This is a genomic window from Streptomyces sp. NPDC037401, assembly GCF_055602345.1.
The window spans coordinates 94662-149725 of record NZ_JBVJWO010000015.1 but is presented as its reverse complement, the minus strand read 5'-3'; the positions used below and the strand labels follow the sequence as shown (position 1 = coordinate 149725).

General features: G+C 72.8%; 52 protein-coding genes (1 of these 52 only partly in view). 23 read left to right on the top strand and 29 right to left on the bottom strand.

What is annotated here, in order from left to right; genetic code table 11:
- The 3 genes in view from ACZ7H1_RS18375 to ACZ7H1_RS18365 are tightly spaced (at most 5 nt apart) and all read left to right on the top strand, a layout consistent with a single transcriptional unit that may run on beyond the window.
- On the top strand, positions 1–1127 hold the 3' portion of the coding sequence (locus tag ACZ7H1_RS18375) for a putative cobaltochelatase (RefSeq protein WP_470787845.1). It extends 1003 nt beyond the left edge of the window; only the last 1127 of its 2130 coding nucleotides appear in the window; its start codon lies beyond the left edge, outside the window; the stop codon is at positions 1125–1127.
- Positions 1127–1726, top strand: a complete 600-nt coding sequence (cobO, locus tag ACZ7H1_RS18370) for a cob(I)yrinic acid a,c-diamide adenosyltransferase (RefSeq protein ID WP_470787843.1) — start codon at positions 1127–1129, stop codon at positions 1724–1726. Before ACZ7H1_RS18375 ends, cobO begins: the two co-directional genes overlap by 1 nt.
- Before the next feature lie 5 nt (positions 1727–1731).
- Positions 1732–3117, top strand: a complete 1386-nt coding sequence (locus tag ACZ7H1_RS18365; protein ID WP_470787841.1) for a cobyrinate a,c-diamide synthase — start codon at positions 1732–1734, stop codon at positions 3115–3117.
- 14 nt (positions 3118–3131) lie between these two features.
- On the opposite strand, the gene ACZ7H1_RS18360 is transcribed toward ACZ7H1_RS18365, so the two are convergent.
- Positions 3132–3857 (bottom strand): ZIP family metal transporter, encoded by a 726-nt coding sequence (locus tag ACZ7H1_RS18360; protein WP_470787839.1) that lies wholly within the window; start codon positions 3855–3857, stop codon positions 3132–3134.
- 67 nt (positions 3858–3924) lie between these two features.
- Between ACZ7H1_RS18360 and cobC the strand changes: the two genes are divergently transcribed.
- Positions 3925–5490: an Rv2231c family pyridoxal phosphate-dependent protein CobC gene (gene cobC, locus ACZ7H1_RS18355; protein WP_470787838.1), complete on the top strand. Its 1566-nt coding sequence runs from the start codon at positions 3925–3927 to the stop codon at positions 5488–5490.
- A 96-nt stretch (positions 5491–5586) separates the two neighbouring features.
- Here cobC and ACZ7H1_RS18350 read toward each other — a convergent pair whose 3' ends face one another.
- Both ACZ7H1_RS18350 and ACZ7H1_RS18345 read right to left on the bottom strand, forming a co-directional pair.
- Positions 5587–6510 (bottom strand): SCO1860 family LAETG-anchored protein, encoded by a 924-nt coding sequence (locus tag ACZ7H1_RS18350; protein WP_470787836.1) that lies wholly within the window; start codon positions 6508–6510, stop codon positions 5587–5589.
- Positions 6511–6850: 340 nt separating this feature from the next.
- Positions 6851–7951, bottom strand: a complete 1101-nt coding sequence (locus ACZ7H1_RS18345; RefSeq protein WP_470787835.1) for an amidohydrolase family protein — start codon at positions 7949–7951, stop codon at positions 6851–6853.
- Positions 7952–8036: 85 nt separating this feature from the next.
- Between ACZ7H1_RS18345 and ACZ7H1_RS18340 the strand changes: the two genes are divergently transcribed.
- Complete coding sequence (locus tag ACZ7H1_RS18340; protein ID WP_470787833.1) at positions 8037–9128, top strand: aminotransferase class V-fold PLP-dependent enzyme; 1092 nt, start codon at positions 8037–8039, stop codon at positions 9126–9128.
- Positions 9129–9160: 32 nt separating this feature from the next.
- On the opposite strand, the gene ACZ7H1_RS18335 is transcribed toward ACZ7H1_RS18340, so the two are convergent.
- The 8 genes from ACZ7H1_RS18335 to ACZ7H1_RS18300 form a co-directional block, all read right to left on the bottom strand.
- Positions 9161–10219 (bottom strand): aminotransferase class V-fold PLP-dependent enzyme, encoded by a 1059-nt coding sequence (locus tag ACZ7H1_RS18335; protein WP_470787832.1) that lies wholly within the window; start codon positions 10217–10219, stop codon positions 9161–9163.
- Between the two features lie 82 nt (positions 10220–10301).
- Positions 10302–11033 carry a DsbA family oxidoreductase gene (locus ACZ7H1_RS18330; RefSeq protein ID WP_470787831.1) on the bottom strand — a complete coding sequence of 244 codons (732 nt, stop codon included), beginning with the start codon at positions 11031–11033 and terminating at the stop codon, positions 10302–10304.
- Between the two features lie 109 nt (positions 11034–11142).
- Positions 11143–11622 (bottom strand): GNAT family N-acetyltransferase, encoded by a 480-nt coding sequence (locus ACZ7H1_RS18325; RefSeq protein ID WP_470787830.1) that lies wholly within the window; start codon positions 11620–11622, stop codon positions 11143–11145.
- A gap of 57 nt (positions 11623–11679) precedes the next feature.
- Positions 11680–13134, bottom strand: coding sequence for a peptidoglycan D,D-transpeptidase FtsI family protein (locus ACZ7H1_RS18320; RefSeq protein WP_470787829.1), 1455 nt, complete (start codon positions 13132–13134; stop codon positions 11680–11682).
- A 62-nt stretch (positions 13135–13196) separates the two neighbouring features.
- Positions 13197–13883 (bottom strand): response regulator transcription factor, encoded by a 687-nt coding sequence (locus ACZ7H1_RS18315; RefSeq protein WP_470787828.1) that lies wholly within the window; start codon positions 13881–13883, stop codon positions 13197–13199.
- A 50-nt stretch (positions 13884–13933) separates the two neighbouring features.
- On the bottom strand, positions 13934–15250 hold the full coding sequence (locus ACZ7H1_RS18310) for a sensor histidine kinase (protein WP_470787827.1): 1317 nt from the start codon (positions 15248–15250) through the stop codon (positions 13934–13936).
- Positions 15247–16308 carry a hypothetical protein gene (locus ACZ7H1_RS18305; protein ID WP_470787825.1) on the bottom strand — a complete coding sequence of 354 codons (1062 nt, stop codon included), beginning with the start codon at positions 16306–16308 and terminating at the stop codon, positions 15247–15249. Before ACZ7H1_RS18305 ends, ACZ7H1_RS18310 begins: the two co-directional genes overlap by 4 nt.
- Before the next feature lie 255 nt (positions 16309–16563).
- Entirely contained in the window at positions 16564–17334 is a 771-nt protein-coding gene (locus tag ACZ7H1_RS18300) for an IclR family transcriptional regulator (protein WP_470787824.1), read from the bottom strand.
- A gap of 139 nt (positions 17335–17473) precedes the next feature.
- Between ACZ7H1_RS18300 and ACZ7H1_RS18295 the strand changes: the two genes are divergently transcribed.
- The 4 genes from ACZ7H1_RS18295 (at position 17474) to ACZ7H1_RS18280 (ending at position 20899) form a co-directional block, all read left to right on the top strand.
- Positions 17474–19066: an aldehyde dehydrogenase (NADP(+)) gene (locus tag ACZ7H1_RS18295; protein ID WP_470787822.1), complete on the top strand. Its 1593-nt coding sequence runs from the start codon at positions 17474–17476 to the stop codon at positions 19064–19066.
- Positions 19067–19095: 29 nt separating this feature from the next.
- On the top strand, positions 19096–19317 hold the full coding sequence (locus ACZ7H1_RS18290) for a hypothetical protein (RefSeq protein ID WP_470787820.1): 222 nt from the start codon (positions 19096–19098) through the stop codon (positions 19315–19317).
- 51 nt (positions 19318–19368) lie between these two features.
- A complete protein-coding gene (locus ACZ7H1_RS18285) occupies positions 19369–20634 on the top strand; it encodes a TerD family protein (protein WP_470787818.1) in 1266 nt (421 codons plus the stop codon).
- A gap of 79 nt (positions 20635–20713) precedes the next feature.
- Positions 20714–20899 (top strand): hypothetical protein, encoded by a 186-nt coding sequence (locus tag ACZ7H1_RS18280; protein ID WP_470787816.1) that lies wholly within the window; start codon positions 20714–20716, stop codon positions 20897–20899.
- Between the two features lie 88 nt (positions 20900–20987).
- Here the strand turns inward: ACZ7H1_RS18280 and ACZ7H1_RS18275 are convergent, their stop codons facing one another.
- Positions 20988–22448 carry an alkaline phosphatase PhoX gene (locus ACZ7H1_RS18275; RefSeq protein WP_470787814.1) on the bottom strand — a complete coding sequence of 487 codons (1461 nt, stop codon included), beginning with the start codon at positions 22446–22448 and terminating at the stop codon, positions 20988–20990.
- Positions 22449–22570: 122 nt separating this feature from the next.
- Complete coding sequence (locus ACZ7H1_RS18270; RefSeq protein WP_470787812.1) at positions 22571–24094, bottom strand: hypothetical protein; 1524 nt, start codon at positions 24092–24094, stop codon at positions 22571–22573.
- A gap of 273 nt (positions 24095–24367) precedes the next feature.
- Here ACZ7H1_RS18270 and ACZ7H1_RS18265 point away from each other — a divergent pair, with 273 nt between their 5' ends.
- The 3 genes from ACZ7H1_RS18265 to ACZ7H1_RS18255 all read left to right on the top strand — a co-directional run bounded on the left by ACZ7H1_RS18265 (position 24368) and on the right by ACZ7H1_RS18255 (position 27168).
- Positions 24368–26218: an endonuclease/exonuclease/phosphatase family protein gene (locus tag ACZ7H1_RS18265; protein WP_470787810.1), complete on the top strand. Its 1851-nt coding sequence runs from the start codon at positions 24368–24370 to the stop codon at positions 26216–26218.
- A 62-nt stretch (positions 26219–26280) separates the two neighbouring features.
- A complete protein-coding gene (locus tag ACZ7H1_RS18260) occupies positions 26281–26754 on the top strand; it encodes a GNAT family N-acetyltransferase (RefSeq protein ID WP_470787808.1) in 474 nt (157 codons plus the stop codon).
- A 165-nt stretch (positions 26755–26919) separates the two neighbouring features.
- Complete coding sequence (locus ACZ7H1_RS18255; RefSeq protein WP_470787806.1) at positions 26920–27168, top strand: hypothetical protein; 249 nt, start codon at positions 26920–26922, stop codon at positions 27166–27168.
- Positions 27169–27282: 114 nt separating this feature from the next.
- Here ACZ7H1_RS18255 and dapD read toward each other — a convergent pair whose 3' ends face one another.
- Positions 27283–28260 (bottom strand): 2,3,4,5-tetrahydropyridine-2,6-dicarboxylate N-succinyltransferase, encoded by a 978-nt coding sequence (gene dapD, locus ACZ7H1_RS18250; RefSeq protein ID WP_470787804.1) that lies wholly within the window; start codon positions 28258–28260, stop codon positions 27283–27285.
- A 9-nt stretch (positions 28261–28269) separates the two neighbouring features.
- A complete protein-coding gene (locus ACZ7H1_RS18245) occupies positions 28270–29496 on the bottom strand; it encodes an MFS transporter (protein WP_470787950.1) in 1227 nt (408 codons plus the stop codon).
- A gap of 87 nt (positions 29497–29583) precedes the next feature.
- Here ACZ7H1_RS18245 and ACZ7H1_RS18240 point away from each other — a divergent pair, with 87 nt between their 5' ends.
- On the top strand, positions 29584–30456 hold the full coding sequence (locus ACZ7H1_RS18240; protein WP_470787802.1) for a winged helix-turn-helix transcriptional regulator: 873 nt from the start codon (positions 29584–29586) through the stop codon (positions 30454–30456).
- 15 nt (positions 30457–30471) lie between these two features.
- Here ACZ7H1_RS18240 and ACZ7H1_RS18235 read toward each other — a convergent pair whose 3' ends face one another.
- The gene (locus ACZ7H1_RS18235; RefSeq protein ID WP_470787800.1) at positions 30472–31014 is read right to left on the bottom strand and encodes a TetR/AcrR family transcriptional regulator; all 543 of its coding nucleotides are present in this window, start codon (positions 31012–31014) and stop codon (positions 30472–30474) included.
- Positions 31014–31334, bottom strand: a complete 321-nt coding sequence (locus ACZ7H1_RS18230) for a DMT family transporter (protein ID WP_470787799.1) — start codon at positions 31332–31334, stop codon at positions 31014–31016. Before ACZ7H1_RS18230 ends, ACZ7H1_RS18235 begins: the two co-directional genes overlap by 1 nt.
- A 236-nt stretch (positions 31335–31570) precedes the next feature.
- On the opposite strand from ACZ7H1_RS18230, the gene ACZ7H1_RS18225 reads away from it, so the two are divergent.
- Positions 31571–32545, top strand: a complete 975-nt coding sequence (locus ACZ7H1_RS18225) for a hypothetical protein (RefSeq protein ID WP_470787797.1) — start codon at positions 31571–31573, stop codon at positions 32543–32545.
- A gap of 65 nt (positions 32546–32610) precedes the next feature.
- Here the strand turns inward: ACZ7H1_RS18225 and ACZ7H1_RS18220 are convergent, their stop codons facing one another.
- The 8 genes from ACZ7H1_RS18220 to ACZ7H1_RS18185 form a co-directional block, all read right to left on the bottom strand.
- Entirely contained in the window at positions 32611–32955 is a 345-nt protein-coding gene (locus ACZ7H1_RS18220) for a metal-sulfur cluster assembly factor (protein WP_470787795.1), read from the bottom strand.
- Positions 32952–33413 carry a Fe-S cluster assembly sulfur transfer protein SufU gene (gene sufU / locus ACZ7H1_RS18215; RefSeq protein ID WP_470787793.1) on the bottom strand — a complete coding sequence of 154 codons (462 nt, stop codon included), beginning with the start codon at positions 33411–33413 and terminating at the stop codon, positions 32952–32954. Before sufU ends, ACZ7H1_RS18220 begins: the two co-directional genes overlap by 4 nt.
- A gap of 28 nt (positions 33414–33441) precedes the next feature.
- Complete coding sequence (locus tag ACZ7H1_RS18210; protein WP_470787791.1) at positions 33442–34698, bottom strand: cysteine desulfurase; 1257 nt, start codon at positions 34696–34698, stop codon at positions 33442–33444.
- Positions 34695–35468 carry a Fe-S cluster assembly ATPase SufC gene (gene sufC, locus ACZ7H1_RS18205; RefSeq protein WP_470787789.1) on the bottom strand — a complete coding sequence of 258 codons (774 nt, stop codon included), beginning with the start codon at positions 35466–35468 and terminating at the stop codon, positions 34695–34697. Before sufC ends, ACZ7H1_RS18210 begins: the two co-directional genes overlap by 4 nt.
- Before the next feature lie 7 nt (positions 35469–35475).
- Entirely contained in the window at positions 35476–35793 is a 318-nt protein-coding gene (locus tag ACZ7H1_RS18200; protein ID WP_470787788.1) for a bifunctional 3-phenylpropionate/cinnamic acid dioxygenase ferredoxin subunit, read from the bottom strand.
- Positions 35793–36971: a Fe-S cluster assembly protein SufD gene (gene sufD / locus ACZ7H1_RS18195; protein ID WP_470787786.1), complete on the bottom strand. Its 1179-nt coding sequence runs from the start codon at positions 36969–36971 to the stop codon at positions 35793–35795. The genes ACZ7H1_RS18200 and sufD overlap by 1 nt, the downstream gene beginning before the upstream one ends.
- Before the next feature lie 119 nt (positions 36972–37090).
- The gene (gene sufB, locus ACZ7H1_RS18190) at positions 37091–38512 is read right to left on the bottom strand and encodes a Fe-S cluster assembly protein SufB (protein ID WP_470787784.1); all 1422 of its coding nucleotides are present in this window, start codon (positions 38510–38512) and stop codon (positions 37091–37093) included.
- Entirely contained in the window at positions 38509–39246 is a 738-nt protein-coding gene (locus ACZ7H1_RS18185; RefSeq protein ID WP_470787948.1) for a helix-turn-helix transcriptional regulator, read from the bottom strand. Before ACZ7H1_RS18185 ends, sufB begins: the two co-directional genes overlap by 4 nt.
- A 417-nt stretch (positions 39247–39663) precedes the next feature.
- Here ACZ7H1_RS18185 and ACZ7H1_RS18180 point away from each other — a divergent pair, with 417 nt between their 5' ends.
- The 4 genes from ACZ7H1_RS18180 to ACZ7H1_RS18165 all read left to right on the top strand — a co-directional run bounded on the left by ACZ7H1_RS18180 (position 39664) and on the right by ACZ7H1_RS18165 (position 43647).
- Positions 39664–40587 carry an ABC transporter ATP-binding protein gene (locus tag ACZ7H1_RS18180; RefSeq protein WP_470787783.1) on the top strand — a complete coding sequence of 308 codons (924 nt, stop codon included), beginning with the start codon at positions 39664–39666 and terminating at the stop codon, positions 40585–40587.
- Positions 40587–41366 carry an ABC transporter permease gene (locus ACZ7H1_RS18175; protein ID WP_470787781.1) on the top strand — a complete coding sequence of 260 codons (780 nt, stop codon included), beginning with the start codon at positions 40587–40589 and terminating at the stop codon, positions 41364–41366. The genes ACZ7H1_RS18180 and ACZ7H1_RS18175 overlap by 1 nt, the downstream gene beginning before the upstream one ends.
- A gap of 93 nt (positions 41367–41459) precedes the next feature.
- Positions 41460–42653 carry a hypothetical protein gene (locus tag ACZ7H1_RS18170; RefSeq protein WP_470787779.1) on the top strand — a complete coding sequence of 398 codons (1194 nt, stop codon included), beginning with the start codon at positions 41460–41462 and terminating at the stop codon, positions 42651–42653.
- 34 nt (positions 42654–42687) lie between these two features.
- On the top strand, positions 42688–43647 hold the full coding sequence (locus ACZ7H1_RS18165) for a COX15/CtaA family protein (protein WP_470787778.1): 960 nt from the start codon (positions 42688–42690) through the stop codon (positions 43645–43647).
- 17 nt (positions 43648–43664) lie between these two features.
- Here the strand turns inward: ACZ7H1_RS18165 and ACZ7H1_RS18160 are convergent, their stop codons facing one another.
- The 3 genes from ACZ7H1_RS18160 to ACZ7H1_RS18150 form a co-directional block, all read right to left on the bottom strand.
- Positions 43665–44774 carry an amidohydrolase family protein gene (locus tag ACZ7H1_RS18160; protein ID WP_470787776.1) on the bottom strand — a complete coding sequence of 370 codons (1110 nt, stop codon included), beginning with the start codon at positions 44772–44774 and terminating at the stop codon, positions 43665–43667.
- Between the two features lie 125 nt (positions 44775–44899).
- Positions 44900–45211, bottom strand: a complete 312-nt coding sequence (locus tag ACZ7H1_RS18155) for a hypothetical protein (RefSeq protein ID WP_470787774.1) — start codon at positions 45209–45211, stop codon at positions 44900–44902.
- Positions 45212–45235: 24 nt separating this feature from the next.
- The gene (locus tag ACZ7H1_RS18150; protein WP_470787773.1) at positions 45236–46177 is read right to left on the bottom strand and encodes a heme o synthase; all 942 of its coding nucleotides are present in this window, start codon (positions 46175–46177) and stop codon (positions 45236–45238) included.
- A 287-nt stretch (positions 46178–46464) separates the two neighbouring features.
- Between ACZ7H1_RS18150 and tkt the strand changes: the two genes are divergently transcribed.
- From tkt to pgl, 5 genes are read left to right on the top strand one after another with little or no spacing between them, the layout of a single operon-like run.
- A complete protein-coding gene (gene tkt / locus ACZ7H1_RS18145; RefSeq protein ID WP_470787771.1) occupies positions 46465–48567 on the top strand; it encodes a transketolase in 2103 nt (700 codons plus the stop codon).
- Between the two features lie 35 nt (positions 48568–48602).
- A complete protein-coding gene (gene tal / locus ACZ7H1_RS18140) occupies positions 48603–49721 on the top strand; it encodes a transaldolase (RefSeq protein ID WP_470787769.1) in 1119 nt (372 codons plus the stop codon).
- Positions 49722–49726: 5 nt separating this feature from the next.
- A complete protein-coding gene (gene zwf / locus ACZ7H1_RS18135; protein WP_470787768.1) occupies positions 49727–51253 on the top strand; it encodes a glucose-6-phosphate dehydrogenase in 1527 nt (508 codons plus the stop codon).
- Entirely contained in the window at positions 51250–52329 is a 1080-nt protein-coding gene (gene opcA, locus ACZ7H1_RS18130) for a glucose-6-phosphate dehydrogenase assembly protein OpcA (protein ID WP_470787766.1), read from the top strand. The genes zwf and opcA overlap by 4 nt, the downstream gene beginning before the upstream one ends.
- A 2-nt stretch (positions 52330–52331) precedes the next feature.
- Entirely contained in the window at positions 52332–53111 is a 780-nt protein-coding gene (pgl, locus tag ACZ7H1_RS18125; protein ID WP_470787764.1) for a 6-phosphogluconolactonase, read from the top strand.
- A 99-nt stretch (positions 53112–53210) separates the two neighbouring features.
- On the opposite strand, the gene pgi is transcribed toward pgl, so the two are convergent.
- Positions 53211–54866, bottom strand: a complete 1656-nt coding sequence (gene pgi / locus ACZ7H1_RS18120) for a glucose-6-phosphate isomerase (RefSeq protein ID WP_470787762.1) — start codon at positions 54864–54866, stop codon at positions 53211–53213.
- Positions 54867–55064: the final 198 nt, after the last annotated feature.

The window sequence follows — 55064 nt, the reverse complement described above, 5'->3', positions numbered from 1 at the left end:
ACCGCTTCCCGGACGAGGAGCCGGAGCCCGACCCGGAGCCGGAGGGTCCGGACGACGCCGGCCCCGACGGCGGGCCGGACGGCGGACCCGGCGGCGGGCCGCAGGACGGTCCCGACGGCGGGGTGCCGCCGCAGGGCGGTGCGCACGACGTGCCCCCGGCCCCCGAGGCCTCCGAGGCCGTGCCGGAGACGGGGGATGCCGGGGACGCTCCGGAGCCCCCGCAGCCGCAGCCGGCGCAGGGCGCCGGCGCCGAGCAGGCTGCGGTACGGGCGGCCGAGCCGTTCCGGACGCGGATGCTGAGCGTGCCGGGGCTGGGCGAGGGCGCGTCCGGGCGGCGCTCGCGGGCCCGGACCGCGCACGGGCGGACCACGGGTGCGCAGCGCCCCCGCGGGCACCTGACCCGGCTTCACCTGGCCGCGACCGTGCAGGCGGCCGCACCGCACCAGCGGGCGCGGGGGCGTGCGGGGCGCGGGCTGGTGGTGCGCAAGGACGATCTGCGGCAGGCGACGCGGGAGGGGCGCGAGGGGAACCTCGTGCTGTTCGTCGTGGACGCCTCCGGCTCGATGGCGGCACGGCAGCGGATGGGCGCGGTGAAGGGTGCCGTGCTCTCGCTGCTGCTGGACGCCTATCAGCGGCGCGACAAGGTGGGGCTGATCACCTTCCGGGGGGCGTCCGCGGAGCTCGCGCTGCCGCCGACGTCCTCGGTGGACGCGGCCGCGGCGCGGCTGGAGAAGCTGCCGACCGGTGGCCGGACGCCGCTGGCGGCGGGGCTGCTCAAGGCCCGCGAGGTGCTGCGGGTGGAGCGGCTGCGCGATCCTTCGCGCCGGCCCCTGCTGGTGGTCGTGACCGACGGGCGGGCCACGTCGGCCGGTGGCGTCGGCGGGGATCCGCGGACGGCGGCGGGCCGCAGCGCGGGGCTGCTCCAGGCCGCGGGGGTCGCCTCGGTGGTGGTCGACTGCGAGTCCGGGCCGGTGCGGCTGGGGCTGGCCGGGGCGCTCGCGCGGGATCTGGGCGGGCCTGCCGTCACGCTGGACGGCCTGCGGGCCGATTCGCTCGCCGGGCTTGTGAAGAACGTACGTACTGCAGTGTCATCGGTGACACTGCACAGCAACAGGAGGGCCGCGTAATGCCTCAGGGACAGCCGTCCGTCGTACCGGAAGACGGGCTCACCACCCGCCAGCGCCGCAACCGCCCGCTGGTCTTCGTCCACACCGGATCCGGCAAGGGCAAGTCGACGGCCGCCTTCGGCCTGGCGCTGCGCGCCTGGAACCAGGGCTGGCCGATCGGGGTGTTCCAGTTCGTCAAGTCCGCCAAGTGGAAGGTCGGCGAGGAGAACGCCCTCAAGGCGCTCGGCGAGACCGGCAAGGGCGGCACCGTCGTCTGGCACAAGATGGGCGAGGGCTGGTCCTGGGTGCAGCGCGACGCCCAGCTCGACAACGAGCAGGCGGCGAAGGAGGGCTGGGAGCAGGTCAAGCGCGACCTGGCCGCCGAGACCCACCGGCTGTACGTGCTGGACGAGTTCGCGTACCCGCTGCACTGGGGCTGGATCGACGTCGACGAGGTGATCGAGGTCCTGCGGAACAGGCCCGGTCAGCAGCACGTGGTCATCACCGGCCGCAACGCCCCGGAGAAGCTGGTGGAGTTCGCCGACCTGGTCACAGAGATGACCAAGGTCAAGCACCCCATGGACGCCGGCCAGAAGGGCCAGAAGGGCATCGAGTGGTGACCTCCGTGCGCGTCCCCCGCCTGGTGATCGCCGCGCCCTCCTCGGGCAGCGGCAAGACCACGGTCGCCACGGGCCTGATGGCGGCCTTCACCGAGCGGGGGCTGACCGTCTCCCCGCACAAGGCCGGGCCGGACTACATCGACCCCGGCTACCACGCCCTGGCCACGGGACGACCGGGCCGCAACCTGGACGCGTTCATGTGCGGGCCGGAGCTCGTCGGCCCGCTGTTCGCGCACGGGGCGGCGGGCTGCGACCTCGCCGTGGTCGAAGGCGTGATGGGCCTGTACGACGGCGCCGCCGGGCGGGGCGAGCTCGCCTCCACGGCGCAGGTGGCCAAGCTGCTGCGGGCCCCGGTGGTGCTGGTCGTCGACGCGTCCTCGCAGTCGCGTTCGGTGGCGGCGCTCGCGCACGGCTTCGCGTCGTTCGACCCGCAGGTGCGGATCGGCGGCGTGATCCTGAACAAGGTCGGGTCCGACCGGCACGAGGTGATGCTGCGGGACGCGCTGGACGAGGCCGGGATGCCGGTCCTCGGCGTGCTGCGACGGGCCCCGCAGGTGGCCGCGCCCTCGCGGCACCTGGGCCTGGTACCGGTGGCGGAGCGGCGCGCGGACGCGCTCGGCTCCGTGGCGGCGCTGGCCGAACAGGTCCGCCAGGGCTGCGATCTCGAGGCCCTGATGGCGCTCGCACGGACGGCCCCGCCGCTGGAGACCGAGGTGTGGCAACCGTCGGTCGCCGCAGCCGCGCCCGCGCCCGGGGAGGCGGCGTCCTCCCGGCGGCCCGTGATCGCCGTCGCGGGCGGACCGGCGTTCACGTTCTCGTACGCCGAGAACAGCGAGCTGCTCACGGCGGCGGGCGCGGAGGTCGTCACCTTCGACCCGCTGCACGACGAGGCACTGCCGGAGGGCACGGACGCGCTCGTCGTCGGCGGCGGCTTCCCCGAGGTGTACGCGCACGACCTCGCGGCGAACGAACCGCTGCGCAAGGCCGTCGCGGACCTCGCGGCCGCGGGCGCGCCGGTGGCGGCCGAGTGCGCCGGGCTGCTGTACCTGGCCCGGTCGCTGGACGGGAAGCCGATGTGCGGCGTGCTGGACGCGGACGCGCGGATGTCGGAACGGCTGACGCTCGGCTACCGGGAGGCGGTCGCGGTCTCGGACAGCCCGCTGGCCGCGGCCGGGACCCGGCTGCGCGGGCACGAGTTCCACCGCACGGTGACCGAGCCGGGCGCCGGCCCGTCGGCCGCCTGGGGGTTCACGGGTGCCGAACGCCGCGTCGAGGGGTTCGTACAACAGGGCGTGCACGCCAGCTACCTGCACACGCACTGGGCGGCGGAGCCGTCCGTGGCACGGCGGTTCGCGGCGGCGGCGCGCGGGCACGGCGGCAGCCGGCCGTGAACCGTCCGCACCCCTCACTCCGCGATGCCCACCACCAGCCAGATGCCGGCGACCCCGGCGACGGTGCACATCAGGGTGGACAGCGCGGGGTGCTTGTGGTGCGCCTCGGGGAGGATCTCGGCGGCGGCGAGGTAGAGCAGGGCGCCGCCGAAGAACCCGAGGTACGCCCCGAGGGGTTCCTTCGGAAGAGTGAACAGGAGAGTGGACGCCGCGCCGATCACCGGCGCCAGGGCGTCCGCGAAGAGCATCAGCAGCGCCTTGCGGCGGTCGTTTCCGTAGACGCGCGTCAGCGTGTACGTGTTGAAGCCGTCGGCGAAGTCGTGGGTGATGACCGCCAGGGCGACCGCCACGCCCATCCCGCCCCCGACCTGGAAGGCCGCCCCGAGCGCGACGCCGTCGGCGAGGCTGTGGCCGACCATCGCGGCGGCTGCGGTGAGGCCGACCTGGGGGACCCGGCCGCCGCGATCCGCCCCGTGCGCGGCATGGCGTACGGCCAGCAGCCGCTCCACGATGTGCGCGGTGAGGAAGCCGGCCACGAAGAGCAGCAGTGCGGCGGGCACGCCGAACACCTCGCCGCCCGCCGCGTCCATGGCCTCCGGGAGCAGGTCGAGGCCCACCACGCCGAGCATCAGCCCGCCCGCGAGTCCGAGCACGAGGTGGCGGCGGTCGGTGACGCGCTGCGCCGCCCACCCGCCCGCCAGGGTCATCAGGAACGCGCCCAGAGCCACGATCACCGCCATGCGCCCTGCTTACCGACTGCCGGGCTTCCGTGCACGCTGTTCCCCCACGTTTCGAGAGGACTCTGGATTGACCGGTCGGATATCCGGCGCGGCCCGCACACCCGGCGGGCGCGTCGTCATCGGTATCGGTGCCCGTGCAGGTGTGTCGGCGGACGAGGTCTGCACGCTGGTCGAGGAGGTCCTGCGCGGGGCCGGGCTGTCGCGGGCGGCGGTGACTGCGCTGGCCACGGTGGCCGGCAAGGCCGAGGAGGCCGGCATCGTGGAGGCGGCCGAACGCTTCGGTGTGCCGCTGGTGACCTACGGTGCGGAGCTCCTGGCGGCGGTCGCGGTCCCGCACCCCTCGGCGGCGGTACGGGCGGCCGCGGGCACGGCTTCGGTGGCGGAGGCCGCCGCGCTGGCGGGCGGCGGGGAACTGCTGGTGCCCAAGACGCGGTCGGTCCGGGCCACGTGCGCGGTGGCCACGGTCCCGGAAGGGGCGCAGGGGCCGGTGCAGGAGCCCGCGCGTGCGGCGGGGGCGGACATGGCCGGTGACGGGGCGGGGGCCGGTGACGGGGCCCGTGACGCGGCCGGCGGCGCAGCCGGTGACGGGCACGACCTGCGGCACCACGGGGACGCCGAGGTGCGGGGGGCCGCGGGCGCGGGGCTGGTCGACCTGGCCGTGAACGTACGGTCCGACACCCCGCCGCGCTGGCTCAAACAGCACATTGCAATGTCACTCGACACGCTGGCCGCGTATCCCGACGGGCGGGCGGCGCGGGCTGCGGTGGCCGCGCGGCACGGGCTGCCGGTGGACCGCGTACTGCTGACGGCCGGGGCCGCGGAGGCCTTCGTCCTGCTGGCGCGGGCCCTGCCGGTCCGGCGGCCCGTGGTGGTCCATCCGCAGTTCACCGAGCCGGAGGCGGCCCTGCGGGACGCGGGGCACCGGGTGGAGCGGGTGCTGCTGCGGGAGCAGGACGGCTTCGTGCTCGACCCGTCGGCGGTTCCGGAGGACGCCGACATGGTGGTGGTCGGCAATCCCACCAACCCGACCTCGGTGCTGCACCCGGCGGACGTGCTGGCGAAGCTGGCCCGGCCGGGGCGGTTCCTCGTGGTCGACGAGGCGTTCATGGACGCGGTGCCCGGTGAGCGGGAGGCCCTCGCGGGCCGTACCGATGTGCCGGGTCTGGTCGTGCTGCGCAGCCTGACCAAGACCTGGGGGCTGGCGGGGTTGCGGATCGGCTACGTGCTGGCCGAACCCGGGACGATCGCCGCGCTGGAGCGCGCCCAGCCGCTGTGGCCGGTCTCGGCGCCGGCGCTGGCGGCAGCGGAGGCCTGCGTCTCGGCCGGTGCCCTCGAGGAGGCCGAGGCCGCGGCCCGGCAGATCGCCGTGGACCGGTCCCATCTGCTGGCGGGTCTGGCGGAGTTCGAGGAGGTGCGGGCGGCCGGTCCGGCCGAGGGGCCGTTCGTCCTGATACGGCTGGAGCGCGCGGACGAGGTGCGGGAGCGGCTGCGGGGCCTGGGCTTCGCGGTGCGGCGCGGTGACACGTTCCCGGGGCTGGGTCCGGACTGGCTGCGGCTGGCCGTACGCGACCGGGCCACCACCGGCCGGTTCCTCCAGGCCCTGGACCAGGCGCTGGCGCTGACCGACCGCTGACCGGCCGGGACGCCCGTACGACGGGGCGGGGAGGGCGCGCCGTCGCGTGCCCTCCCCGCCCGTCAGCCCCTCCCCGGCTCCGCCCCCTCGGGCCGGTCAGGCGCGCCCGCGCCCCCGGGTCAGCACCAGCGCGCCGGCGCCCGTGCCCAGCAGGATCAGGGCGCCGCCGGCGATGTACGGCGTCTTGGAACTGCCGCCGGTCTCGGCCAGGTTGGCGTCTGTGCCGCCGGACTGCGGCTTCATGTCGGGCTTCTCCTCCGGCGCGACGGGCGCGGACTCGGTGGGCTTCGGCTTCGGCTCGGGCTTGGGCTTGGCGGCCTTCGGTGACCGGCAGGTCGCCTGGGCGAGGACGACCTCGCCCTCGACCTCGGCCACGTTGAGCTTGAGCGGGTTCACGGAGACCTTCAGCCGAAGCGCGGTCGCGGCCGCGGTGCGGGAGGTGGTCTCGGTGCTGGACAGGTCGAGGGTGACCTCGCCGACCGCGGGCACGGTGACCTTGGTGGTACCGCCGGCGGACAGGGTGACCTTCTTGCCGAGCACGGTGACCGCGCCGAGGACGTTCGACTCGGCGACCGGCCGGCTGCCGGCCTCGCAGACCGCCCGGGAGGTCACCTTCTCCACCTGGATCAGGGAGAGCAGCGGCAGGCCGGGCAGGTGCACCTTGGCGTTGGCGATGTTCGCGTAGCCCGCGGCGCGGTGCCGGTCGGCGGTCGCCCGGGCGGTGGCCACGTCGGCCCTCAGCACCGTGAGCGGCCGGCCCTGGTCCACCCCGTCCAGGCGCACGGTGAGCGCGGTCCTCTCGGCCTTCGCCGGGGCGTGGACCTCGTTGAGGGTGACCGCGAGGGGGACGTGGACGGTCTTGTTGAGCAGGCCGACGTCGAGTCCGGTGCGCAGTACGACGGCGCTCGCTTTCCCGTCCCCTCCGGCGGTGGCGTGTGCGGGACTTGCGGACATCAGCGCGAAGGGACCTGCGGCGAGTGCGGCGGCAGCCAGCGCGGCGGAAGTGCGGCGTGCGGGCATGCGGGAGGTGGTGCTGTTCAAGGTGGTGGAACCCCCAAGGAGTTATGGAGCCGTCGGCGCCGCCAATGGGGGACATTGCGAGCGCCGAAGACCTCGACCCGGGAATCTTTACGCACTGAGAGTGAACGGGCGGCAACCCGACGTGAGTTCACCCCAAAGAGGGGTTTCCGCGTGCATATTCGAATCTTTTGGCACGGAGGTTCTCGTACGCCCCGTCCGTCACGCACAGAGGCGGCGCGGGCCGGGGCGCGCGCCGCCTCTGCGGTCTGGTTCGGGTGGTTCAAACGAGCCGTGCCGACGGAAGGTAACGCCTCGTCAACCGGCTGCACCGGGCGCTGCGTCAGCCGACGACGCGGCCGTCCAGCACCACGCGGCGCGGTTCGGCGAGCACCCCGACGTCGGCGCGCGGATCGGCGCCGTACACGACGAGGTCCGCCGGGGCCCCCTCGGTCAGTCCCGGCCGCCCGAGCCAGTCGCGGGCGCCCCAGGCCGTCGCCGACAGCGCGTCGAGCACCGGGATCCCGGCCTTCACCAGCTCCGCGACCTCGGCGGCGACGAGCCCGTGCGGGAGCGAGCCGCCGGCGTCCGTCCCGACGTACACCGGCACGCCCGCGTCGTAGGCCGCGCGGACGGTGTCGTAGCGCCGTTCGTACAGCCTGCGCATGTGGGCGGACCAGCGCGGGAACTTTCCCTCGCCGCCCTGGGCGAGCTTGGGGAACGTCGCGATGTTGACCAGCGTCGGGACGATGGCCACCCCGCGCTCGGCGAACAGCGGGATCGTGTCCTCGGTCAGGCCGGTCGCGTGCTCGATGCAGTCGATGCCCGCCTCGACCAGGTCCCGCAGCGCGTCCTCGGCGAAGCAGTGGGCCGTGACCCGGGCCCCGAGCCGGTGGGCCTCGGCGATGGCCGCCTCGACCTCGGCGCGCGGCCAGCAGGCGGTCAGGTCGCCCGCGTCGCGGTCGATCCAGTCCCCGACGAGCTTGACCCAGCCGTCGCTGCGGCGCGCCTCGCGGCCGACGTACGCCACGAGGTCCGCGGGCTCGATCTCGTGGGCGTAGTTGCGGATGTAGCGGCGGGTGCGGGCGATGTGGCGGCCGGCCCTGACGATCTTCGGGAGGTCGGGGCGGTCGTCGATCCAGCGGGTGTCGGAGGGGGATCCGGCGTCCCTGATCAGCAGGGTGCCGGCGTCGCGGTCGGTCAGGGCCTGCTTCTCGCTCGTCGCGTCGTCGACCGGTCCGTGTGCGTCGAGTCCCACGTGGCAGTGCGCGTCGACCAGTCCCGGCAGGGCCCAGCCCTCGACGGTCACGACCTCGCGCGCGGCCCTCGGCCGCTCGTACGCGATCCGCCCGCCGACGACCCAGAGTTCGTCCCGGACCTCCTCGGGGCCGACGAGCACCCGCCCCTTGACGTGCAGCACAGCCTGATCAGCCTGTTCGCTCATGACGGCACTGTACGCAGGCGGCGGTTACCCTCGGGTCACGAGTTCCGGACGATCCCGGACAGCCCCGGACGAAGAGAGCAGCCCCGTGAACCACCCCTTCCTGGACCTCGCCCCGCTGACGGCGGAGCGCTTCGCGTCGATCGAGCGGCGGGTCGCGGATCTGCTCGCCACCGGGCAGGACGTGGTGATCACGCAGGGCGAGGCGCTGCTTCCGCTGGAGGGGTGCATCCGGTCGGGTGCGCGGCCCGGTTCGACCGCGCTGAACATCGTCACCGGGCCGTACGGGACGACGTTCGGCAACTGGCTGCGCGACTGCGGTGCGCAGGTCGTGGACCTGGAGGTGCCCTTCGACTCGGCGGTGTCCGCCGGTCTGGTCGCCGGGGCGCTGGAGGCGCGGCCGGAGATCGACTTCGTGTCCCTCGTGCACGCGGAGGCGGCGACGGGGAACACGAACCCGGTGGCGGAGATCGGTGAGGTCGTACGGTCGCACGGCGCATTGTTCATGCTCGACGCGGTGGCGTCGGTGGGCGCGGAGCCGCTGCTGCCGGACGAGTGGGGCGTGGACCTGTGCGTGATCGGCGCGCAGAAGGCGATGGGCGGCCCGGCGGGGGTCTCGGCGGTGTCGGTGAGCGAGCGCGCCTGGGAGCGGTTCGCCGCGAATCCGGCGGCCCCGCGGCGGTCCTACCTCTCGCTTCTGGACTGGAAGGAGCGCTGGATCGACGGCGGGCGCAAGGCGCTGCTGCACGCTCCGGCGCAGCTGGAGATGCTGGCGCTGGAGGCGTGCGTCGAGCGGATCGAGGCCGAGGGCCTGGATGCCGTGATGCGGCGGCACGCGGCGGCCGCCGCGGCGACGCGGGCGGGGGCCCTGGCGCTGGGCGCGGGCGTGTCGCCGTACGTGCACGAGGCGGCCGCGGCCGCTCCGGTGGCGACGACGCTGCGGGTCGCCGATGCCTCGCTGGTGGCGGCGAAGGCCGTGGCGGCCGACCCGGCGGTGCCGGTTGCGGCCGGGGGAGGCGCGCTGGCCGGGGAGATGTTCCGGGTCAACCACTACGGCTCCGCCGCCGGGCTGGACACGGTCCGCGCCTCCCTGACCGCACTCGCGACGGCCCTGTCCGTCTCCGCCGCCCCGGCGGTGGCGGTGGCGGAGACGGCCTGGGCGGAGGCGGTTCCCGCCTGAGGCGCGACTGCGGGCGGCTCAGGCGGCGGGCTTCACGGGGCGAGGGCGTTCAGCAGGCGGTCCACGTCGCCCTCGGTGTTGTAGAGGTGGAACGCCGCCCGCAGGGTGCCCGCGCGGGCCGCGGTGAGGATTCCCGCCTCGGCCAGCGCGGGCTGGCGGTCCGCCAGGCCCGGTACGGACACGATCGGCGCGTCGCCCGGCACCGGTTCGTGGCCCAGCTCGGCCAGCCCCGCGCGGTAGCGGGCGGCGAGGGCGGTGTCGTGGGCGTGGACGGCGTCGATCCCGGCCCGTTCGAGCAGTTCCAGGGAGCAGTCGGCCGCGTGGTACGCGAGGAAGGCCGGGCTCTCGTCGAACCGCCGTGCGTCGTGGGCCAGTTCCGGCATGGGGCCGTACGTCGCGTCCCATTTCGACTCCGCCGCCACCCAGCCCGCGTGCAGCGGGGTCAGCGTCTCCTGGGCCTCTTCCGAGACGGTGAGGTAGGACGCCCCGCGGGCGGCCATCAGCCACTTGTACCCGGCCGTGACGGTGTACTCGTACGGCGAGGCGTCGAAGGGGAGCCAGCCCGCCGCCTGGGTGGCGTCCACGAGCATGCGGGCGCCGTACCCGGCCGAGGCGGCGCGCACGGCGGCCAGGTCGGCGGTGCGGCCGTCGGCGGACTGCACGGCGCTCAGGGCGACCAGTGCGGTGCTGCGCCGGACCGCCTCGGCCAGCGACTCCAGCGGTGCGAAGCGCACCTTGAGGTCGCCGCGCACCACGAACGGGTTGATCACGGAGGCGAAGTCCCCTTCGGGCAGGAGGACTTCGGCGCCCGGGGGCAGTGAGGCGGAGATCAGGCCGACGTGCGTGGCCACGGCGGAACCGACGGCCACCCGCCCGGGACTCACCCCCACCAGCCGGGCGAAGCGCTCGCGGACGCTCTCGACGCGCCCGAAGTCGCCGAAGCCGGCGGGGTCTCCGGCCGCGGCGGCGTCGGCGAGGGCCCGTACCGCGGTGAGGGCGCGGCGGGGCAGGATCCCGCAGGTGGCCGTGTTGAGGTAGGTGGTCGTGTGCGCGAACTCCGCGCCGGTCACATCGGCAAGGGGAAGATCCATGCCCCCACTGTGCGCCGAACCCGACCCAAAGTCCATGGGTGAATTATCTGCGCAAGCCCATAGCCGGCCTTATGGATGCGGCTCAGGCCCCGGGCACGGCGCAGGCGCCGTCCGGCTCGCACGCCTCCGCGCCGGCGCCGGCCGCACCGCTCCCGGCGTCGGCCCCGTCCGTGGGGACGCGGCCCTCCCAGGCCTGCTCGAGCGCGCGCGTGAACACCTCGGCGGGCTGCCCGCCGGAGATGCCGAACCGGCGGTCGAGGACGAAGAACGGCACGGCGCTGGCGCCGAGTTCGGCCGCCTCGCGCTCGTCCTCGCGCACCTCGTGCGCGTACGCCTCCTCGTCGGCGAGGACGGCACGGGCCTCGGCCTCGTCGAGCCCGGCCTCGACGGCCAGGGCGACCAGCACCTCGGGGTCGAACACCGAGCGCTCCTCGGCGAAGTTGGCCCGGTACGCCAGGTTCAGGAGCGCGTCCTGCCGGCCGCGGGCGGCCGCCAGGTGCAGCAGGCGGTGGATGTCGAAGGTGTTCCCGTGGTCACGGCCCTCGGTGCGGTAGCCGAGGCCCTCCTCGCGGGCGCTGCGCGCGACGTGCTCCTCCATGCCCCGGGCCTCGTCTGGGGTGCGCCCGTACTTGCGGGCGAGCATCTCCACGACGGGGGCGGTGACGCCCTTGGGGCTGCGCGGGTCGAGCTCGAAGGAACGGTGCACGACCTCGATCCGGTCCCGGTGCGCGAACGCGGCCAGCCCCTTCTCGAAGCGCGCCTTGCCGATGTAGCACCAGGGGCACGCGATGTCGCTCCAGATCTCGACGCGCATGTTCGTTCTTCTCTCCGGTCCGTGGGTTCGGGTGGCCGTGCCGGTGACACAGGCGGGCCGGAGGGGTGTCCTCCGGTCACGGAGGGCACAACGCGGGACCGGACCCGGCTCATTCCCGGGCGGGCACCGCGAGCCACAGCGTCACGTGTGATCCCGACCGCGCTTCCGTCTCCTTCTCCCGCCAGCCGTGGGCCGCGTAGAAGGCCTGGGCGCGCAGGTTGTGCTCGTAGACCTCCAGCCGGGCACGGGCCACGCCGGCGCGGCGCCAGGCTTCGACGCAGACCGCGTGCAGCTCGCCGCCGATGCCCCGGCGCCACAGCGGGGGGTCCACGTGGAGCTGGGTGAGGCTCATCTCGCCGTCGACGACGCGGAAGGCCGCGACCCCGGCGACCGCGCCCTTCCGCTCCGCGCACAGCACGCTGCCGTCGCCCCGCTCGACGGCGCGGGCCCAGCCCTCCCGGGTGCGGGCCAGCTCCTCCTGACCCGCGTACGCCTCCACCGGGAGCCGGTCGCGGTAGTAGGTGGCGCGCGCCCGGAAGTGGAGGGCGGCGATCGCGTCGAGGTCGGCCGGTGCAGCGTTTCTGATCATGTACAGGGATACGTGCCGGGCCCCGCGGTGGTTCCCGGCGCCCCCGCCCGCGCCGGGCTACTTCTTCAGCGCCGCGGCCATCATCTTCTGGGCGACCGGGGCCGCCAGCCTGCCGCCGGCGATCTCGGAGCGGTCCGTGTCGGAGTTCTCGATCACGACGGCGACGGCGACCTGCCGGCCGTCGGCCTTGCCGTACGAGGTGAACCAGGCGTACGGGGACTTGCTGTTGTTCACGCCGCGCTGGGCGGTTCCGGTCTTGCCGCCGACCTCGGCGCCGTCGACCTTGGCGGTCTTGCCGCCGCCGTCGTTGACCACGGTCTGCATGGCGTCGCGCAGCTTCGAGGCGGTCTCCTCGCTCATGATCCGCGTCGACCCGGGGTCCTTGAAGCTCTCCAGGACGTTGCCGCTCGCGTCGGTGACCTCGGAGACCATGTGCGGGTGGACGAGCTCGCCGCCGTTCTCGATGGCGGCCGAGACCATGGCCATCTGGAGCGGGGTGGCCGTCACGTCGAACTGGCCGATGCCGGTCTGGGCCACCTGGTCCGGCGACATCTTCTTCTCCGGGTACAGGCTCTTCGTGGCGCGTACGGGGATGTCCTGCTTCGGGTCGTTGAAGCCGAACTTCTCCGCCATGGCCCTCATCTTTTCCTGGCCGAGCTTGTGGGCGAGGTTGGCGAAGACGTTGTTGCAGGAGTACCGGAGCGCGGTGCGCAGCGAGGCGTTCTTGCAGGGCGCGCTGGCGCTCTCGTTCTTCAGCACGGTCACGGTGCCGGGGAGGGTGTACGGGTCGGGGCTGTCGGTGGGCTCGTCGATGGAGCCGTACAGCCCGTCCTCCAGCGCCGCGGCCATGGTGACCAGCTTGAAGGTGGAGCCGGGCGCGACCGGCTGGCGCAGGGCCAGGTTGAACATGGCCTTGCCCTCGTCGGCGGAGAGCTCCTTCCACGCCTTCTCGTACGCCTTCGTGCTGCCGGCGATCCGGCCGGGGTCGTACGACGGGTTGACGACGATGCCGAGGACCTCGCCGGTGGCGGGGTCGATCGCGACGGCCGCGCCGGTCTTGCCCTTGAGCGCGTCGTAGCCCGCCTTCTGGACCGCGGGGTCGATGGTGGTGATCACGTTGCCCGGGTCCGCCCGCTTGCCGGTCAGGGCGTCGAGGGGGTTCTTCAGCCGGCTGTCGGAGCCGTCCAGGACCTTCTCGTAGAGCTTCTCCAGCTGGTTCTTGCCGTAGACCTGCGAGCTGTACCCGGTGACCGGCGCGTACAGCGGACCGTCCTTGTAGGTCCGCATGTACATGAAGTTGCCCTGGTCCACCTTCTTGGAACCCGTGACGGCGTCCCCGCCCACGATGATGTTCCCGAGCGGTGCCGCATAGCGCTCGATGGTGGTCCGCTTGTTGTGCTCGTCGTCTGCGAGGGCCTGGCCTTGGTACGCCTGGACCCAGGTGACCCGCACCAGCAGGGCGAGTACCAGGAGCAGGCAGAAGACCGACGCACGCCTGATCGTCTTGTTCATCCCCCTGGATGACGCACGACCGGCCCCGGCCGTTCCGTTCTGCCCCGGTTGTGGCGGAGTTCTCAGGCTTTCTTCATCATCAGACCTCCCTCGAAGGCCGCGATGACCGCCTGGGTGCGGTCCCGGGAGCCGGTCTTGGCGAGCACGGCCGCGACGTGGGTCTTGACCGTGGCCGGCCCCACTCCGAGGCGCTCGCTGATCTCGTTGTTGGACAGGCCCGCGGCCATCAGCCGCAGGACGTCCGACTCCCGGCCGGTCAGCCGGGCCACCCAGGCGGGGGCGGCGGGAGCCTTCCGGGCGTGCTCGGCTGCCAGGGCCCGCACGGCCGCGGGGAACAGCACCGATTCGCTGCGGGCGACCAGCCGGACCGCGCCGATCAGCTCCTCCGCCGCCGCCCGCTTGAGCAGGAACCCGGCTGCTCCGGCGCGCAGGGCGTCGTAGACGTACGCGTCGTTCTCGAAGGTGGTGACGACCACGATCCGCGGTGGCTCGGACAGGGTCGCGAGGATCTGCTCCGTCGCCCGTATTCCGTCGATCCCGGGCATCCTGACGTCCATCAGGACCACGTCCGGGCGCCGCTCCCGCACCAGCGACACGGCCTCCGCGCCGTCGGCGGCCTCGCCGACGACCTCCAGGTCCGGTTCCGCGTCCAGGATCACGCGCAGCGCAGTGCGCACCATGCGCTCGTCGTCGGCGAGCACGATCCGCAGCGGCGTCCCCGGCCCGGCCGAACCCGTCACACCCGTCATACCTGCCGCACCTGTCATCTCTGCCGCACCCTTCACGTCCGTCGCACCCTTCACGTCCGTCCTCCCCGGGCAGCGCCGAGCGGGAGGGTCGCCCGAAGCCGCCAGCCGCTTCCGTGCTCCCCCGCCTCGACTCCGCCCCCCAGCAGCACCGCGCGCTCGCGGATTCCGCGCAGCCCCCGGCCCCCGGTCTCCCGGCGCACTGCAGAGCCACCGCCGCCCGCGTCCTCGCGCAGGACCGGATTGCTCAACACGATCTCCAGCTCCCTCGACTCGCCGGTCGCGGCGCCCGCCGCTTCCTCTCCGTGCACCTCGATCCGCAGGTGCACCGGCCCGGTGCCGTGCCGCAGGGCGTTGCTCAGTCCCTCCTGCACGATCCGGTACCCCTCCCGCGAGACCAGCGCCGGCAGCCCGGACCAGTCGGCGGGCGCCGCCACCTCGACCGCGATGCCGCCCGCTCGGGTACGGGCCAGCAGCCCGTCCAGGTCCGCGGCCAGCGTCGGCGCGGGTGCCGTGTCCGGCCGCGCCTCGTCCCCGTCCCGCAGCAGGCCCAGGACCGCGTCGAGCTCCCCGACCGTGCGCCGCGTGGTCTCCTCGATCGCGGCCAGGGCCTCCCGTACGAACTCCGGGTCGGCGTCGAGCACCCGGCGGGCCGCACCGGCCTGCAGGGTGACCGCGCTGAGGGCGTGCCCCACCGAGTCGTGCAGCTCCCGGGCCAGCCGGTTGCGGACGGCCAGGTCCGCGGCCCGCTCCTCGGCCGCCGCCAGCCGGTCGGCGGGCGTGGGTCCGAGCAGCACGGGCGCCAGCCTGGCCAGCAGTGCGGAGGCCGCCGCCGCACATCCGGCGGTCGCCACCAGCAGCACCAGCCCGGTCAGCGGGGCCACCACCGGCGCGCGGCCGGCGTCGAACCACGGGGTCAGCCCGTACTTCGAGTCCCGCACCGGCTGCGAGAACGGGAGCAGCATCAGCACCACCGCCATCGGCGGCACCGCCAGGGTGATCCCGCTGACCACGGCGCCGAGTCCGAGGTGCAGCGTCCACCAGCCGGCGCTGCGCACCCGGGCGGCCCGGGACCGGGCGGGGCCGTCGGCCAGCAGCTCCCCCGGCACCGCGCACAGCGCCCGCACCGCAGCCACCGACATCGGCCGGACCAGCGGGAACAGCGCCGTCACCGCGGCCACCGGCAGCGCCAGCCCGTACGCGGCCAGCATCAGCGGGAACGTGGAGAGGGCGCTCGTGCCGTCCGCGAAAATCCCGACCACCACGGACGCCAGGAGGAAGTACGGCATGAGCAGCGCGCCCCCGAGTATCAGGTGGACCCAGCGCAGCCGCGCCCGCGCCCCGGCCAGCCGCTGCACCACGCTCCTCACGCGGCTCGACGGGCCGTCAGGAACCGTGCCGTGACGGCCAGTACGAGCAATCCTGTGATCATCTGGCCAGCGTAGGCCAGATGGAGGACCAGGGTGGTCCGACGGTCCGGGTCCGCGTCGGGGGCGAGCGAGGCGAGCAGCAGCCAGGCTCCCCAGCAGAGCGCCGCGGCCGACCCCACCCAGGCCGCGGCCAGGGGTATCCGGGCCCGCAGCCGCCCGCCGCGCGCCAGGAGCAGGGCGCCGGTCACCGCGGCGACCACCGCCAGGGCGTACTGGCCGTGCATGACGGCGTAGGACGCGGACCGGCCGGCGGCCTGGTCGGCGCTGAGCCCGGCCGTCCCCCCGAGGGCCCAGTGGGCGTGGACGGCGACGGTCCCCGCGCCGGTCGCGACGGCGGCTGCGGCGGCCGCCCGCGCCCCGGCCTGCATCCGGCCCCCGAGCGCCCCCTGCCAGCGCCGCCCCCACCGCTCGCGGGCGTACGGCACGAAGAGGGCCGCGAGGGCGAGCGCCTGGATGCTGAAGCCGGTGTAGACGACCTGGTAGACCCAGGGGTCGAGGAACGGCTCGACCGCCCGCCCGCTCTCCCGCCCGCCCCCGCCGAGGGCCTGCACGATCAACTGGCCGGGAAACCCGACGAGGACGGGAGTCAGCAGCCCGGTCGCGACGTAGACCGGCCCGGCGAGCAGCCAGGAGGGCACCCGCCGGCCCCACGGTCTGGTCAGCAGCAGGACCAGCACCACGAGCGCGGCGTCCATGGCGAGCGTCGCCGCATTGGCCACGGTCATGAAGAGCCCGGGGTCCCGCAGGACGCTGCCCTCGGGTATGCCCACGTGACTGCCCGCCAGCCAGGCCGACTTCAGGAACAGGTACGGCACGGTGGCGGCCAGGGCGACGGCCCGCAGGGCGCGCCGGACGGGCCCGGGGGAGGCGCCGTGCACCGCAGGGGCGCCGGCCGCAGCCACGCGCGTGGTGGCTGCAGAGACGGCGGCCGCGGGAGCAGTGGCGGTGCCGGGCGCCGTGGCGCCGTCCGGGCAGTGGGGAGCGGTTCGCGAGGTCATGGCTCCACGATCCCGGCCGCCCCCGGGCCCCCGCCTCCCCCGCAGCGGTGAACCGCCTCCCCCGCACGGGGGAAGCGCCCCCACCCCCACGGGGGAGACGCCCGCGGCGGACCGGCGCCAACGCCCGGCGACCACCCGACACCCGACACCCGACGCCCGACGCCCGACGCCCGCCCGACCGCCGCCCGCCTGGGACAGCGCCCGCCCGGGACAGCCCCCGCCCGGGACGCCCCCCGCCCGGGACGGCGCGACGCCTCAGAGCCGCCGCGTCGCCAGGGTCAGCCGGTCCCGCGCGTCGAACAGCGCCTCCCTGATGGCCTGTTCGTGCCCCGGGGTCAGCCGGGCCACCGGCACCGAACAGCTGATCGCGTCCCGGGCCGGGGTGCGGTACGGCACCGCCACCCCGAAGCAGCGCAGCCCGAGGGTGTTCTCCTCCCGGTCCACGGCGTAGCCCTGCTCCCGTACCAGCGCGAGCTCCTCGATCAGCTGCTCGCGGTCGGTGAGCGTGTGCTCGGTGACCGGCTCGAGCCGCTCCGGGAGCATCGCGCGGACCTGCTCGTCGCTGTGCGTGGCCAGCAGGGCCTTGCCCAGGGCCGTCGAGTACGCGGGCAGCCGCCGGCCGACCCGGGTGAACGGCCGCAGGAAGTGCTGGGACTGCCGGGTGGCGAGGTACACCACGCTCGTGCCGTCGAGCCGGGCGAGGTGGATGGTCTCGGTGGTGTCGTCGGAGAGCCGGTCGAGGGTTGGCCGGGCCGCGGCGACCACCTCGTCGCCGTCGATGTACGAGCTGCCGACGAGCAGGGCCCGCACCCCGATGCCGTACCGCGTGCCGGTGGCGTCGGTCTCCACCCAGCCCAGGTCGACCAGGGTGCGCAGCAGCATGTAGAGGCTGGATTTGGGGTAGCCCACGGCCTCCTGGATCTCGGCCAGGCTGTGCAGCCCCGGGCGGGCCGCGCACCACTCCAGCAACTCGACCGTGCGCACGGCTGACTTGACCGGCGCCGCCCCTGACTCGGCTGTAGTCATTCGCGTCTTGCCCCTCTTGTCACGCCTACGGCGCGGAAATAGAGTCCGCACCAGAACCGATCATTCACCTACACGAACGCCGTTCAGAATACTGAACGACATGGTGCGGGTCAGCGTAGATCCAGGAGGCAGCGGCGCCATGGGAGCACCAGTCTGGAGTGTGGACCCCCGCACCGGGAAGCGGCACGGGCAGGTTGCGGCGGAGGCCACACCCCAGGACGTGGACGCCGCCGTCCGCGCGGCCCACGGGGCCCGCACCGCGCTCGCCGACCGGACCGTGCGGATCGCCTTCCTGCGCGCCGCCGCCGACCTCCTGGACGCATCCGCCGCCGAGGTGGTCGCCACCGCCGACGCCGAGACCGCGCTCGGCACCGCCCGGCTCACCGGCGAGCTCGCCCGCACCACGTCCCAGCTGCGCGCCTTCGCCGACGGCGTCGAGGAGGGCGACTACCTCGACATCCGGATCGACCACGCCGATCCGGCCCTCACCCCGCCCCGGCCGGAGCTGCGCCGCTACAAGATCCCGCTCGGTGTGGTCGCCGTGTACGCCGCCTCGAACTTCCCCCTCGCCTTCTCCGTCCCCGGCGGCGACACGGCGAGCGCGCTGGCCGCGGGCTGCCCGGTCGTGGTCAAGGCCCACCCGGACCACCCCGCCACCTCCGGGCTGTGCGCCTCCCTGCTGCGCTCCGCCGCCGTCGGCGCCGGGCTGCCCGCGGACGTGGTCGCCGTCGTCCACGGCTTCGACGCGGGGCTGGAGCTGATCCGCCACCCGCTGACGGCAGCGGCCGGCTTCACCGGGTCGATCCGCGGGGGACGCGCCCTGTTCGACGCCGCGGCGGCCCGCCCCGTACCCATCCCCTTCCACGGCGAGCTCGGCTCCCTCAACCCCGTCGTGGTCACCGCCGACGCCGCGGCCGAGCGCGCCGGGGAGATCGGCGCCGGGCTCGCGGCCGCCATGACCCTGGGCGTCGGACAGTTCTGCGTGAAGCCCGGGCTCGTGCTGGTGCCGGAAGGCCCCGACGGGGACCTCCTCACCGAGGCGCTGGCCAAGGCCGTCGGCGCCGTCGAGCCGGGCGTGCTGCTCGACCACCGGATGCGCGACGCCTTCGTGGAGGGCGTCCGCGAGCGCGCCGCGCTCCCGGACGTCGCGGCCCCCGTCGACCCCGGCGCGGGCCCCGGTCAGACCGTCCGTGCGGGATTCCTCTCCGTACCCGCCCGCCGTCTGACCGGGGACGCGGGCCACGGACTCCTGCTGGAGGAGTGCTTCGGCCCGGTCACCGTCGTCGCCCGGTACGCCGGCCCCGACGAGGCCGCGGACGTGCTGGCCCGGCTCCCCGGAAACCTCAGCGCCACCCTCCAGCTGTCCGCCGCGGAGGCGGCCGGCGCCCCGGGCCCGGCCGCCGGGCTCCTCGCGCGGGCCACCGCGCTGGCCGGCCGGGTGCTCGTCAACGGCTGGCCCACCGGTGTGGCCGTCGCGCCCGCCCAGCACCACGGCGGCCCCTACCCGGCCGCGACCTCGCACTCCACCTCCGTCGGCGGAACCGCGATCGAGCGGTGGCTGCGGCCGGTGGCCTACCAGTCCGTCCCCGGCCCGCTGCTGCCGCCGGAGCTGCGCGACGGAAACCCGCTGGGGCTGCCGCGGCGCGTCGACGGGCGCAGGCTCGACGGGCGGGGTGGGCCGTCCGGCACCCCCGGCAGCGCCGGCGCCCCCGGCACGGAAACCCCTTGCTGACCCGCCCGTGAGCAGGGGAGCCTTGGGGCGTGCCGAGACCTCATGGATTCACGTTCGAACAGCGCGGTGACGGAAGCGTCGTCATCACCCATCAAGGGCGTGCCGCGGGCACGCTGCGAGGGGGCCGGGCGGAGAAGTTCCTCGCCGAGGTCCAGTCGGGTGACGGCCAAATGGTGATGGCCCGGTGGACCGGGGCGTACAAGTTCGGCAACGAGCGCACCGCCCGCAACCACCCGCGCAACCGCCGCTGAACTTCCCGCAGGGCAAGGGAACGGCAAAGGCACTTCGGTCGTTCTCCGGGCATGACCGCTATGACCCCTGGTTCGAACCTCCCGCTGAACACCGTCCGCGTGACGGTCGACGTGGCCGCTCCGGTACGGCTCGACGTATCGGGGCTCCTGCTCGCCGCGGACGGCAAGGTGCGTTCCGACGACGACTTCATCTTCTACAACCAGCCGTCGGGACCCGGTGTCAGCTACCGGTCCGGCGGCGGGGCGGCTCCCGACGCGATCACGGTGGACACGTCCGCCGTCCCGCCGGGCATCGAGAAGATCGTGGTCACCGCCAGCCCCGACGCCGCGGGACAGACCTTCCAGGGCATCGAGCCCACGGCCACCGTGCGCAACGCCGACGACGGCAGCGTGATCGCCACCTTCACCCCGCCCCAGCTGGGCGCGGAGACCGCCCTGGTCGTCGTCGAGGTGTACGTGCGCGGCGGGGTCTGGAAGGTGCGCGCGGTCGGCCAGGGGTACGCGGACGGCCTCGCCGGGATCGCGAAGGACTTCGGCGTCTCGGTCGACGAGGAGCCCGCCGCTCCGGCCGCGGCCGCCCCGGTCGCTCCCCCGGCCCCGGTCGCTCCCCCGGTCCCCCCGTCGGCGCCGCAGCCCGCAGCGTGGCCGGCCGCGCCCTCCACCCCCACCATGCCCGTCGCGCCGTCGGCGCCCGCCGCGGCAGCCCCGGCCCCTGCGCCCGCCGCTGCCGCCGCGAGCGGGAAGATCAACCTCGACAAGGGCCGGGTCAACCTCCAGAAGAACCAGACCGTCTCCCTGGTCAAGGGCGGCCGCCCGCTGCTCTCCCAGGTCAAGATGGGCCTGGGCTGGGAGCCCGCCTTCCGCGGCAAGGACATCGACCTCGACGCCTCGGTCATCGCGTACGGCCCGCAGCGCAACCACCTGGACAGCTGCTACTTCGGCAAGCTGTCCATCCTGGGCGGGGCCATCAAGCACTCCGGTGACAACCTGACCGGCGAGGGCGCCGGCGACGACGAGGTGATCGTCGTCGACCTCGGCCGGCTGCCCGCCGAGGCCACGGGCCTCGTCTTCACGGTGAACTCCTTCTCCGGACAGAAGTTCACCGACGTCGCCAAGGCCTACTGCCGGCTGATCGACGCGGCCACCGGCGAGGAGCTGGTCCGCTTCGACCTCACCAGTGCCGAGCCCCAGACCGGCGTGATGATGGCCAAGCTGATCAAGCAGTTCTCCGGCGAATGGGAGATGACGGCCATGGGCGAGTTTGTGAAGTCCCGCACAGTGCGGGGCATGGTCAAGCCCGCTGCCCAGGCACTTTGACCGGAGGGGCGGGCCGGACATGACGCATTCGAGCGAAACTCGAGTTTCACTGTCAGTGCCCGCCCCTAATCTGGATCCCATGCACGACACACTCATGCCCGCGGGCCCTGCGCGCCCTTCCGCCGCCGAGGCGAACCACGCGATAAGGATGCTCGTCGAGAACCTCGCGGACGAGGAGTGGCCGGCCGAGGCGTACGAATTCCTGCTGGAGGAGTGGGCCGCCGCCTCCCGCGCGGAGGCCGAGGCCGAGGCAGCCGCCCGCTGACCCGTCCGTCCGGCCCCGGCCGTTCAGGCCGCCCCCGACCCCGCCGGGCTGCCGGTCGAAGCCCGGCCGCCGGCCCCTGCCGCTCCGGTCAGCGCTTGCGGCGCCAGGGCCCGGTGACGGCCAGCATGACGCCCGGGTCCTGGATGTTGACGAAGAGCGTCCGCCCGTCGGGCGAAAAGCACACCCCGGTGAACTCCGAGTACTCCGGCTCCTCCGCCGTCCCGATGTTCAGCTCGTTGCGCGCCAGCGGATAGGTGCGGCCGCTCTCCGTCGCACCGAAGAGGTGCTGGAGCCCGGATCCGTCCTCCGCGATGACCAGCCCGCCGTACGGTGACACGGTGATGTTGTCGGGCCCGTCGTAACCGCCCTCCGCCGGATCGGCGTTCACCCCGAGCAGCACCGTCAGCCGGATCGTGCGCCGCTTCGGGTCGTAGAACCACACCTGGCCGTCGTGCGCCGCTCCCGGGCTCTCCTCACGGGCGTACGACGAGACGAAGTACGCCCCGCCGTCGGCCCACCACATGCCCTCCAGCTTGCGGGCCCGCGTGACGGCGTTGTCCCCGAACTGCTTGCGCACCGCCACCGTGCGGCCGTCCCGGTCCGGTACGTCGATCCAGTCGACCCCGTAGACGGTCCCGATCCGGGTCGCCCGCGAGAGGTCGTCCACGAACCGGCCCGCGCTGTCGAAGCACTTGGCGGCCTGCAGCACGCCCGCGTCGTCGGCGAGCGCGCGCAGCCTGCCGCGCCCGTGCCGGAAGCCCTGCGGCGGAACCCAGCGGAACAGCAGGCCGTTGGGGCCCGACGCGTCCTCGGTCAGGTAGGCGTGGCCCCGCTTGGGGTCGATGACCACGGCCTCGTGCTCGAAGCGGCCGAGGGCCTTCACGGGCTTCGGGTCGCGGTTGGCGCGCCGGTCGTGCGGATCCACCTCGAAGACGTAGCCGTGGTCCTTGGTCATGCCGTTGCTGCCCGCGCGGTCGGCGTTCTCCTCACAGGTCAGCCAGGTGCCCCACGGGGTGCTGCCGCCCGCGCAGTTGGTCGACGTACCGGCGATGCCGACCCATTCCGCGACCTCGCCGCCCCGCCGGACCTCGACGACCGTGCAGCCGCCGGCCGCGGCCGGGTCGTACACGAGGCCCTCGGCGAGCGGCACCGGGTGGGCCCACTTCGAACGGACGCCCTTCAGCTCGTGGTTGTTGACGAGCAGGGTCACCCCGCGCGGCCCCTCGAAGGCGGCCGTCCCGTCGTGGTTGGACGGGGTGGACTCGCCGGACTCCAGGGTGGTGACCCCGCTGTGCGTGAGGACGCGGTACGAGAACCCGGCGGGCAGCGCCAGGATGCCGGCCGGGTCCGGGACGAGCGGTCCGTACCCGGGGGCGCAGCGCCGGTCCGCGCCCGCCGCCCCCGCGTCCGCAGCCGCCCCGGCCACCGTGCTCTCGTCGGCCGCCAGCGCGCCGGGGGCCGTGGCCAGGGCCCCGACCGTCCCGGTGAGGGCGACTCCCGCCCCGGCGGCGGCCGTTCGGGCGGCGAATTCTCTGCGGCTGAGCGGCATCGGTTCTCCTTGTGGGGACGCATGCGCCGGTGTTCCGGTCGGCGGACAGGCTTCCGTCCGCGCCTGAACACCGGTTGAACTCCCTGCGAAGGATGGCCCCGCGAAGGATGGCCCCGCGCCGCTCAGGCCTGCCGGGAGCGCGCCTTGAACGCGGCCTTGCGGGCCTCCTTGGCTTCCTTCCGGTCGGGGTGCAGCCGCCCCATCGCCTCCAGCACCTCGGCCGTCGCCGGGTGTTCCACACGCCAGGCGGCGTCGAAGAAGCCGCTGTGACCTTCCGTCAGACCGGCCATCAGGGACGCCAGCCCCTCGGTCTCCCCGTCCGCCGCCAGCTGGGCCGCGATGGTGTCGACGGTCAGCCAGAAGACCATGGCCTGGTCGGGGGCGGGCACGTCGGCCGCGCCGCGCTCGGCCAGCCAGACCCGGGCAAGCCCGCCCAGTTCGCCGTCGTCGAGCACCGCACGCATCGCCGGCTCGGCGGCAGCGTCCGTGAGGGCCAGCGCCTGCTGGCAGCGCAGCCGCCGCAACGGGCCGCCGGCGTCCGCGCCGCGCGCGGCGGCGAGCAGCTCGGCTGCGGCTCCCGGCACGTCGCGGCGTGCGAGCCACGCCTCGATCTCCGCCTGGGCCGCGTCCTCGGGGAAGGCCGATACGGCATCGAGAAGCGCGTCCGCGCCCTTGTCGGCGAGGTCTCCGACGGCCGGGGCCTCGACTCCGGCCTCCACCATCCGGGCCCGTACGCCGTACAGGCCGAGCGGGGTCAGCCGCACCATGCCGTAGCGCGAGACGTCCTCGTCGTCGTCCTCCTCGCCCGCACCGGAACCGCCCGCACCGGAACCGCCCGCCCCGGGACCGCCCGCACCGGAGCCCGCCGCGGCGAGCTCCTCGTCGTCCACCTCCGCCATCAGCGCCTCGTCGACGGGGCGGTAGGCGACCAGGCCGATCGGCTCCAGCTGCCGGAACTGGTCGTCGAGCCGCATCATCGCGTCGGAGACCTGCTCCAGCACCTCGTCGGTGGGGTCGGCCATGTCGTCGGGCACGATCATCGAGGCGGCGAGCACGGGCAGCGGCACCGGCCCCGCCCCGGCCCCGCCCTCGGCGACCGTGAGCAGGTAGAGGTTGGCGAGTACGCCGTCCAGGAAGTCCGCCTCGCGCTGCGGGTCCCAGTCGAGCCGGCCGAAGTCGATCTCGCCGCCCGCGTCCAGAGCGTCCACGAGGTCGTCCAGGTCGGGCACGGCCGCGTCGGCGAGCACGGTGTCGAGCGCGGCGAGCCAGATGTCGAGCACGTCGGCGGGCGCACCACCGGTGATCAGGGCAAGGTCCTGGCCCTGCGCCACGGTGCCCCCGGCGTCCTCGGCCTCCCCGGTGTCCTCGGCCTCCGTCACCTCGACGAGCCCGGTGTCGACCGCCACCCGCCACGCCTCGCTCGCGTACGCCGGGCCGTCCGGATCGGCCGCCAGGCCGAGGTGTTCCGCCGCCTCCGGCAGCTGCTCGTCGAGCAGTTCGCCTCCCGCACCGACCCGGGTGGCAGGGCCGGCCCAGCGGGCCAGCCGTACCGCGCGGGCCAGCAGCGGTGCCGCGAGGGCGTCGCGGGCCAGCTCCGCATCGGAGTGCAGCCGCACCGGCGGCAGCGAGGGGCGCTCTGCGGACATCGGGTGGGTCTCCTCGTCACGGTGGGGCAGGGGCACTCCCGGACCGCTCTCCCGGACTCGGTCCGGGGGCGGCCGTGGCGGCCTGAACGGCCGTCGGCGGGCCCCAGCGTAGACGCATTTCACCTCATCCCGGCCGGTTCACGGATCCGTCTCCCGCCGTACCCCGGGTAGACCTTGACAACCCGCCTGGTCACACAAGAGATTGACGCGCGTAGATCTCACACAGATCGCACCGCCACTCCGTTCCCTCATCCTCACACCGGAGTCCTGCCCATGCGTTCCTGTCCTCAGGTGACCGGACCCCTCTCCCGTTCCGCTGCCGTCGCAACCGTCGTGGCCACCGCCCTGGCCGCCGGCCTGCTCGCCGGAACCGCCTCCGCCGCCGAAGGCGAAGCGCCCATACGCATTCACGACATCCAGGGCACCACCCGGATATCCCCCCTCGCCGGCAAGCAGGTCACCGGCGTGGAGGGCATCGTCACCGGCGTCCGCACCTACGGCTCCCGCGGCTTCTGGATCCAGGACGTGCAGTCCGACGACGACGACGCCACCAGCGAGGGCGTGTTCGTCTTCACCAGCTCGGTGCCGACCGTCGCGGTCGGCGACGCCGTCACGGTCTCCGGCCTGGTCGGCGAGTACGTCCCGGGCGGCCTCAACTCGGGCAACCAGTCCGTCACCCAGATCAGCAAGCCCACCGTCACGGTGGTCTCCTCCGGCAACGCGCTGCCCGAGGCCGTCCGCATCAACGAGTACTCGGTGCCCGAGCTGTACGCCCCCGCGGGCGACCCCGCCGCGGGCGGCAGCATCAACGGCCTCACCCTGGACCCGTACACCTACGCCCTGGACTACTACGAGTCCGTCGAGGGCATGAACGTCCGCATCGGCACCTCCCGGGTCGTCGGCGCCACGGACCCGTACTCCGAGCTCTGGGTCACCGTGAAGGGCTGGGAGAACAACAACAAGCGCGGCGGCACCGTCTACGGCTCGTACGAGGCGCAGAACACCGGCCGCCTGCAGGTGCAGCAGCTGGCCCCGGTCTCGCAGAGCCCGTTCCCGGTGGCGAACGTCGGCGACCGCCTGAAGGGCATCACCGAAGGCCCCCTGGACTTCAACCAGTTCGGCGGCTACACGCTGGTCGCGCGCACGCTGGGCACGATCGAGTCCCGTGGCCTGGAGCGCGAGAAGACCAAGGCGCAGAAGCCGGGCGAGCTCGCGGTGGCGACGTACAACGTCGAGAACCTCGACCCGACCGACCCGCAGGAGAAGTTCGACGCGCTCGCGAAGGCCGTCGTCGAGAACCTCGCCTCGCCCGACATCCTCGCCCTGGAGGAGATCCAGGACGACAACGGCGCCAAGAACGACGGCACCGTCTCCGCCGCGCAGACCCTGACGAAGTTCACGGACGCGATCAAGGCCGCGGGCGGCCCGGCGTACCAGTGGCGCTCGATCGACCCGGAGAACAACAAGGACGGCGGCCAGCCCGGCGGCAACATCCGCCAGGTGTTCCTGTTCAACCCGGAGCGGGTGTCCTTCACCGACCGCGGCGCGGGCAACGCCACCACCGCCACCGGCGTGGCGATCGAGAAGGGCCACGCCGCGCTCACCCACTCCCCCGGCCGGATCGACCCGGCGAACACCGCCTGGGAGAGCAGCCGCAAGCCGCTCGCCGGCGAGTTCACCTTCCGCGGCCGCACGGTCTTCGTGGTCGCGAACCACTTCGGCTCGAAGGGCGGCGACGAGGGCCTGACCTCGCACCACCAGCCGCCGGTGCGCTCCTCGGAGGCCAAGCGGCTGCTCCAGGCGCAGGCCGTGAACACCTTCGTGAAGGACGTCCTGGCCGTCCAGAAGAACGCGAACGTCGTCGTCCTCGGTGACATCAACGACTTCGAGTTCTCGGCGACCACGCAGGCCCTGACCGACGGCGGGGCGCTGTACCCGGCGATCAAGTCGCTGCCGCGCGCGGAGCGTTACTCGTACGTCTACCAGGGCAACTCCCAGGTGCTGGACCAGATCCTGACCAGCCCGGGGATCCGCAACTTCACCTACGACAGCGTGCACATCAACGCGGAGTTCGCGGACCAGAACAGCGACCACGACCCGCAGGTCCTGCGCTTCCGCCCGTAGGCGCGGAGCGGAGGGGGTGCCCGGCCGCCGTCCCGGCCGGGCACCCTGCCACACTGCCGTCCATGATCTTCCGTACCGCCGTGCGCCGTGACCTGCCCGCCGTCCTCGCGCTGCTGGCGGACGAGGACCCCGCCGGAACCGGACCCGGAGCCGACGCCGCCCCGGCCGCCGTGGGCGAGGCGCACGAGCGGGCCTTCGCGGACATCGGGGCCGACCCGCGCAACGAACTGCTGGTGCTGACCGAACCGGAGCCGGACGGCACGGTGATCGGCTGCCTCCAGCTCACGTACATCCCGGGGCTCGGCCAGGGCGGCGCCGAGCGGGCCCTCGTGGAGGCCGTACGCATCCGCGCCGACCGGCGCGGCGGCGGGCTGGGCCGGGAGCTGATGGAGCGGGCCGCGGCGCGCGCCCGCGAGCGCGGCTGCGGGCTGGTCCAGCTGACGAGCAACAAGCGGCGCGCGGACGCGCACCGGTTCTACGAGTCGCTGGGCTACGCGCGCAGCCACGAGGGCTTCAAGCTGCGGCTCGACGGCTGACGGCGGCCGCACGGGGCGATCCGTGGTCCCTTCTGCGGACAAGTCGGGACTTTGGACCCTGGCGTGATCCTCGCCACATACCCCGGCGTTTCGTACCGGTCGTGGTGTTGAGTGTCGTCCACGCACGAACCGTCTGCGCCCGCACTCCACCTTTTGGAGGACCGCGTGTTCCCCTCCATTTCGCTCGCTCAGGAAATCGGCCTCGCCGTCCTGCTGGTGGCGGCCCTCGTCTGGGTCCTCGGCATGGGCCACATGCTGTGGGACAGCCGCTTCCACCACCCGGAGCCGGAGGCCGCCGAAGGGCTCGGGACGATCCCCGGCCAGCGCAGCGCGGCGTCGCACCCGATGGAGCGCGTGGAGTTGACCCCCGAGGAGCAGGAGACCTTCGCGGGCCTCGTCCGCGCCTTCCGCTGAGTGCAACCCGCTGAGCGCGAGCGGTCGCCCGTACCTCGCACACACGCCGTACGACAGCAGCCCGCCGACCGGAGTCCGGTCGGCGGGCTGCTGTGCGTCTTCGGCCCGCGGGCGTCAGTTGTGGCTGTGGAGCACGTCGTTCAGACCGCCCCAGACGGCGTTGTTCGGGCGGGCCTCGACGGCGCCCGTGGTGGAGTTGCGGCGGAAGAGGATGTTGCTGGCGCCCGAGAGCTCCAGGGCCTTGACGACCTGGCCGTCCGGCAGGGTGACGCGGGTGCCCGCGGTCACGTACAGGCCTGCCTCGACGATGCACTCGTCGCCGAGCGCGATGCCGATGCCGGACTCGGCGCCGAGCAGGCAGCGCTCGCCGATGGAGATGATCTGCTTGCCGCCGCCGGACAGGGTGCCCATGGTCGAGGCGCCGCCGCCGATGTCGGAGCCGTCGCCCACGATGACGCCGGCGGAGATCCGGCCCTCGACCATGGAGGTGCCGAGGGTGCCGGCGTTGAAGTTGACGAAGCCCTCGTGCATGACGGTGGTGCCCTCGGCGAGGTGCGCGCCGAGGCGGACGCGGTCGGCGTCGGCGATGCGCACGCCCTTGGGGGCGACGTAGTCGGTCATCCGCGGGAACTTGTCGATCGAGGTGACCTGGAGGTGCAGGCCCTCGGCGCGCGCGTTGAGGCGGACGGTCTCCACCTGGTCGACGGCCACCGGGCCGAGCGAGGTCCAGGCGACGTTGGCGAGCAGACCGAAGACGCCGTCGAGGTTCTGGCCGTGCGGCTTGACCAGGCGGTGGCTGAGCAGGTGGAGGCGCAGGTAGGCGTCGTGGGCGTCCAGCGGCTTGTCGTCCAGGGAGGAGATGACGGTGCGGACGGCGACGACCTCGACCCCGCGGACCCCGTCCTGGCGGATCGCCTTGGCAGCGGCGGCGCCCAGCAGCTCCACGGCCTGCTCGGCGGTGAGGCGCTCGGTGCCGGCCGGGCCGGGCTCGGCGGCCAGCTCGGGGGCGGGGAACCAGGTGTCGAGGACGGTGCCGTCGGCGGAGAGGGTGGCAAGTCCGGCGGCGACGGCGCCGGTGGTACGCGTAGTCATGCCTGAACGCTAACGGGCGACGGCCGCTGCGGGCGAACCGGTCTCATGTGCCGGTCGCGCCGCGGCCCGGACGGCCCGCCGCCCCATGACCAGCACGGTCGCACCGGCCGCGGTCCCCAGTACGGCGCACAGCGGCCACAGCAGCCCCGGGGCGGTCGCGTACAGCGCACCGCCGAGCGGCGCGGCGAGGACGACACCGGTGACGGAGACCCCGGCGTACAGGCTCTGGAAGCGGCCGACGGCGTGCTCGGGGGCCTCGTCGGCCACGTACGCGGTGGCGGTGGTCTTGTAGAGGATCTCGCCGAGGCTGATCAGCACCATCATCGTGGCGGCGGTCGCGATTCCGGCGCCGAGCAGGAGCATGGCGTAGCCGCCGCCGACGAGGACGAGGCCGGTGCCGACGATGTGCAGCGGGGAGCGGCGGCGCAGCGCGAAGGCGGCCGGGAGCTCGAGGAGCAGGATCACGGCGCCGTTGACGGCGATGAGCAGGCCGTACGCGCGGGTGTCCATGCCGTGGTCGGCCAGGAAGACCGGGAAGGTCGAGTACTGCTGCCGGTAGACGAGGTCGATGACGACGATCGCGGCGAGGAGGACCAGGAGGGCGGGGCGGGCCCGCAGCTCGTGCACGATGCCGCGGCCCCGACCCCCGTCCGGGGCCGCGGCCGGCCGGACCGCGGCGCGCGCCGGGACGACGCGGGCGGTCCAGAACGCGAAGAAGAGGGTGCCGATCCCGTCGGCGACGAAGAGCCAGTCGTACGAGAAGTGGGTGGCCACCAGCGCGCCGGCCGGGGGCCCCACGGCGAACCCGCCGTTGGAGACGCAGCGGATCACGGCGAAGGCCTCGCGGCGGGCGCCCTCGGGGACGGTCACGGCGACGAGGGCGGAGTTGGCGGCCCGGACCGCGCCCGAGGCGTACTGGGCCGCGGGCAGTGCGGCGTAGAGCAGCGGGGTGGGCAGCAGCGGCAGGGCGACGAGGACCGCGCCGCCGAGTGCGGAGGCGGTGAGCAGGACCCGGCGGTGGCCGAAGCGGTCGCCGTACCAGCCGCCGGTGAAGTTCCCGGCGACCAGGCCGATGCCGCCGATGCCGGTGAGGAGGCCGGCCTCGGCGGGGTCGAGGCCGCGCGGCCCGGTCAGGTACACGAAGACGAAGACGAAGGTGAAGCTGACCACGGCGTTGACGAACACGCCTCCCGCGAGCAGCCACACCGCTCTCGGCACGTCCTTGAGACCCTGCAGCACGCCGCCCCCCGAGTGAGTTCCTTTTGGGAACGGACTATGTCAGCATGACAGCCTCGGGTCAAAGACTTTTCGACAGGAGCGGTCATGGCCCAGCGCACGAACCTCGGCGACGCCGACTGCGCCATCGCGCAGTCCCTCGACGTCGTCGGGGACTGGTGGACCCTGCTGATCGTGCGCGACGCGGCGCGCGGCGTGGACCGCTTCGAGGACTTCCAGCGCGAGCTGGGCGTCTCCCGGAAGGTGCTCGCCGAGCGGCTGAGGATGCTCGTGGACGCGGGCGTGCTCAGCCGGGAGCCGTACCAGGAGCGGCCGGTGCGGCACGCCTACCGGCTCACGCCGCGCGGGCGCGCCCTGCTGCCCGTGCTGGTGGCACTGCAGGACTGGGGCGACACGTGGATCCTGGGGGACGGCGAGATGACGGCGACGGCGGATGCGGCTTCGCGCGAGGCGGAGCGGGTGCACGCCCTGGCGGGGACCCGGCTTCCCGGACTGACCCTGGCCGGGCCCGGCGGGGAGCGGTGGGACCCGGTCGCTCAGGACACCCCGTACACGGTCCTGTACTGCTTCCCCGGCGCCTACGCCCGCGCCGAGTCGTACCCGCCGGGCTGGGCGGAGATCCCCGGGGCGCCCGGCTGCACCCTGGAGTCGTGCACGTACCGGGACCGGGGGGCGGAGTTCACCGCGGCCGGCGCAACGGTCACCGGCGTGTCCACGCAACGGCCCGACGAGCAGCGCGCGTTCGCCCTCGCGGAGCGGCTGGACTTCCCGCTGCTCTCCGACGCGGACCTGACCCTGACGGCCGCGCTGCGGCTGCCGACCTTCCGGGCGGCGGGGGTCAGCCGGCTCAAGCGGCTCACCCTGGTCGTGGACCGCGACCGGCTGGTCCACCGGGTCATCTACCCGGTCCCGGACATCGCAGCGAGCATCGAGGCGGCCCTGGCGGCCGTCCGCGGCTGACCGCTCCAGGGGCGCTTACGGCAGCAGCCGCGTCAGGATGTCGCGCGCATGCTCCTCGTCGTACGGCGTGCCGGTCAGCAGGACCTGCAGGCAGATGCCGTCCACCGCCGCGACCAGGGCCCGCGCGGTGCGCGGGTCGGTCCGCTCCGACAGCAGCTCCGTCGCCGCGGCGTACCACTCGGCGGCGACCGGCCGCAGCGCGGGCCGGCGCAGGGCGGCGAGGTAGAGCTCGTACTCCAGCTCCGCGCCGGACCGGTCACCCGACAGCCACTCGCCGAGCAGCCGGGCGAGGCCGTCCGCGAGCCCTTCCCCGCCCGCCGCCCGGCCCTGGTGCTCGGCCATCCGCCGTGCGAAGCCCTCGTTGGTCCTGCGCAGCGCCGCGACCAGCAGTTCGTCGAGCGTGGCGAAGTGGTACGTCGTCGAGCCGAGCGGGACGTCCGCCTCCGCCGCGACCGAGCGGTGGCTCAGCCCCGCGATCCCCTTCGACGCCACCACCCGGATCGCCGCGTCGATGATCCGGTCCCGGCGCCCGGGGTCGTAGCGCCGGGCGCCCGCCATCAGTGGGCACCGCCCAGGTTGAGCAGGACCACGCCGCCGATCACCAGCGCGATTCCGGCCAGCTTGGCCGCCGTGGCCGCCTCGCCCATGAAGACCATGCCGATCGCGGCGATGGCGGCCGTACCGACCCCGGCCCAGATCGCGTAGGCCGTGCCGACCGACATCGTCTTCAGGGTCTGGGCCAGCAGCGTGAAGGCGATGGCGTAGCCGACGACCGTGCCGATCGAGGGCCACAGCTTGCTGAAGCCGTCGCTGTACTTCATGGCGGTGGTTCCGGCGACTTCCGCCGCGATCGCCGCGGCCAGCAGTATGTAAGGCATGTGTACTACTGTACACATCGTTGTGTACGGGCGTACGCAACAGGCCCTGCTCCCCTGCGCCCGCAACCGGCGGCCCGGGTTACGGTGTCCGTTCCATCAGCGGACACGACAGATCTCGGGGGGCTCGGATGGCAAACGGCACGGGGTGGGGACCGCAGCCCTGGGGCGGCGGATGGATGCCCCCGCCGCCACCGCAGCCGGGGGTGATACCCCTGCGGCCGCTCACCGTCGGGGAGATGCTCGGTGGCGCGTTCTCGACCCTCGGCCGCTACTGGAAGCCGCTCCTCGGGGTCGTCCTCGCCGTGCACGGCGCCGGCGTCCTGCTCGTGGCCGCCGCGGCCGGACTGGCCCTGGCCTTCGTCCACCCCCACCTGGGCCCGCTCTTCGACCTCGCCGACGGCGAGAGCCCGGCGGACGAACACCTGCACCCCGTGCTCTTCGCCGCGGTACCGGTCGCCGCGTTCGCCCTGCTCGTGGGCCTGGCCGGGGTCGCGGTGACCGCGGCGCTCTGCCCGGCCGTCCTGCAGGAGGCCGTGGCCGGCCGGCCCACGACGGTCGGCGCGATGTGGCGCCGCGCCTGGTCCCGCACGCCCTCGATGCTCGGCACCCTGCTGCTGACCTGGCTGATCGTGGCCGCGCCCCCGGCCCTGGGGGCCACGCTGGGCATCGCGGCGATGCAGGCGGCGGACTCCGGCCCGGCCGGGCCCGGCGCGAGCTTCGTGTTCATCCCGCTCGGCATCCTGGCGGCCCTGCCCGTCAGCGTGTGGCTCGGCGTGCGCTTCGGCCTCGCCCCGGCCGCCGTGGTCTGCGAGGGACTGGGCCCGCAGGCCGCCCTGCGCCGCTCGGCCGCACTGGTGCACGGCAGCTGGTGGCGGGTCTTCGGCATCACCCTGCTGGCGGTCGTGACCGCGGCGGCCGTCTCGTACGTCATCCAGCTGCCGTTCACCGTGGTGGGCGTGTTCGCGCTGTTCCCCGCGATGCTGGCGGACCCCGGCGACGGCGGGTCCGTCGCCTCGCTGGTGGGCGGAATCGCCGTCTACGTCGTCTGCGTACTGATCGGCGCGGTCGTCAGCCAGCTCTTCCAGCTCGGCTTCCCGCACCTGGTCTCGGGGCTGCTCTACGTCGACCGCCGCATGCGCCGCGAGGACCTCGCCGCCGCCCTGACGGCAGCCCACCTCCCCCCGCCGCCCGCACCGGGCCCGGCCGTCTAGACCGCCCCGGGCACGGAGAAGGCCCCCGGCGCAGTGCCGGGGGCCTTCTCGTCAAGGCTCGGGTCTCAGACGTTGAAGCCGAGCGCGCGCAGCTGCTCGCGGCCGTCGTCCGTGATCTTGTCCGGGCCCCACGGGGGCATCCAGACCCAGTTGATGCGCAGCTCGCTGACGATACCGTCGGTGGCCGACTTCGCCTGGTCCTCGATGACGTCCGTCAGCGGGCAGGCCGCCGAGGTCAGGGTCATGTCGAGAGTGGCGATGTTCGAGTCGTCGATGTGGATGCCGTAGATCAGGCCCAGGTTGACGACGTCGATGCCCAGCTCCGGGTCGACCACGTCGTAGAGGGCCTCGCGGACCTCTTCCTCGGTGGCCGGCTTGATCGTCGCCTCCGGCGTTGCGTTCTCGGTCATGCCGTCTTCCTCTCGGCGTCGCCCAGTGCCTGGGCGGTCGCGTCCTTCCACGCCATCCAGCTCAGCAGCGCACACTTCACGCGGGCGGGGTACTTGGAGACGCCGACGAACGCGACCGCGTCCTCCAGCACCTCCTCCATGGCCTCGTCGGGCTCGATCTTGCCCTTGGACTGCATCATCTCCAGGAAAGCGGCCTGGATCTTCTGCGCCTGGGCAAGGTCCTTGCCGACGAGCAGCTCGTTGAGCACGGACGCGCTGGCCTGGCTGATGGAGCAGCCCTGGCCCTCGTAGGAGACGTCCGTGAGCGTCTCGCCGTCGTACTTCACGCGGAGTGTGATCTCGTCACCGCACGTCGGGTTGACGTGGTGCACCTCGGCGTCGCCGTCGCGCAGGCCACGCCCGTGCGGGTGCTTGTAGTGGTCCAGGATCAGTTCCTGGTACATCGAATCCAGCTTCACAGCGGCCTCGTCGCCCTCGTCGCCGTCGTTATCCGAAGAAGTTCCGTACGTGCTCCAGCCCGTCGACGAGCGCGTCGACCTCGGCCGGAGAGGAGTACAGGTAGAACGACGCTCGCGTGGTCGCAGGAATTCCGTACCGCAGGCAGACCGGGCGCGCGCAGTGGTGTCCCACGCGGACCGCGATGCCCTGCTCGTCCAGTACCTGGCCCACGTCGTGCGGGTGGATGTCGCCGAGCACGAAGGAGAGCGCCGCGCCCCGGTCCTCGGCCGTGGTGGGGCCGATGATCCGCAGGTCGGGGATCTCCTGCAGGCGCCGCAGCGCGTACTCGGTGATCGCGTGCTCGTGCGCCGCGATCTTGTCCATGCCGATCGCGGACAGGTAGTCCACGGCCGCGCCGAGGCCGACGGCCTGGGCGATCGGGGGCGTGCCCGCCTCGAACTTGTGCGGCGCCGGGGCGTAGGTCGACGAGTGCATCGAAACGGTCTCGATCATCTCGCCGCCGCCCAGGAACGGCGGCAGGTCCTCCAGCAGCTCCTGGCGGCCCCACAGGACGCCGATGCCGGTCGGGCCGCACATCTTGTGGCCGGTGAAGGCCACGAAGTCGGCGCCGAGCGCCTGCACGTCCATCGGCATGTGCGGAGCGGCCTGCGAGGCGTCGATCAGCACCAGCGCGCCGACCTCCTGCGCGCGCCGGACGATCGTCTCGACGGGGTTGACGGTGCCGAGCAGGTTCGAGACCAGGGCGAAGGAGACGATCTTCGTCTTCTCCGTGATGACCTCTTCGATGTTCGACAGGTCGAGCCGGCCGTCGTCGGTCAGGCCGAACCACTTCAGCTTCGCGCCGGTGCGCTGCGAGAGCAGCTGCCACGGCACGATGTTGGAGTGGTGCTCCATCTCCGTGATGGCGATCTCGGTCTCGTGGTCGACGCGGTAGGGCTCGTCGGCCCAGCCGAGCATGTTGGCGACCAGGTTGAGCGACTCCGAGGCGTTCTTCGTGAAGATCACCTCGTCGCGGCTCGGCGCGTTGATGAAGGCGGCGACCTTGTCGCGGGCGCCTTCGTACAGTGCCGTGGCCTCCTCGGCGACCAGGTACACGCCGCGGTGGACGTTCGCGTTGTGCCGCTCGTAGTACTCGTTCAGCGCGTCGAGCACCTGACGCGGCTTCTGCGAGGTCGCAGCGCTGTCGAGGTAGACGATCTTCTTCCCGTCGTGGACCACACGATCCAGCAGGGGGAAGTCCTTGCGGATCGCCTCGATGTCGAGGAGGCCAGGCAGCTGTGTCACGCGGTCACGCCACCCTTCACGTACTTGTCGTAGCCCTCGGCCTCGAGCTGGTCGGCGAGCTCGGCGCCGCCGGACTCGGCGATGCGGCCGTTCGCGAAGACGTGCACGAAGTCGGGCTTGATGTAGCGCAGGATCCGCGTGTAGTGCGTGATCAGCAGGGTGCCGACCTCGCCGGACTCGCGGACGCGGTTGACGCCCTCGGAGACGATGCGCAGGGCGTCGACGTCGAGGCCGGAGTCGGTCTCGTCGAGGATCGCGATCTTCGGCTTGAGCAGCTCCAGCTGGAGGATCTCGTGGCGCTTCTTCTCACCGCCGGAGAAGCCCTCGTTCACGTTGCGCTCGGCGAAGGAGGGGTCCATCTGGAGACGCTCCATGGCCTCCTTGACCTCCTTCACCCAGGTGCGCAGCTTGGGGGCCTCGCCGCGGATGGCCGTGGCCGACGTCCGCAGGAAGTTGGAGACCGAGACGCCGGGGACCTCGACCGGGTACTGCATGGCGAGGAAGACGCCGGCGCGGGCGCGCTCGTCGACGGACATCTCGAGGACGTCCTCGCCGTCGAGGGTCACGGTGCCACCGGTGATGGTGTACTTCGGGTGACCGGCCAGCGAGTACGCCAGGGTGGACTTGCCCGAGCCGTTCGGACCCATGATGGCGTGCGTCTCACCCTGCTTGACGGTGAGGTCGACGCCCTTGAGGATCTCGCGGGTGCCATTCGCCGCGTCGCCGGTCTCGACGGTGACGTGCAGGTCGTGGATTTCAAGCGTAGCCATGGGTGCCTCAGGACTCCTGGGAGAGGGAGACGAGCACGTCGTCCCCTTCGATCTTTACGGGGTATACGGGGACGGGGCGCGTCGCGGGCAGGCCGGACGGCTTGCCGGTGCGGAGGTCGAACGCCGATCCGTGCAGCCAGCACTCGATCTGGCAGTCCTCGACCTCGCCCTCCGAGAGCGAGACGTTCGCGTGCGAGCAGATGTCGTGGATCGCGAACACCTCCCCCTCGGTGGACACGATCGACACCGGCGTGCCGTCGAGCTCCACCCGCTTCGGGGTGTCCTCGCTCAGCTCGCTCAGCGCGCATGCCTTCAGGTACGTCATCAGACGGATGCTTCCAGCTCGGCCTCGATCTTGCCGATCAGGCGCTCCTCGATGTCCGGGACACCGATCTGCTGGACGAGCTCGGCGAAGAAGCCGCGCACGACCAGGCGGCGGGCCTCGTCGGCCGGGATGCCGCGGGCCTGCAGGTAGAACAGCTGCTCGTCGTCGAAGCGGCCGGTCGCCGAGGCGTGGCCGGCGCCGGCGATCTCGCCGGTCTCGATCTCCAGGTTCGGGACCGAGTCGACCCGCGCGCCGTCCGTGAGGACGAGGTTGCGGTTCATCTCGTACGTGTCGGTGCCCTCGGCGGTCTTCTGGATGAGGACGTCGCCGATCCACACCGCGTGGGCGCGGTCGCCCTGGAGGGCACCCTTGTACACCACGTGGGACTTGCAGTGCGGAGCGTCGTGGGTGACCAGGAGGCGGTGCTCCTGGTGCTGCCCGGCGTCGGTGAAGTACAGGCCCAGCATCTCGGCCTCGCCGCCGGGGCCGGCGTAGCTGACGCGCGGGTGGAGGCGCACGACGTCGCCGCCGAAGGTGACGACGACCGACTTGAAGCTCGCGTCACGGCCGATCAGCGCGTTGTGCTGGGAGGTGTGGACGGCGGTGTCGTCCCAGTCCTGCACGGACACGAAGGTCACCTTGGCGCCGTCGCCGACGAGGATGTCGACGTTGGCGGCGCGCACGCCGTCGCCGGTGTGGTCGACCACGATGATCGCCTCGGCGAAGGCCTGCACGTCGAAGACGGTGTGGCCGAAGGTGGTGCCGCCCTCGCCGTGCAGGGCGACGCGGATCGGCTCGGAGAGCACGGCCTCCTTGGGCACGGTGACGACCGTGGCCTTGGCGAACGACGAGAACGCCTGGGCGGCGATCCGGTCGACGGGGGTGCCGGCCTTGCCGACCCGCGCGTCGTCACGGTCCACCGACTCGACGGTGACCCCTTCGGGGGCGTCGATCTGGGCCTTCATCGTTCCGTTGGCGACGGCGGTGCCGTCGTGGAGTCCGCGCAGTCGCTCCAGCGGAGTGAAGCGCCACTCCTCCTCGCGGCCGTGGGGGACGGGGAAGTCCGCCACGTCGAAGGACGGGGGTGCGCTCATCCGGGTGGCGACGGTGGACTCTGCGGCCACCGCGATCGCGCCGGCGGTGGTCGATCCCGCCGGAATGTTCTGAGCCTCAGCCATGGCTGTCGTCTTGCTCGCTCTCTTAAAAGGACACTGCCTGCGTCGTTGCGATCCGCGGCCCGCAGAGACTGCGGGCCGCCGGCTGGTGGGGGGCGTCGGTGCGCCGGCCTCGTGGGGCCTTAACCGACGGAGCCCTCCATCTGCAGCTCGATCAGCCGGTTGAGCTCCAGCGCGTACTCCATCGGCAGCTCCTTCGCGATCGGCTCGACGAAGCCGCGCACGATCATGGCCATGGCCTCGAACTCGGTGAGTCCGCGGGCCATCAGGTAGAAGAGCTGGTCGTCGGAGACCTTGGAGACGGTGGCCTCGTGGCCCATGGTCACGTCGTCCTCGCGGACGTCCACGTACGGGTACGTGTCCGAGCGGGAGATCGTGTCGACGAGCAGCGCGTCGCAGAGGACGTTGCTCTTCGATCCCGCGGCGCCCTCGCCGATCTCGACCAGGCCGCGGTACGAGGTACGGCCGCCGCCGCGCGCCACCGACTTGGAGACGATGTTCGAGGAGGTGTTCGGCGCCATGTGGACCATCTTGGAGCCGGCGTCCTGGTGCTGGCCCTCGCCCGCGAAGGCGATGGAGAGCGTCTCGCCCTTGGCGTGCTCGCCCATCAGGTAGACGGCCGGGTACTTCATGGTGACCTTGGAACCGATGTTGCCGTCGATCCACTCCATGGTCGCGCCCTCGTACGCCACGGCGCGCTTGGTGACCAGGTTGTAGACGTTGTTCGACCAGTTCTGGATCGTCGTGTAGCGGCAGCGGCCGCCCTTCTTCACGATGATCTCGACCACGGCGGAGTGCAGCGAGTCCGAGGAGTAGATCGGAGCGGTGCAGCCCTCGACGTAGTGGACGTAGGCGTCCTCGTCGACGATGATCAGCGTCCGCTCGAACTGGCCCATGTTCTCCGTGTTGATACGGAAGTAGGCCTGCAGCGGGATCTCCACCTGCACGCCCTTGGGCACGTAGATGAAGGAGCCGCCCGACCACACGGCGGTGTTCAGCGAGGCGAACTTGTTGTCGCCGACCGGGATGACGGTGCCGAAGTACTCCTTGAAGAGTTCCTCGTGCTCCTTCAGCGCGGTGTCGGTGTCGACGAAGATGACGCCCTGCTCCTCCAGGTCCTCGCGGATCTGGTGGTAGACGACCTCGGACTCGTACTGGGCCGCGACACCGGCGACGAGGCGCTGCTTCTCCGCCTCCGGGATGCCGAGCTTGTCGTACGTGTTCTTGATGTCCTCGGGCAGGTCCTCCCAGGAAGCGGCCTGCTTCTCGGTGGAACGCACGAAGTACTTGATGTTGTCGAAGTCGATGCCGGAGAGGTCGGAGCCCCACGTCGGCATGGGCTTCTTGCCGAAGAGCTTGAGGCCCTTGAGGCGGAGGTTCAGCATCCACTCGGGCTCGTTCTTCTTCGACGAGATGTCGCGGACGACGTCCTCGTTGAGACCGCGCTTGGCGACGGCGCCGGCCGCGTCGGAGTCGGCCCAGCCGTACTCGTACTTGCCCAGACCCTCGAGTTCAGGGTGAGCAGTCTCCGTGGGGAGAGTCATGCGGGGTTCCTCCCGGCCGTGCTTGCAGATGCTGGTGTGGTGGTCTGTGCGGCGCTTCGCGGAATGAACGTCGTGCACACCCCGTCGCCGTGGGCGATGGTGGCGAGCCGCTGCACGTGGGTTCCGAGCAGGCGGGAGAAGACCTCGGTCTCCGCCTCGCACAGCTGCGGGAACTGCTCGGCGACGTGCGCGACCGGGCAGTGGTGCTGGCAGAGCTGTTCACCGCTGTGCGGACCGGGAGCGCTGCGCGCCGTAGCAGCGTACCCGTCTGCGGTCAATGCCTTGGCCAGCGCTTCGGTCCGTTCCGCGGGGTCGGCCGCGTCGACGGCCTCCCGGTAGGCCTCGGCCTGTGCGGCCAGCCGCGCGCGGGCGAAGGCGGTCACCGCCGCCTCTCCCTGCTCGCCGCCGCCCGCGGCCTGCGCGATCCAGCGCATGGCGTCCGCGGCGAGCGAGTCGTAGGACTGGTCGAAGGCGTCGCGGCCGCAGTCGGTCAGCGCGAAGACCTTGGCGGGCCGACCTCGGGTGCGCGCGCCGTAGACGCGCTGCTCACGGGCTTCGACCACGTCGTCGGCGACGAGCGTGTCCAGGTGGCGGCGCACGGCGGCCTGGGTGAGGCCGAGCCGCGTGGCGAGGTCGGCGACGGTGGACGGACCGTGGTCCAGGATCGACCGCGCGACCCGGGTGCGGGTTGACCGCTCTCCGGGCGCGAGCTCCCCCTGGGGGGTCTCGATCATCCGTTCGCCGTATTTCACAACGCCATTGTTGCGTAATTAGTCGAGCCCCGACAAGGCGTGACGGAGGCCACTCCGGGTGGCTTCCATCACTAAGGGTTACCTTACCAATCTACGGAGAGTTATTCGGAATTTCATATTCCAGCAGGTCGGCGGGGTCCGTCCGGGAGCCGCTGCACCCCTGCGACCAGCAATTCCCCGCCCCGCGAGGATTCCCGGGACCACGGGGCCGGATAGCGGAAAAGATCACCGAAAGAAGCCGGGGCGGCCCCGATCCGCCGACTTGAAGATCGCCATAATTCGTCGTGCCGTGCGAATCCCGGGGCCGGGAACACCGTACGGAAGAGCCGTGGGCGGGGCGCCCGGGCCCCTTCCACCCCGGGACCCTGGACCCCCCTCGCGCTCCGTAGACTCGCCCGCATGAGCAACGACCCCGCCGTGGAGATCCGCGGACTGGTGAAGCGGTACGGCACCAAGACCGCGGTGGACGGGCTGGACCTCACGGTCGGGACCGCCACGGTGACCGCGGTCCTCGGTCCCAACGGCGCGGGCAAGACGACCACGGTGGAAACCGCCGAGGGCTACCGGCGCCCCGACGCCGGAACCGTCCGCGTCCTCGGCCTCGACCCGGTCGCGGACACCGCGGCCCTGCGCTCCCGCATCGGCGTGATGCTCCAGTCCGGCGGTGTGTACTCCGGCGCCCGCGCCGTCGAGATGCTCACCCACATGTCCCGCCTGTACGCCGACCCGCTCCCGGTGGACCCCCTCGTCGAGCGGCTGGGCCTGGGCAGCTGCGGCCGCACCCCCTACCGACGGCTCTCCGGCGGCCAGCAGCAGCGGCTCGCCCTCGCGATGGCCGTGGTCGGCCGCCCCGAGCTGGTCTTCCTCGACGAGCCGACCGCGGGTCTGGACCCGCAGGCCCGCCGGGCCACCTGGGAGCTCGTACGGGAGCTGCGCGCCGACGGGGTGACGGTCGTGCTCACCACGCACCACATGGACGAGGCCGAGCAGCTCGCCGACGACGTCGCGATCGTCGACGCCGGCCGGGTCGTCGTCCAGGGCAGCCCCGGGGCCCTGTGCCGCGGCGGCGCCGAGAACACCCTGCGCTTCACCGGCCGCCCCGCCCTCGACCTCGCCTCGCTCCTCAAGGCGCTGCCCGACGGCACGGAGGCGGCCGAGCTCGTCCCCGGCGCGTACCGCGTCACGGGCGCCGTCGACCCGCAGCTGCTGGCCACCGTCGCCTCCTGGTGCGCCCAGCACGGCGTCCTGCCGGACACCCTCTCGGTCGAGCGGCACACCCTGGAGGACGTCTTCCTGGAACTGACTGGCAAGGAGCTGCGCTGATGAGCGCCGGCACGTTCACCCCCAAGCCGGGGGCCGCCCCGGTGTCGCGCATGATCGCCGCCCAGACGGCGCTCGAGACCCGGATGCTGCTGCGCAACGGCGAACAGCTGCTGCTGACCGTGATCATCCCGGCCCTGCTGCTGGTGCTGTTCTCCTCCGTGGACATCGTGTCCCTGCCCGTCGAGGAGGGCGGCGGGAAGTCCGTGGACTTCCTGGCGCCCGGCGTGCTCGCGCTGGCCGTGATGTCCACTGCCTTCACCGGCCAGGCCATCGCCACCGGCTTCGACCGCCGCTACGGCGTGCTCAAGCGGCTCGGCGCCTCGCCGCTGCCCCGCTGGGCGCTGATGGCCGCGAAGACCCTGTCGGTGCTGGTCACCGAGGTGCTCCAGGTCGCACTGCTGACGGCGATCGCCTTCGCGCTGGGCTGGTCCCCGCAGGGCGGTGTGCTCTCCGTGGCCGCCCTGCTCCTGCTGGGGACCGCGGCCTTCTCGGGGCTCGGCCTGCTGATGGCCGGCACCCTGAAGGCCGAGGTCACCCTGGCCGCAGCGAACCTGGTCTTCCTGCTGCTGCTCGTCGGCGGCGGGGTGATCGTGCCCCTGGACCGGTTCCCGGACGCCGTGGCCACAGTGCTGGGCCTGCTGCCGATCTCCGCCCTGTCCGACGGGCTGCGCGACGTGCTCCAGCACGGCGCCGGCATGCCCTGGGGCGATCTGGCGGTGCTGGCGGCCTGGGCCGTGCTGGGCCTCGGCGCCGCGGCAAGGCTCTTCCGCTGGGAGTGACCTTCCCGCCAGGATGTACGCCGCCGCGTGCCTCCGCATGAGGCGGCCGCGCACGACGCATCAGCACGCATCAGCACGCATCAGGGGGGCTCGATGGCGCAGCGGGACGCCGCTCTGCGGCTGGACGAGCAGTGGGCCCGGATCCGGTCGGGACAGGCGCAGGACGGGCCGCAGGAAGCGGACCGGCTGCTCGACGAGCTGATCGCCGCGCTGCGCGGCCTGCCGGACCGGGATCCGGCGTGCACCGCACGGCTCGGGCTGCGGCTGGGCGACCTCGCCGCGCGCCGCTTCGCCGCCGGGGACCGGGCGGGCGCGCTGGCCGCCGCGCAGGAGTCGCTCCAGCACTCCGGGCAGGCCGCCGCGCACTCCCCCGAGTACGCCCGCTGGTACGCCCGCGGGCTGATCAACCACGGGGTATGGCTGGCCTGGCCGCTGAGTGACGCGCGCCGGCTGCCCCGGCACCCGCTGGGCGCGGCCGCCGAGGACGGGCCCGGCCCCATGGAGCGGGCGGCGGGCGAGCGGGCCCGCGACCAGACCCGGGCGGCCGTGGAGGTCTGGCTGGCGCTGGACGGCACGGATCCGGTCAACCGGCGCGGCCTGGCCCAGGCGAAGGTGTTCCTCGCCGACCGGCTGGCCGAACTGGGCTACGCCCACGACGCGGTCGCCTGGGCGTTGGCGGCCGAGCACGACTTCCGCTCCCTGCTGGACGAGCGGCAGGACGGACGGCACGACGAGCGGTACGACGAGCGGTACGACGGTCGGCCGGACGGGGCGAGCGATGCCGCGCTCGAGGCCGGGGAGGCGCTCGCGCACCTCGCCCGCCAGCTGGAACTGCGGCTGCGCTTCCTTTCCTTCGGCAGCCTCGCCCAGCTGTCGGCGGACGGCCTGCTGCCGGAGCGGCTGCTTCCGCAGGCGGCGGTCGCGGCGCGGATCCAGGGGGCCTCCCGGGCCGAGATCGCGGACCGGCTGCGTCTCGATGAGGACACGGTCGCCGCGATGCTCTCGTCACACCCGTGGCGCGCGGTGTGGCGGCTCGACCTCCGCGAGCCGGGCGGACTGTGGACCGCGCAGGGGCACCCCTGGCGCGGCGCCGCCGAGGTGACAAACCGTACGGCTGAGGACGTAGGGTCCGAAGTGATACGGGAGTTCATGGACTCTCCGGACAAAACGGGCCCCTCCGTGCACTGGCGGATCCACGTCTGGTGGCACGAGGAGGGCGACCCGGCCGGTTCCCGCTTCCGGCTGATGTACGCGCCCGGCAGCGGGTCCGCCGGCACCCCCTCGTGAAAGTTTGCACAAGGGGCGGCCTACGATAGGGCCCGTGTTGACCCCCCTCGCCTCCATCGCCCGACGCTGGACGCCGTCCCCCCGGACGCTCCAGCGTGCCGCGTTCACCGCCCTCGTCATGAGCGTGGTCATCGTCGTCACCGGCGGCGCGGTACGGCTGACCGGCTCCGGTCTGGGCTGTGACACCTGGCCCAAGTGCACGGACGACAGCCTCTTCGCGACGCCCGCTCAGGGCGTTCACGGTGCCATCGAGTTCGGCAACCGGATGCTGACCTACGTACTCTGCGCGGCCGTCGGCTGGACGATCATCGCGGCCCGCTCGACCAAGCCGTGGCGCCGCTCGCTGACCCGGCTGGGCTGGGCCCAGTTCTTCATCGTCATGGGCAATGCCGTCCTCGGCGGCATCACCGTCTGGACCGGCCTCAACCCGTACAGCGTGGCGGGGCACTTCCTGCTCGCGACCTCCCTGATCACGGTGACGACCCTCACCTGGCAGCGCACCCGCGAGGGCGACACCGCGCCGCGGCCGCGCGTCCCCAAGCCCGTGCGCAAGCTCTCCTGGGCCCTGGTCGCCACCACCTTCCTGCTGATCGCCGCGGGCACCGTCGTCACCGGTTCCGGTCCGCACGCCGGTGACAGCAGCGAGGTCCGGCGCATGCCGTTCGACTGGGAGTCCACCGCCCACGTCCACGCGATCGCCGCCTGGCTGGTGTGTGCGCTGGCCCTGGCGATGTGGCTGGTGCTGCGGGTCGCGGACGCCCCCGACGACACCCGGGCGCGCGCCCGCGGCCTGCTCCTCGTGCTGCTGGCGCAGGGCGGCATCGGCTACGTGCAGTTCTTCACCGAGCTCCCCGAGATCCTGGTCGGCGCGCACATGCTGGGCTCCTGCCTGGTGTGGATCGCCGTGCTGCGGCTCGCGCTGAGCCTGCGGGAGCGCCCCGTCGCGACCGCGGACATCCCTGCGCAGAACGACCCCGAGCTCTCCCGCGTCTGACGGGTGCCCCCTGCGTCTCAGGGGACGAGCCGGTAGACGCGGCGGGCGTTGCCCGCCGCGATCATCGCGGCGACGCGTTCCGCGTCCCGCCGGGACCAGGCGCCGTCGCCCACCCAGCCGCCGAGCACCCGGGTGAGCGCGTCCCGGAACACCCGGGCGCCCACCACGTGCAGTTCGGGCAGTTCGCGGCCGCCGCTGGAGAACAGCAGCTTGCCGAAGGGCGCCAGCTCCAGGAGCTCCGCCAGCACCTCGGCGGCCCGCGCCCCGGTGTGGGCGAGCGCCGGCCCCAGATCCGCGTACACGTGCGGGAAGGCACCCGCCAGATGCGCCGCGTGCCGGTGGTACGGATAGCTGTGCAGCAGGACCAGGTCGGTCCCGAGGCCCTCGGTGGCCCGGACGAAGTCGGTGAGCAGCGTGGGGTCCGTACGGTCGATCCGCTGGTGCGGGTCCCCGGCCCCGGCGTGGAGCTGGAGCGGCAGCCCGGAGGCCACGGCGCTCCACAGCAGGTGCCGCAGCAGGACCGGGTCCCGTACCTCGCCGCCCTTGGGGCGGGCCGCCAGCCAGCGGCCGGCTGCGCCCCGCACCTCCCCCGGGCCGGGCGGCTCCGGGGCGAAGGCGAGCGCGCAGCCCGCTCCGGCGGCCGAGGTGAACGCGACCGCCGAGCGGGCCGCCGCGTGCACCGCCTCGGCGAGGTTGGCGAGGAAGGAGTCGACCGTCCCCGAGGTGTCCGCGACCTGCTCGGCGAGTAGTTCCAGGCGGACGATCTCGTGGGCCTCGGCGTCGCCGGCGGCGGCCAGCTCCCGGGGGCCGGTGAGGTCGCCGGGCAGCCCGGTGTCCACCAGATAGGTGGAGATTCCCGAGCCGCGCAGCAGCCGCCGCCCCGATTCGACGACGCCCAGCTCCCGGCGCCTGGCCAGGTAGCGGGCGGGCGCGCAGTGCGGCTCGAGGCCGAGCAGGGGCGGGCACCAGCGCCGTACGGCGAACCCGGTCTGCGTGTCGAAGAAGGTCGTGCCCGCGGCGGCCGGGCCCGAGGCCCGGCCTAGGTGGGCCTCGAACGTGCCGAGTCCCAGCTCCGTGCGGAGCACCCCGTGGCAGTACTGGTCCACCAGGGACGGCGTGTCGATCATCCGGGCATCCCGTTGCGGACGGTGTGGTTGCTTCCACACGTCCTAACGGGTGAGCCCTGTGTCAGGTGTTGCTCGCGCTGGTGCCCGAGCCGTGCCCCTCGCGGCGGAAGGAGGCCGCGGAGGCGCTACTGCGGCGAGCCGAGCTGGAGGCCTGCCATGCGCTTCCACTCGTACGGGCCGGTCTTGACCTTCGCGGCGAACTCGCCGTCGAACTCCTCGTGGAGGGTGAGGCCGGCCTTCTCGGCGGCCAGCTGGGCGACGGGGTGGCCGGGGGCCACCAGGTCGCCCCAGGCGCCGTCCGCGCCGACGAGCACGATCCGGGTGCCCATCTGTCCGATGTACGCGAGCTGCCCTTCGGCGCCGCCGTGCTCCTTGGCGAACGCGCCGATCTGCTTGGCCAGCTTGGCCGCGGTGCGCTCCTGCTTGGTGTCTGCCATGACAGGCATGCTACCGGCGAGTAATCACCGGAGGAAGGGATCCACGGCGACCGCCACGAACAGCAGCGAGACGTAGGTGATGGACCAGTGGAACAGGCGCATCTCCTTGAGCTTCGCTCCCGTGACCCCGGCCTTCGCCCGTGCGTGGAGCGCGTGCGCCTCCCACAGCCACCAGCCGCCCGCCACGAGCGCCACCGCGGTGTAGAACCAGCCGGTGTAGCCCAGGGGGGTGAGCAGCAGCGAGACGGCGACCATCACCCAGCTGTAGAGGACGATCTGCCGGGCGACGACCTTGTTGCCGGCCACGACGGGCAGCATCGGGACGCCGACGCGGGCGTAGTCGTCCTTCACCTTCATGGACAGCGGCCAGTAGTGCGGCGGCGTCCAGAAGAAGATGACGAGGAAGAGGATGACGGCGGCCCAGGAGACCTCGTCCTTGACCGCGGACCAGCCGATGAGGACCGGCATGCAGCCGGCGATGCCGCCCCAGACGATGTTCTGGGTGGTGCGCCGCTTCAGCAGCATCGTGTAGACGACGACGTAGAAGAGCAGCGCCCCGAGGGCGAGTGCGGCGGACAGCCAGTTGACGAGGAGTCCGAACCACAGGGTGGACACCACGCCGAGCGTGATGCCGAAGACGAGGCATTCGCGCGGGCTGACCATGCCGGTCACCAGGGGCCGCTGGGAGGTCCGGTCCATCAGCGCGTCGATGTCGCGGTCGATGTACATGTTGAGCGCGTTCGCGCCGCCCGCGGACAGGTAACCGCCGAGGCAGGTCACCAGGACCAGCCACAGCGACGGAACGCCCTGCTCGGCGAGGAACATCACCGGAACGGTCGTGATGAGCAGCAGCTCGATGATCCGCGGCTTGGTCAACGCCACGAAAGCCATGACCCGGGCCCCGAACGGCCGGTGACCGGGGCTCGTCCCGAGCACCCCCGCTGGACGGGATTCGACGGCCGTCACGCACACCCCTGACAGAGACTCCCAGCAAGCTCCGACGCGGACCGTTCACTGCGTGAATGTCCGGTAAGGCTTGCGCGTACCACGCCACTCTAGACGTTGCCATTACGTGGCCCTGCGCGGGGGTCGGGTCGTGTTGGGCCGAGCGCCGTAACAGCGACACCGATATCCGGACGCGGCGTCGCCGTGCACTCGAATAGCTGCACGCCGTGGCGAGGGTAGGCTCGGAATCGCGCCGGTGAACCGTTCGACACCGGCCTCAGACATCTGGAGAGGAGCCCTGACCCACGGTGAGCACCAAGCCGACCACCACAGAGCTCGAGTGGACCGAACTGGACCAGCGGGCCGTCGACACCGCCCGCATTCTGGCCGCGGACGCGGTCCAGAAGGTCGGAAACGGCCACCCCGGTACGGCCATGAGCCTGGCCCCCGCCGCCTACACCCTCTTCCAGAAGGTGATGCGGCATGACCCGGCGGACCCCGAGTGGGTCGGCCGCGACCGTTTCGTGCTCTCCGCGGGCCATTCCTCCCTCACGCTCTACACCCAGCTCTACCTCGCTGGTTTCGGGCTGGAGCTGGACGACCTGAAGGCGTTCCGCACCTGGGGCTCGAAGACCCCGGGGCACCCGGAGTACGGACACACCGCAGGCGTCGAGACCACCACCGGCCCGCTGGGCCAGGGTGTCGCCAACGCCGTCGGCATGGCCATGGCGGCCCGCTACGAGCGCGGCCTGTTCGACCCGGAGGCCGCCCCCGGCGCGTCCCCGTTCGACCACATGGTCTACGCGATCGCGGGTGACGGCTGCCTCCAGGAGGGCATCTCCCACGAGGCCTCCGCGCTGGCCGGACACCAGAAGCTCGGCAATCTCGTCCTGCTCTGGGACGACAACCACATCTCCATCGAGGGCGACACGGAGACGGCCGTCTCCGAGGACACCCTCAAGCGCTACGAGGCCTACGGCTGGCACGTCCAGCGCGTCGCGCAGCAGGCCAGCGGCGACCTCGACCCCAAGGCCCTGTACGAGGCCCTGGAGGCCGCCAAGGCCGAGACCGGGCGCCCGTCCTTCATCGCGGCCCGCTCGATCATCGCCTGGCCCGCCCCGCACGCCCAGGGCACCGAGGCCTCGCACGGCTCGGCGCTCGGCGACGACGAGGTGGCCGCCACCAAGCGCGTGCTGGGCTTCGACCCGGAGAAGACCTTCGAGGTCTCCGACGAGGTCATCGCACACACCCGCAAGGCGCTCGACCGCGGCCGCGAGGCCCGCGCCGAGTGGGAGAAGGAGTTCTCCGCCTGGCGCACCGCCAACCCGCAGCGCGCCGCGCAGTTCGACCGCATCCAGGCCAACGACCTCCCGGAGGGCTGGGAGGACGAGCTCCCCGTCTTCGAGGCGGGCAAGGGCGTCGCCACCCGCGCCGCCTCCGGCAAGGTGCTCCAGGCGCTCGGCGCGGTCATCCCGGAGCTGTGGGGCGGCTCGGCCGACCTGGCCGGCTCCAACAACACCACCATCGACAAGAACTCCTCGTTCCTGCCGGTGGGCAACCCGCTGCCGGAGGCCGACCCGTACGGCCGCACCATCCACTTCGGCATCCGCGAGCACGCCATGGCCGCGGCCATGAACGGCATCGCCCTGCACGGCCACACCCGCATCTACGGCGGCACCTTCCTGGTGTTCTCCGACTACATGCGCAACGCCGTGCGCCTGTCCGCGCTGATGCACCTGCCGGTGACGTACGTGTGGACGCACGACTCCGTCGGCCTCGGCGAGGACGGCCCGACCCACCAGCCGGTCGAGCACCTGGCCTCGCTGCGCGCCATCCCGGGCCTGAACGTCGTCCGCCCGGCCGACGCCAACGAAACCGCCGTCGCCTGGCGCGAGATCCTCAAGCGCCACACCAAGGTGTTCGGCAAGGGCGCCCCGCACGGCCTGGCCCTCACCCGCCAGGGCGTGCCCACGTACGAGCGCAACGAGGACGCCGCCAAGGGCGGTTACGTGCTGTTCGACGCCACGGGCCCCGAGGGGCAGAGCGCAGCGCCGCAGGTCGTGCTCATCGGCACCGGCTCCGAGGTCCACCTGGCGGTCGGGGCCCGCGAGGCGCTGCAGGCCGAGGGCATCCCGACCCGCGTGGTGTCGATGCCGTCCGTCGAGTGGTTCGAGGAGCAGGACCAGGAGTACAAGGACAGCGTCCTGCCGCCTTCCGTCAAGGCGCGCGTCGCGGTCGAGGCGGGCATCGGCCTGACCTGGCACCGCTACGTGGGCGACGCGGGCCGGATCGTGTCGCTGGAGCACTTCGGTGCCTCGGCCGACGCGAAGGTGCTGTTCCGCGAGTTCGGCTTCACGCCCGAGGCCGTGGCCGCCGCCGCCAAGGAATCGATCACCGCCGCCGCGCGCTGACACCGGTACCAGAACCAGTAGGAGATGCAATTCCCATGACAGACGCACTCAAGCGCCTCTCCGACGAGGGCGTGGCGATCTGGCTGGACGACCTGTCCCGCAAGCGCATCACGTCGGGCAACCTCGCCGAGCTGATCGACCAGCAGCACGTGGTCGGTGTCACCACCAACCCGTCGATCTTCCAGAAGGCGATCAGCAGCGGTGACGGCTACGAGCAGCAGCTCGCCGACCTGGCCGCGCGCAAGGTCACCGTGGACGAGGCCATCCGCATGATCACGACGGCGGACGTCCGCGACGCCGCCGACATCCTGCGCCCGGTCTTCGACGCGACGGACGGCCAGGACGGCCGGGTCTCCATCGAGGTCGACCCCCGTCTGGCGCACAACACCGCGGCGACCGTCGCCGAGGCCAAGCAGCTCGCCTGGCTGGTGGACCGTCCCAACACGCTCATCAAGATCCCGGCGACCAAGGCCGGCCTGCCGGCGATCACCGAGGTCATCGGCAAGGGCATCAGCGTCAACGTGACCCTGATCTTCTCGCTGGAGCGCTACCGCGAGGTCATGGACGCGTACCTGGCGGGTCTGGAGAAGGCCAAGGCCGCGGGCCTGGACCTCGCCAAGATCCACTCGGTCGCCTCCTTCTTCGTGTCCCGCGTGGACTCCGAGATCGACAAGCGCCTCGACGGCGTCGGCTCCGACGAGGCCAAGGCCCTCAAGGGCAAGGCGGCGCTCGCCAACGCCCGTCTGGCCTACGAGGCCTACGAGCAGGTCTTCTCCTCCGAGCGCTGGGCCGCGCTGGACAAGGCGCAGGCCAACAAGCAGCGCCCGCTGTGGGCCTCGACCGGCGTCAAGGACCCCTCGTACAAGGACACCCTGTACGTGGTGGACCTGGTCGCCCCGGGCACGGTGAACACCATGCCGGAGGGCACCCTGGAGGCCACCGCCGACCACGGCGAGGTCACCGGAGACACCGTCCGCGGCACGTACGACCAGGCCCGCGAGGAGCTCGCCGCGGTCGCGAAGCTCGGCATCTCGTACGACGATGTCGTTCAGCTGCTCGAGGACGAGGGCGTCGAGAAGTTCGAGCAGTCCTGGAACGACCTGCTGAAGTCGACCGAGGCGGAGCTGCAGCGCCTCGCCCCCACGGAGGCCTGAACACCTTGTCTGTAAACGGAGCGAACCCGCTTCGTGACGCACAGGACCGGCGGCTCCCGCGCATCGCGGGGCCGTCCGGCCTGGTCATTTTCGGCGTTACGGGCGACCTCTCGCGCAAGAAGCTGATGCCGGCCGTCTACGACCTGGCCAACCGCGGCCTGCTGCCGCCGGGCTTCTCGCTCATCGGCTTCGCGCGCAGGGAGTGGGAGCACGAGGACTTCGCCCAGGAGGTGTACGAGGCCGTCAAGGAGCACTCGCGCACGCCGTTCCGCGAGGAGGTCTGGCAGCAGCTGGTGCAGGGCTGCCGCTTCGTCCAGGGCGACTTCGACGACGACGACGCGTTCGAGACGCTGAAGGCGACGATCGACGAGCTCGACAAGGCCCAGGGCACCGGCGGCAACTTCGCCTTCTACCTGTCCGTCCCGCCGAAGTTCTTCCCCAAGGTCGTCCAGCAGCTCAAGAAGCACGGGCTGGCCGAGAAGGAGGGCTCCTGGCGCCGCGCGGTCATCGAGAAGCCCTTCGGGCACGACCTGGCCAGCGCGCAGGAGCTCAACCAGATCGTCCACGAGGTCTTCCCGCGGGACGAGGTCTTCCGGATCGACCACTACCTCGGCAAGGAGACCGTCCAGAACATCCTGGCGCTCCGCTTCGCCAACACGATGTTCGAGCCGATCTGGAACCGGTCGTACGTCGACCACGTGCAGATCACCATGGCCGAGGACATCGGAATCGGCGGCCGGGCCGGTTATTACGACGGCATCGGCGCGGCCCGTGACGTCATCCAGAACCACCTGCTCCAGCTGCTGGCGCTGACCGCGATGGAGGAGCCCGGCTCCTTCCACCCCAAGGCGCTGGTCGCCGAGAAGCTCAAGGTCCTCACGGCCGTGGAGCTCCCCGAGGACCTGGGCAAGCACACCGTGCGCGGCCAGTACTCCGGGGCGTGGCAGGGCGGCGAGAAGGTCGTCGGCTACCTCGAAGAGGACGGCATCGACCCCAAGTCGAAGACCGACACCTACGCCGCGATCCGCCTGGAGATCAACAACCGCCGCTGGGCGGGCGTGCCGTTCTACCTGCGCACCGGCAAGCGGCTGGGCCGCCGCGTCACCGAGATCGCGGTGGTCTTCAAGCGGGCCCCGTACCTGCCGTTCGAATCGGGTGCCACCGAGGAGCTGGGGCAGAACGCCCTGGTCATCCGGGTGCAGCCGGACGAGGGCGTCACGGTGCGGTTCGGCTCCAAGGTGCCCGGCACCTCCATGGAGGTACGGGACGTGACGATGGACTTCGCCTACGGCGAGTCCTTCACGGAGTCCAGCCCGGAGGCCTACGAACGGCTCATCCTCGACGTGCTCCTCGGTGACGCGAACCTCTTCCCGCGCCACCAGGAGGTCGAGCTCTCCTGGAACATCCTCGACCCGATCGAGCAGTACTGGGACAAGCACGGCAAGCCCGCGCAGTACCCGGCGGGCACGTGGGGCCCGGTCGAGGCCGACGAGATGCTCGCACGAGACGGACGGAGCTGGCGCCGGCCATGAAGATCGATCTCACGGAGACCACCTCCAGCAAGATCAACGCCGCGCTGGTGCAGGCGCGCCGGGACATCGGCACGCCTGCCATCGGCATGGTGCTCACGCTGGTCATCGTCACCGACGAGGAGAACGCCTACGACGCTCTCAAGTCGGCGAACGACGCCTCGCACGAGCACCCCTCGCGGATCATCGTGGTCATCAAGCGCGTGAGCCGTTCCCCGCGCAGCCGTCGTGACGCGCGCCTCGACGCCGAGGTGCGCGTCGGGGCCGACTCCGGCACTGGCGAAACGGTTGTCCTGCGGCTGCACGGCGAACTGGTGGACCACGCCCAGTCGGTCGTCCTGCCGCTGCTGCTGCCGGACGCCCCGGTGGTCGTGTGGTGGCCGGAGGGCGCGCCCGCGGACCTCGCGGGCGACCCGCTGGGCGCGCTCGCCCAGCGCCGGATCTCGGACACGTACGCGTCGGAGGACCCGGTCGGGGCGCTCGCCTCGCGGGCCGCCGCCTACGCGCCCGGCGACACGGACCTGTCCTGGACCCGGATCACGCCGTGGCGCTCGATGCTCGCCGCGGCCCTGGACCAGCAGCCCCTGCAGATCACCTCGGCCACGGTCGAGGGCGAGGACGAGAACCCGAGCTGCGAGCTGCTGGCCATGTGGCTGGCGGACCGCCTCCAGGTCCCGGTGCGCCGGACCCTGTCGGCCGGTCCCGGGCTCACCGCCGTCCGCCTGGAGTCCGCGGACGGCACGGTCGTCCTGGACCGCGCGGACGGCTCGCTGGCCACGCTGTGCATGCCGGGTCAGCCCGACCGTGCGGTGGCGCTCAAGCGCCGCGACACGGCCGAGCTGCTCGCCGAGGAGCTGCGCCGGCTGGACCCGGACAACACGTACGAGTCCTCGGTGAAGTTCGGCGTGGACAAGCTGCACGCCGCGGCGGCGCACGCGCCCGCCCCGGCGGAGCAGGCGCCCGCGCCCGCGAAGTCCGACGGCGCGGCCGCCGGCAAGGCCGCGGACGAGGACGCCGCGGCCCCGGCCGCGGCGCCGAAGCCCGCCGCCAAGGCGACGCGGAAGGCGGCCGCGAAGTGAGCATGACGACTCCTCAGGTCGTCGTCCACCGCGACAAGGAGCTGATGGCGCAGGCCACGGCGGCCCGGCTGATCACGAAGATCGTGGACGCCCAGGCCGCCCGCGGTACGGCCTCGGTCGTGCTGACCGGCGGGCGCAACGGCAACGGGCTCCTCGCGGCCCTGGCCGCCGCGCCCGCCCGGGACGCCGTCGACTGGGCGAAGCTGGACCTGTGGTGGGGCGACGAGCGGTACGTCGCCGCCGACGACCCGGAGCGCAACCACACCCAGGCCCGTGCGGCGCTGCTGGACGCCGTGCCGGTCGACCCGGCGCGGGTGCACGTCATGCCCGCACTGGACGGCCCGTACGGTCCCGACGTCGACGCGGCTGCGGAGGCGTACGCGGCCGAACTGGCTGCGGCGGCGCGCCCGGAGGACCACGGCCCGGTCCCCGGCTTCGACGTCCTCATGCTGGGCGTGGGCCCGGACACCCATGTCGCCTCGCTCTTCCCGGAGCACCCGGCGGCTCGGGAGACCGAGCGCACGGTCGTCGGGGTGCACGGCGCCCCGAAGCCGCCGCCGACCCGCATCTCGCTGACCTTCCCGGCCATCCGGGCGGCCCGCGAGGTGTGGCTGCTGGCGGCGGGCGAGGACAAGGCGGGCGCGGTGGCCGTCGCACTCGGCGGCACGGGCGAGGTCCAGGCGCCGGCCTCGGGCGCGTACGGCCGCAGCCGCACGCTGTGGCTCCTGGACCGCGCGGCGGCGGCGAAGCTGCCCGCGGCGCTCTACCCGCCGGTCTCCTGAGACCGCAGGACACCGCACGGCACGACGCAACGGCCCCCGCTCTCGCAGGAGAGCGGGGGCCGTTGCGTCATTGCGGGAAGTGCCCGGCGTACCGGTCCGTCAGCGGCCGCGCAGCTCGCGGTACTTGGCCACCAGCGCGGTGCTCGACGGGTCGAGGCCAGGCACCTCGGCGCCCTCGGTCAGCGCCGGCTCCACCCGCTTGGCGAGCACCTTGCCGAGCTCGACGCCCCACTGGTCGAACGAGTCGATGTTCCAGACCGCACCCTGGACGAACACCTTGTGCTCGTACAGCGCGATGAGCTGGCCGAGCACCGAGGGGGTCAGCTCCGTCGCCAGGACGGTGGTGGTCGGGTGGTTGCCCCGGAAGGTCTTGTGGGGCACCAGCTCCTCGGCGACGCCCTCCGCCCGCACCTCCTCCGCGGTCTTCCCGAAGGCCAGCGCCTGCGTCTGCGCGAAGAAGTTGGCCATCAGCAGGTCGTGCTGGGCCGCCTGGGCCGGGGGCAGTGCCGGCACCGGCCGCGCGAAGCCGATGAAGTCCGCGGGGATCAGCTTCGTCCCCTGGTGGATCAACTGGTAGTACGCGTGCTGGCCGTTGGTGCCGGGCGTGCCCCACACCACCGGACCGGTCTGCCAGTCCACCGGGTTGCCGTCGCGGTCCACCGACTTGCCGTTGGACTCCATGTCCAGCTGCTGGAGGTAGGCGGTGAACTTCGACAGGTAGTGGCTGTACGGGAGCACCGCGTGCGACTGCGCGTCGAAGAAGGCGCCGTACCAGATGCCCAGCAGGCCCATCAGGTAAGGGGCGTTGGCCTCCGGCGGCGCGGTGCGGAAGTGCTCGTCGACCAGGTGGAAGCCGTCGAGCAGCTCGCGGAAGCGGGCCGGCCCGATGGCGGCCATCAGGGAGAGGCCGATGGCCGAGTCGAAGGAGTAGCGGCCGCCGACCCAGTCCCAGAACTCGAACATGTTGGCCGTGTCGATGCCGAAGTCGGCCACCTTCTCGGCGTTCGTGGACAGCGCCACGAAGTGTTTCGCTACGGCCGTCCGGTCGCCGCCCAGCCCGTCCAGCAGCCAGGTGCGCGCCGAGGTGGCGTTGGTGATGGTCTCGATGGTGGTGAAGGTCTTGGAGGCGATGACGAACAGCGTCTCCGCCGGGTCCAGGTCCCGGACCGCCTCGTAGAGGTCCGCGCCGTCGACGTTGGACACGAACCGCACGGCCAGGTCCCGGTCCGTGAAGGAGCGCAGGGCCTCGTACGCCATCGCCGGACCGAGGTCGGAGCCGCCGATGCCGATGTTGACGACCGTACGGATACGGCGGCCGGTGTGGCCCGTCCACTCCCCCGACCGGATCCGCTCGGAGAAGGCCGCCATGCGGTCCAGGACGGCGTGGACGTGCGGGACGACGTTCTCCCCGTCCACGTCCACCACGGCGTCCGCGGGGGCCCGCAGGGCCGTGTGCAGGACCGCTCGGTCCTCGGTCGTGTTGATCTTCTCGCCGCGGAACATCGCGTCCCGCAGCTCCGCCACGCCGGTCGCCGCGGCCAGGTCCCGCAGCAGTGCGAGCGTCTCGTCGGTGACCAGGTGCTTCGAGTAGTCGATGTGCAGGTCCCCGACCTGCAGGGTGTAACCGGAGCCGCGGCCCGGGTCCGCCGCGAAAAGCTCCCGCAGATGTGTCCGGCCCAGCTGCTCCCGGTGCTTCGCGAGCGCCGCCCACTCGGGCGTCCGGTCGAGCTTCGTACGTCCTCCGCCTGCGTTCATCTCGGAGATCAACCCACTTCCGTCCTGTCGTGCCCCGCCACCCACCAACCTAAAGGATCAGACCAGGGGGAACACACACAAACGGGCCCGGGGGGGGGGGGGGGGGGGGGGGGGGGGGGGGGGGGGGGGGGGGGGGGGGGGGGGGGGGGGGGGGGGGTGGGGGGGGGAGGGGGAGGGGGGGGTGGGGGGCGGTGGGTG

What these genes read in the sequence shown, in the direction of transcription:
- ACZ7H1_RS18295 (WP_470787822.1), top strand. Translation starts at nt 17,474, where the DNA reads ATGGGAGCACCAGTCTGGAGTGTGGACCCCCGCACCGGGAAGCGGCAC.
- tal (WP_470787769.1), top strand. Translation starts at nt 48,603, where the DNA reads ATGACAGACGCACTCAAGCGCCTCTCCGACGAGGGCGTGGCGATCTGG.
- ACZ7H1_RS18220 (WP_470787795.1), bottom strand. Translation starts at nt 32,955, where the DNA reads ATGACCGAGAACGCAACGCCGGAGGCGACGATCAAGCCGGCCACCGAG.
- ACZ7H1_RS18350 (WP_470787836.1), bottom strand. Translation starts at nt 6,510, where the DNA reads ATGCCCGCACGCCGCACTTCCGCCGCGCTGGCTGCCGCCGCACTCGCC.
- ACZ7H1_RS18180 (WP_470787783.1), top strand. Translation starts at nt 39,664, where the DNA reads ATGAGCAACGACCCCGCCGTGGAGATCCGCGGACTGGTGAAGCGGTAC.
- ACZ7H1_RS18230 (WP_470787799.1), bottom strand. Translation starts at nt 31,334, where the DNA reads ATGCCTTACATACTGCTGGCCGCGGCGATCGCGGCGGAAGTCGCCGGA.
- ACZ7H1_RS18330 (WP_470787831.1), bottom strand. Translation starts at nt 11,033, where the DNA reads ATGCGCGTCGAGATCTGGAGCGACATCGCGTGCCCCTGGTGCTACATC.
- ACZ7H1_RS18280 (WP_470787816.1), top strand. Translation starts at nt 20,714, where the DNA reads ATGCACGACACACTCATGCCCGCGGGCCCTGCGCGCCCTTCCGCCGCC.
- pgi (WP_470787762.1), bottom strand. Translation starts at nt 54,866, where the DNA reads ATGAACGCAGGCGGAGGACGTACGAAGCTCGACCGGACGCCCGAGTGG.
- ACZ7H1_RS18270 (WP_470787812.1), bottom strand. Translation starts at nt 24,094, where the DNA reads ATGTCCGCAGAGCGCCCCTCGCTGCCGCCGGTGCGGCTGCACTCCGAT.
- ACZ7H1_RS18225 (WP_470787797.1), top strand. Translation starts at nt 31,571, where the DNA reads ATGCTCGGTGGCGCGTTCTCGACCCTCGGCCGCTACTGGAAGCCGCTC.
- sufC (WP_470787789.1), bottom strand. Translation starts at nt 35,468, where the DNA reads ATGGCTACGCTTGAAATCCACGACCTGCACGTCACCGTCGAGACCGGC.
- dapD (WP_470787804.1), bottom strand. Translation starts at nt 28,260, where the DNA reads ATGACTACGCGTACCACCGGCGCCGTCGCCGCCGGACTTGCCACCCTC.
- ACZ7H1_RS18200 (WP_470787788.1), bottom strand. Translation starts at nt 35,793, where the DNA reads ATGACGTACCTGAAGGCATGCGCGCTGAGCGAGCTGAGCGAGGACACC.
- ACZ7H1_RS18345 (WP_470787835.1), bottom strand. Translation starts at nt 7,951, where the DNA reads ATGAGCGAACAGGCTGATCAGGCTGTGCTGCACGTCAAGGGGCGGGTG.
- sufD (WP_470787786.1), bottom strand. Translation starts at nt 36,971, where the DNA reads ATGGCTGAGGCTCAGAACATTCCGGCGGGATCGACCACCGCCGGCGCG.
- ACZ7H1_RS18300 (WP_470787824.1), bottom strand. Translation starts at nt 17,334, where the DNA reads ATGACTACAGCCGAGTCAGGGGCGGCGCCGGTCAAGTCAGCCGTGCGC.
- ACZ7H1_RS18325 (WP_470787830.1), bottom strand. Translation starts at nt 11,622, where the DNA reads ATGATCAGAAACGCTGCACCGGCCGACCTCGACGCGATCGCCGCCCTC.
- ACZ7H1_RS18185 (WP_470787948.1), bottom strand. Translation starts at nt 39,246, where the DNA reads ATGATCGAGACCCCCCAGGGGGAGCTCGCGCCCGGAGAGCGGTCAACC.
- ACZ7H1_RS18315 (WP_470787828.1), bottom strand. Translation starts at nt 13,883, where the DNA reads ATGACGGGTGTGACGGGTTCGGCCGGGCCGGGGACGCCGCTGCGGATC.
- pgl (WP_470787764.1), top strand. Translation starts at nt 52,332, where the DNA reads ATGACGACTCCTCAGGTCGTCGTCCACCGCGACAAGGAGCTGATGGCG.
- ACZ7H1_RS18285 (WP_470787818.1), top strand. Translation starts at nt 19,369, where the DNA reads ATGACCGCTATGACCCCTGGTTCGAACCTCCCGCTGAACACCGTCCGC.
- ACZ7H1_RS18305 (WP_470787825.1), bottom strand. Translation starts at nt 16,308, where the DNA reads ATGACCTCGCGAACCGCTCCCCACTGCCCGGACGGCGCCACGGCGCCC.
- ACZ7H1_RS18335 (WP_470787832.1), bottom strand. Translation starts at nt 10,219, where the DNA reads ATGGATCTTCCCCTTGCCGATGTGACCGGCGCGGAGTTCGCGCACACG.
- ACZ7H1_RS18235 (WP_470787800.1), bottom strand. Translation starts at nt 31,014, where the DNA reads ATGGCGGGCGCCCGGCGCTACGACCCCGGGCGCCGGGACCGGATCATC.
- ACZ7H1_RS18260 (WP_470787808.1), top strand. Translation starts at nt 26,281, where the DNA reads ATGATCTTCCGTACCGCCGTGCGCCGTGACCTGCCCGCCGTCCTCGCG.
- ACZ7H1_RS18160 (WP_470787776.1), bottom strand. Translation starts at nt 44,774, where the DNA reads ATGATCGACACGCCGTCCCTGGTGGACCAGTACTGCCACGGGGTGCTC.
- ACZ7H1_RS18240 (WP_470787802.1), top strand. Translation starts at nt 29,584, where the DNA reads ATGGCCCAGCGCACGAACCTCGGCGACGCCGACTGCGCCATCGCGCAG.
- ACZ7H1_RS18265 (WP_470787810.1), top strand. Translation starts at nt 24,368, where the DNA reads ATGCGTTCCTGTCCTCAGGTGACCGGACCCCTCTCCCGTTCCGCTGCC.
- ACZ7H1_RS18175 (WP_470787781.1), top strand. Translation starts at nt 40,587, where the DNA reads ATGAGCGCCGGCACGTTCACCCCCAAGCCGGGGGCCGCCCCGGTGTCG.
- ACZ7H1_RS18320 (WP_470787829.1), bottom strand. Translation starts at nt 13,134, where the DNA reads ATGAACAAGACGATCAGGCGTGCGTCGGTCTTCTGCCTGCTCCTGGTA.
- sufB (WP_470787784.1), bottom strand. Translation starts at nt 38,512, where the DNA reads ATGACTCTCCCCACGGAGACTGCTCACCCTGAACTCGAGGGTCTGGGC.
- opcA (WP_470787766.1), top strand. Translation starts at nt 51,250, where the DNA reads ATGAAGATCGATCTCACGGAGACCACCTCCAGCAAGATCAACGCCGCG.
- ACZ7H1_RS18155 (WP_470787774.1), bottom strand. Translation starts at nt 45,211, where the DNA reads ATGGCAGACACCAAGCAGGAGCGCACCGCGGCCAAGCTGGCCAAGCAG.
- ACZ7H1_RS18275 (WP_470787814.1), bottom strand. Translation starts at nt 22,448, where the DNA reads ATGCCGCTCAGCCGCAGAGAATTCGCCGCCCGAACGGCCGCCGCCGGG.
- ACZ7H1_RS18360 (WP_470787839.1), bottom strand. Translation starts at nt 3,857, where the DNA reads ATGGCGGTGATCGTGGCTCTGGGCGCGTTCCTGATGACCCTGGCGGGC.
- ACZ7H1_RS18170 (WP_470787779.1), top strand. Translation starts at nt 41,460, where the DNA reads ATGGCGCAGCGGGACGCCGCTCTGCGGCTGGACGAGCAGTGGGCCCGG.
- cobO (WP_470787843.1), top strand. Translation starts at nt 1,127, where the DNA reads ATGCCTCAGGGACAGCCGTCCGTCGTACCGGAAGACGGGCTCACCACC.